The organism is Nocardia lijiangensis NBRC 108240 (assembly GCF_001613045.1).
Taxonomy (GTDB): Bacteria; Actinomycetota; Actinomycetes; order Mycobacteriales; family Mycobacteriaceae; genus Nocardia; species Nocardia lijiangensis.
This window is the reverse complement of record NZ_BDBP01000048.1, coordinates 1-57,671: the sequence shown is the minus strand read 5'-3', so window position 1 is coordinate 57,671 and position 57,671 is coordinate 1. Positions and strand designations below refer to the sequence as shown.

At 68.9% G+C, this 57,671-nt stretch carries 54 protein-coding genes and 1 pseudogene (1 of these 55 running past the window's edge); 26 read left to right on the top strand and 29 right to left on the bottom strand.

Translation table 11 applies throughout. The annotated features are described in order from the left end of the window. On the top strand, nt 1-586 hold the 3' portion of the coding sequence (locus NL1_RS19030; RefSeq protein ID WP_245673390.1) for a sigma-70 family RNA polymerase sigma factor. 179 nt of this gene lie to the left of the window's left edge; the window shows 586 of its 765 coding nt (coding positions 180-765); its start codon lies off the left edge, out of view; it ends in the stop codon at nt 584-586. Between the two features lie 20 nt (nt 587-606). Continuing rightward, nucleotides 607-864, top strand: a complete 258-nt coding sequence (rsrA, locus tag NL1_RS19025) for a mycothiol system anti-sigma-R factor (protein ID WP_067841204.1) — start codon at nt 607-609, stop codon at nt 862-864. A 103-nt stretch (nt 865-967) separates the two neighbouring features. Here rsrA and NL1_RS40255 read toward each other — a convergent pair whose 3' ends face one another. After that, nucleotides 968-1,042, bottom strand: a complete 75-nt coding sequence (locus tag NL1_RS40255; RefSeq protein ID WP_022597109.1) for a 50S ribosomal protein bL37 — start codon at nt 1,040-1,042, stop codon at nt 968-970. Nucleotides 1,043-1,218: 176 nt separating this feature from the next. Between NL1_RS40255 and NL1_RS19020 the strand changes: the two genes are divergently transcribed. Beyond that, nucleotides 1,219-1,434, top strand: coding sequence for a biotin/lipoyl-binding carrier protein (locus NL1_RS19020; RefSeq protein WP_067841176.1), 216 nt, complete (start codon nt 1,219-1,221; stop codon nt 1,432-1,434). Between the two features lie 20 nt (nt 1,435-1,454). Further along, the gene (locus tag NL1_RS19015; protein ID WP_067841174.1) at nt 1,455-2,969 is read left to right on the top strand and encodes a sensor histidine kinase; all 1,515 of its coding nucleotides are present in this window, start codon (nt 1,455-1,457) and stop codon (nt 2,967-2,969) included. A 571-nt stretch (nt 2,970-3,540) separates the two neighbouring features. On the opposite strand, the gene NL1_RS19010 is transcribed toward NL1_RS19015, so the two are convergent. Together NL1_RS19010 and NL1_RS19005 are read right to left on the bottom strand one after the other, a co-directional pair. Further along, nucleotides 3,541-3,795, bottom strand: coding sequence for a WhiB family transcriptional regulator (locus NL1_RS19010; RefSeq protein WP_011211115.1), 255 nt, complete (start codon nt 3,793-3,795; stop codon nt 3,541-3,543). 248 nt (nt 3,796-4,043) lie between these two features. After that, complete coding sequence (locus NL1_RS19005) at nt 4,044-4,991, bottom strand: diacylglycerol/lipid kinase family protein (protein ID WP_067841172.1); 948 nt, start codon at nt 4,989-4,991, stop codon at nt 4,044-4,046. Nucleotides 4,992-5,132: 141 nt separating this feature from the next. On the opposite strand from NL1_RS19005, the gene NL1_RS19000 reads away from it, so the two are divergent. Next, a complete protein-coding gene (locus tag NL1_RS19000) occupies nt 5,133-5,561 on the top strand; it encodes a hypothetical protein (protein ID WP_084510743.1) in 429 nt (142 codons plus the stop codon). On the opposite strand, the gene NL1_RS18995 is transcribed toward NL1_RS19000, so the two are convergent. The 5 genes and pseudogenes from NL1_RS18995 to NL1_RS18975 form a co-directional block, all read right to left on the bottom strand. Next, complete coding sequence (locus NL1_RS18995) at nt 5,558-6,256, bottom strand: endonuclease V (protein ID WP_067841170.1); 699 nt, start codon at nt 6,254-6,256, stop codon at nt 5,558-5,560. The two genes, NL1_RS19000 and NL1_RS18995, sit on opposite strands and share 4 nt — an antisense overlap. A 16-nt stretch (nt 6,257-6,272) precedes the next feature. Continuing rightward, nucleotides 6,273-6,713 carry a GNAT family N-acetyltransferase gene (locus tag NL1_RS18990; protein WP_067841201.1) on the bottom strand — a complete coding sequence of 147 codons (441 nt, stop codon included), beginning with the start codon at nt 6,711-6,713 and terminating at the stop codon, nt 6,273-6,275. A 44-nt stretch (nt 6,714-6,757) separates the two neighbouring features. Next, a complete protein-coding gene (locus NL1_RS18985; RefSeq protein WP_245673386.1) occupies nt 6,758-7,366 on the bottom strand; it encodes an acid phosphatase in 609 nt (202 codons plus the stop codon). A gap of 46 nt (nt 7,367-7,412) precedes the next feature. After that, nucleotides 7,413-8,648, bottom strand: coding sequence for an Rv3212 family protein (locus NL1_RS18980; RefSeq protein WP_067841166.1), 1,236 nt, complete (start codon nt 8,646-8,648; stop codon nt 7,413-7,415). 672 nt (nt 8,649-9,320) lie between these two features. Next, nucleotides 9,321-10,921 (bottom strand): annotated as a pseudogene (locus NL1_RS18975) (DEAD/DEAH box helicase); the annotation flags it as partial. Nucleotides 10,922-11,448: 527 nt separating this feature from the next. Here NL1_RS18975 and NL1_RS18970 point away from each other — a divergent pair. Together NL1_RS18970 and NL1_RS18965 are read left to right on the top strand one after the other, a co-directional pair. After that, nucleotides 11,449-12,492: an alpha/beta fold hydrolase gene (locus NL1_RS18970; RefSeq protein ID WP_084510744.1), complete on the top strand. Its 1,044-nt coding sequence runs from the start codon at nt 11,449-11,451 to the stop codon at nt 12,490-12,492. Nucleotides 12,493-12,569: 77 nt separating this feature from the next. Continuing rightward, nucleotides 12,570-13,268: a ferritin-like fold-containing protein gene (locus NL1_RS18965; RefSeq protein ID WP_067841163.1), complete on the top strand. Its 699-nt coding sequence runs from the start codon at nt 12,570-12,572 to the stop codon at nt 13,266-13,268. Nucleotides 13,269-13,292: 24 nt separating this feature from the next. Here the strand turns inward: NL1_RS18965 and NL1_RS18960 are convergent, their stop codons facing one another. Further along, a complete protein-coding gene (locus NL1_RS18960) occupies nt 13,293-14,132 on the bottom strand; it encodes a helix-turn-helix transcriptional regulator (protein WP_067841162.1) in 840 nt (279 codons plus the stop codon). A gap of 101 nt (nt 14,133-14,233) precedes the next feature. Between NL1_RS18960 and NL1_RS18955 the strand changes: the two genes are divergently transcribed. Then, complete coding sequence (locus tag NL1_RS18955; protein ID WP_067841160.1) at nt 14,234-14,785, top strand: YceI family protein; 552 nt, start codon at nt 14,234-14,236, stop codon at nt 14,783-14,785. A gap of 153 nt (nt 14,786-14,938) precedes the next feature. Next, on the top strand, nt 14,939-15,166 hold the full coding sequence (locus tag NL1_RS18950; RefSeq protein WP_067841199.1) for a DUF3107 domain-containing protein: 228 nt from the start codon (nt 14,939-14,941) through the stop codon (nt 15,164-15,166). Between the two features lie 91 nt (nt 15,167-15,257). On the opposite strand, the gene fasR is transcribed toward NL1_RS18950, so the two are convergent. Continuing rightward, entirely contained in the window at nt 15,258-15,947 is a 690-nt protein-coding gene (gene fasR / locus NL1_RS18945; RefSeq protein WP_067841159.1) for an HTH-type transcriptional activator FasR, read from the bottom strand. 512 nt (nt 15,948-16,459) lie between these two features. Between fasR and NL1_RS18940 the strand changes: the two genes are divergently transcribed. The 3 genes from NL1_RS18940 (at nt 16,460) to NL1_RS18930 (ending at nt 19,800) form a co-directional block, all read left to right on the top strand. After that, the gene (locus NL1_RS18940) at nt 16,460-17,449 is read left to right on the top strand and encodes a DUF3152 domain-containing protein (RefSeq protein ID WP_067841198.1); all 990 of its coding nucleotides are present in this window, start codon (nt 16,460-16,462) and stop codon (nt 17,447-17,449) included. Between the two features lie 96 nt (nt 17,450-17,545). Next, nucleotides 17,546-18,730 (top strand): adenylyltransferase/sulfurtransferase MoeZ, encoded by a 1,185-nt coding sequence (gene moeZ, locus NL1_RS18935; protein WP_067841157.1) that lies wholly within the window; start codon nt 17,546-17,548, stop codon nt 18,728-18,730. A 218-nt stretch (nt 18,731-18,948) separates the two neighbouring features. Then, nucleotides 18,949-19,800, top strand: a complete 852-nt coding sequence (locus NL1_RS18930; RefSeq protein WP_067841155.1) for a TIGR02569 family protein — start codon at nt 18,949-18,951, stop codon at nt 19,798-19,800. A 137-nt stretch (nt 19,801-19,937) separates the two neighbouring features. On the opposite strand, the gene NL1_RS18925 is transcribed toward NL1_RS18930, so the two are convergent. Further along, nucleotides 19,938-21,416, bottom strand: coding sequence for an MFS transporter (locus tag NL1_RS18925; protein ID WP_067841154.1), 1,479 nt, complete (start codon nt 21,414-21,416; stop codon nt 19,938-19,940). Nucleotides 21,417-21,673: 257 nt separating this feature from the next. Beyond that, on the bottom strand, nt 21,674-22,345 hold the full coding sequence (locus NL1_RS18920) for a FadR/GntR family transcriptional regulator (RefSeq protein ID WP_067841152.1): 672 nt from the start codon (nt 22,343-22,345) through the stop codon (nt 21,674-21,676). Nucleotides 22,346-22,410: 65 nt separating this feature from the next. Between NL1_RS18920 and NL1_RS18915 the strand changes: the two genes are divergently transcribed. From NL1_RS18915 to NL1_RS18890, 6 genes are all read left to right on the top strand, one after another. Further along, a complete protein-coding gene (locus NL1_RS18915) occupies nt 22,411-23,670 on the top strand; it encodes an MFS transporter (RefSeq protein ID WP_373862574.1) in 1,260 nt (419 codons plus the stop codon). Between the two features lie 264 nt (nt 23,671-23,934). Next, the gene (locus tag NL1_RS18910; protein ID WP_169813591.1) at nt 23,935-25,389 is read left to right on the top strand and encodes a nitrate/nitrite transporter; all 1,455 of its coding nucleotides are present in this window, start codon (nt 23,935-23,937) and stop codon (nt 25,387-25,389) included. Nucleotides 25,390-25,417: 28 nt separating this feature from the next. Continuing rightward, the gene (nirB, locus tag NL1_RS18905; RefSeq protein ID WP_067841149.1) at nt 25,418-27,958 is read left to right on the top strand and encodes a nitrite reductase large subunit NirB; all 2,541 of its coding nucleotides are present in this window, start codon (nt 25,418-25,420) and stop codon (nt 27,956-27,958) included. Between the two features lie 64 nt (nt 27,959-28,022). Next, complete coding sequence (gene nirD, locus NL1_RS18900; RefSeq protein WP_067841147.1) at nt 28,023-28,418, top strand: nitrite reductase small subunit NirD; 396 nt, start codon at nt 28,023-28,025, stop codon at nt 28,416-28,418. 6 nt (nt 28,419-28,424) lie between these two features. Continuing rightward, on the top strand, nt 28,425-29,663 hold the full coding sequence (locus NL1_RS18895) for a uroporphyrinogen-III synthase (protein ID WP_067841145.1): 1,239 nt from the start codon (nt 28,425-28,427) through the stop codon (nt 29,661-29,663). Beyond that, complete coding sequence (locus NL1_RS18890; protein ID WP_067841144.1) at nt 29,660-30,439, top strand: sirohydrochlorin chelatase; 780 nt, start codon at nt 29,660-29,662, stop codon at nt 30,437-30,439. Before NL1_RS18895 ends, NL1_RS18890 begins: the two co-directional genes overlap by 4 nt. A 296-nt stretch (nt 30,440-30,735) precedes the next feature. On the opposite strand, the gene NL1_RS18885 is transcribed toward NL1_RS18890, so the two are convergent. Then, nucleotides 30,736-31,365, bottom strand: coding sequence for a TetR/AcrR family transcriptional regulator (locus tag NL1_RS18885; protein WP_067841142.1), 630 nt, complete (start codon nt 31,363-31,365; stop codon nt 30,736-30,738). 187 nt (nt 31,366-31,552) lie between these two features. Between NL1_RS18885 and NL1_RS18880 the strand changes: the two genes are divergently transcribed. From NL1_RS18880 to NL1_RS18865, 4 genes are all read left to right on the top strand, one after another. Beyond that, nucleotides 31,553-33,292, top strand: coding sequence for an N-acyl-D-amino-acid deacylase family protein (locus NL1_RS18880; protein ID WP_067841140.1), 1,740 nt, complete (start codon nt 31,553-31,555; stop codon nt 33,290-33,292). Nucleotides 33,293-33,383: 91 nt separating this feature from the next. Further along, nucleotides 33,384-33,719, top strand: coding sequence for a TfoX/Sxy family protein (locus NL1_RS18875; RefSeq protein ID WP_067841138.1), 336 nt, complete (start codon nt 33,384-33,386; stop codon nt 33,717-33,719). A gap of 128 nt (nt 33,720-33,847) precedes the next feature. Continuing rightward, complete coding sequence (locus NL1_RS18870; RefSeq protein ID WP_067841136.1) at nt 33,848-34,297, top strand: helix-turn-helix domain-containing protein; 450 nt, start codon at nt 33,848-33,850, stop codon at nt 34,295-34,297. Nucleotides 34,298-34,449: 152 nt separating this feature from the next. Next, nucleotides 34,450-34,896 (top strand): cupin domain-containing protein, encoded by a 447-nt coding sequence (locus NL1_RS18865; protein ID WP_067841134.1) that lies wholly within the window; start codon nt 34,450-34,452, stop codon nt 34,894-34,896. A 12-nt stretch (nt 34,897-34,908) separates the two neighbouring features. Here NL1_RS18865 and NL1_RS18860 read toward each other — a convergent pair whose 3' ends face one another. The 6 genes from NL1_RS18860 to NL1_RS18835 all read right to left on the bottom strand — a co-directional run bounded on the left by NL1_RS18860 (nt 34,909) and on the right by NL1_RS18835 (nt 42,616). Beyond that, nucleotides 34,909-35,307 carry a hypothetical protein gene (locus tag NL1_RS18860; RefSeq protein WP_067841133.1) on the bottom strand — a complete coding sequence of 133 codons (399 nt, stop codon included), beginning with the start codon at nt 35,305-35,307 and terminating at the stop codon, nt 34,909-34,911. Further along, nucleotides 35,304-35,528 carry a type II toxin-antitoxin system HicA family toxin gene (locus NL1_RS18855; RefSeq protein WP_067841131.1) on the bottom strand — a complete coding sequence of 75 codons (225 nt, stop codon included), beginning with the start codon at nt 35,526-35,528 and terminating at the stop codon, nt 35,304-35,306. The genes NL1_RS18860 and NL1_RS18855 overlap by 4 nt, the downstream gene beginning before the upstream one ends. Before the next feature lie 120 nt (nt 35,529-35,648). Then, a complete protein-coding gene (gene narI, locus NL1_RS18850) occupies nt 35,649-36,407 on the bottom strand; it encodes a respiratory nitrate reductase subunit gamma (protein ID WP_067841129.1) in 759 nt (252 codons plus the stop codon). Then, complete coding sequence (narJ, locus tag NL1_RS18845) at nt 36,404-37,084, bottom strand: nitrate reductase molybdenum cofactor assembly chaperone (protein WP_067841128.1); 681 nt, start codon at nt 37,082-37,084, stop codon at nt 36,404-36,406. The genes narI and narJ overlap by 4 nt, the downstream gene beginning before the upstream one ends. Further along, a complete protein-coding gene (gene narH / locus NL1_RS18840; protein ID WP_067841126.1) occupies nt 37,081-38,859 on the bottom strand; it encodes a nitrate reductase subunit beta in 1,779 nt (592 codons plus the stop codon). The genes narJ and narH overlap by 4 nt, the downstream gene beginning before the upstream one ends. A gap of 1 nt (nt 38,860) precedes the next feature. Further along, on the bottom strand, nt 38,861-42,616 hold the full coding sequence (locus NL1_RS18835; RefSeq protein WP_067841124.1) for a nitrate reductase subunit alpha: 3,756 nt from the start codon (nt 42,614-42,616) through the stop codon (nt 38,861-38,863). A gap of 420 nt (nt 42,617-43,036) precedes the next feature. Here NL1_RS18835 and NL1_RS18830 point away from each other — a divergent pair, with 420 nt between their 5' ends. The 3 genes from NL1_RS18830 (at nt 43,037) to NL1_RS18820 (ending at nt 46,108) form a co-directional block, all read left to right on the top strand. Then, entirely contained in the window at nt 43,037-43,441 is a 405-nt protein-coding gene (locus tag NL1_RS18830; protein WP_373862573.1) for a DUF1905 domain-containing protein, read from the top strand. Nucleotides 43,442-43,896: 455 nt separating this feature from the next. Then, nucleotides 43,897-44,757, top strand: a complete 861-nt coding sequence (locus NL1_RS18825; RefSeq protein WP_084510739.1) for a helix-turn-helix transcriptional regulator — start codon at nt 43,897-43,899, stop codon at nt 44,755-44,757. A gap of 409 nt (nt 44,758-45,166) precedes the next feature. Then, nucleotides 45,167-46,108 carry a hypothetical protein gene (locus tag NL1_RS18820; RefSeq protein WP_067841194.1) on the top strand — a complete coding sequence of 314 codons (942 nt, stop codon included), beginning with the start codon at nt 45,167-45,169 and terminating at the stop codon, nt 46,106-46,108. A 48-nt stretch (nt 46,109-46,156) separates the two neighbouring features. On the opposite strand, the gene mtnC is transcribed toward NL1_RS18820, so the two are convergent. The 10 genes from mtnC to NL1_RS18775 form a co-directional block, all read right to left on the bottom strand. Then, complete coding sequence (mtnC, locus tag NL1_RS18815; protein WP_067841123.1) at nt 46,157-46,840, bottom strand: acireductone synthase; 684 nt, start codon at nt 46,838-46,840, stop codon at nt 46,157-46,159. Further along, nucleotides 46,837-47,412 carry a 1,2-dihydroxy-3-keto-5-methylthiopentene dioxygenase gene (locus tag NL1_RS18810; protein ID WP_067841121.1) on the bottom strand — a complete coding sequence of 192 codons (576 nt, stop codon included), beginning with the start codon at nt 47,410-47,412 and terminating at the stop codon, nt 46,837-46,839. Before NL1_RS18810 ends, mtnC begins: the two co-directional genes overlap by 4 nt. Continuing rightward, nucleotides 47,409-49,076: a bifunctional S-methyl-5-thioribose-1-phosphate isomerase/methylthioribulose 1-phosphate dehydratase gene (locus tag NL1_RS18805; protein WP_067841192.1), complete on the bottom strand. Its 1,668-nt coding sequence runs from the start codon at nt 49,074-49,076 to the stop codon at nt 47,409-47,411. The genes NL1_RS18810 and NL1_RS18805 overlap by 4 nt, the downstream gene beginning before the upstream one ends. Before the next feature lie 80 nt (nt 49,077-49,156). After that, entirely contained in the window at nt 49,157-49,504 is a 348-nt protein-coding gene (locus tag NL1_RS18800) for a DUF1330 domain-containing protein (protein WP_067841119.1), read from the bottom strand. Between the two features lie 129 nt (nt 49,505-49,633). Further along, nucleotides 49,634-51,946, bottom strand: a complete 2,313-nt coding sequence (locus NL1_RS18795) for an arylsulfatase (protein WP_067841118.1) — start codon at nt 51,944-51,946, stop codon at nt 49,634-49,636. Nucleotides 51,947-52,138: 192 nt separating this feature from the next. Next, on the bottom strand, nt 52,139-52,306 hold the full coding sequence (locus NL1_RS37710; RefSeq protein ID WP_156094935.1) for a hypothetical protein: 168 nt from the start codon (nt 52,304-52,306) through the stop codon (nt 52,139-52,141). A gap of 123 nt (nt 52,307-52,429) precedes the next feature. Further along, on the bottom strand, nt 52,430-54,169 hold the full coding sequence (locus NL1_RS18790) for an NTP transferase domain-containing protein (protein WP_084510738.1): 1,740 nt from the start codon (nt 54,167-54,169) through the stop codon (nt 52,430-52,432). Between the two features lie 97 nt (nt 54,170-54,266). Next, nucleotides 54,267-55,016: a VOC family protein gene (locus tag NL1_RS18785; RefSeq protein ID WP_067841116.1), complete on the bottom strand. Its 750-nt coding sequence runs from the start codon at nt 55,014-55,016 to the stop codon at nt 54,267-54,269. A gap of 9 nt (nt 55,017-55,025) precedes the next feature. Further along, nucleotides 55,026-55,346: an MGMT family protein gene (locus tag NL1_RS18780; RefSeq protein ID WP_067841189.1), complete on the bottom strand. Its 321-nt coding sequence runs from the start codon at nt 55,344-55,346 to the stop codon at nt 55,026-55,028. A 66-nt stretch (nt 55,347-55,412) separates the two neighbouring features. After that, nucleotides 55,413-56,189, bottom strand: a complete 777-nt coding sequence (locus NL1_RS18775) for an alpha/beta fold hydrolase (RefSeq protein ID WP_067841115.1) — start codon at nt 56,187-56,189, stop codon at nt 55,413-55,415. Between the two features lie 202 nt (nt 56,190-56,391). Here NL1_RS18775 and NL1_RS18770 point away from each other — a divergent pair. Beyond that, a partial coding sequence (locus NL1_RS18770) for a UvrD-helicase domain-containing protein (protein WP_373862572.1) occupies nt 56,392-57,671 on the top strand: 1,280 nt, incomplete at its 3' end.

Sequence of the window (57,671 nt, the reverse complement as noted above, 5' to 3'; positions counted from 1 at the left end):
CGATGATGCCGAGCTGGCGCAGCGATTCGAGCGCGACGCGCTCCCGCTGCTCGACCAGCTCTACGGCGCGGCGCTGCGTATGACCAGGAACCCGGCCGATGCCGAGGACCTTGTGCAGGAGACCTATGTCAAGGCGTTCCAGGGGTTCAAGTCCTTCAAGGAGGGCACCAACCTGCGCGCCTGGCTGTACCGGATCCTGACGAACACCTACATCAACTCCTACCGCAAGAAGCAGCGCCAGCCCGCGCAGTACCCGACCGACGAGATCACCGACTGGCAGCTCGCCGCCACCGCGGAGCACACCTCGACCGGTCTGCGCTCGGCGGAGGTCGAGGCTCTGGACGCACTGCCGGACGACGACATCAAGTCCGCGCTGCAGGAGCTGCCCGAGGAGTTCCGGATGGCGGTGTACTACGCGGATGTCGAAGGCTTCCCGTACAAGGAGATCGCCGACATCATGGGCACTCCCATCGGTACGGTGATGTCCCGGCTGCACCGCGGCCGCAAGCAACTGAAGGGTTTGCTCGCCGACGTGGCGCGCGAACGGGGGTTCAACCGTAGCGAGCGCCAGGAGGTCAAGCAGTGAGTGTGGAGCGGGACCCCGACATGGAGCTCGACTGCACGGCGGTAATCGCCGACGTGTGGCTGATGCTGGATGGTGAATGCGACGACGCGACCCGCGCTCGTCTGCAGCATCACATGGATCACTGCTCGCCGTGCATCGAGGCGTACGGCATCGAGGAGAAGATCAAGAGTCTGCTCAGCCGCAAGTGCGGCGGTGACAAGGCGCCGGATTCGCTGCGCGACAGGCTGACCCTGGAGATTCACAGGTCGATCAGGGTGGTCGAGTCCGAGAGCGAATAGTTCGCGCGGGGTGGCGTTCTCGCCGCTCGATGCCCGGAAACGACTGAGCGGCACGCTCTTCCGTTCGGAGGAGGGTGCCGCTCAGTGTTGTCAGCGAACCGGCTCAGGCGTTGGGCCGCTTGCCATGGTTCGCGGCGTTGCCCTTGCGGCTGCGCTTCTTACGTCCACGCTTACCCATCGGTAGTCTCCCGGATCATCCCCGCCATCGCGGGGAACACATTTGATTGAACACATCTGATTGAAGGCCATTGTTTCATATGTGGTTGGCTGTACCTTCAGCGGATACAGGCGCGGTGCGGTGTCGCCGCCGGAGGCTCGGCGGAGCCGCCCGATCAACCGAGTGAATGAGGTGTCATGGCTGAGGAAGTGCGCGCGGAGATGGTGTCCACGGTCCTTACCGTGGAGGTTGCCGTGGGCGACCACGTCGAAATCGACCAAACGCTGATTCTGCTGGAGTCGATGAAGATGGAGATTCCGGTGATCACCGAGGGCGGCGGCGAGGTCACCGCCCTCGCGGTGGCGCCGGGTCAGGTGCTACAGCAGGGCGATCTCATCGCCGTCATTTCCTAGCGCGAAGCGGTAGACCGAACGTGGCGACACTGAGCGAGCTTCTTGCCGAACACACCGATCTGCCCGGCGTCGCCGTGGACCACCTGCAACGGGTGGTGGGAGATTGGCAGTTGCTCGCGGACCTCTCCTTCGCCGACCTGCTGCTGTGGGTCGGTGCGGGACCGGTGGTCGAAGGCGCGGACATCGTCTGTGTCGCCCAGTGCCGCCCCACCACGGCGGCGACCGTGCACGTGGAGGACATGGTCGGCACCACCGCGGTGCAGGCCGATCATCCGCAGGTCTTCGACGCGCTGCTGACCGGCAAGATCGTGCGCGCGGACAGCGACGTGGAGGCGCAGGGCGTCTACCACCCACACCCGGTGCACGCCATCCGCGAGGCCATCCCGGTGCGCTGCGGCGACGACGTGATCGCGGTGCTCTCCCGCAATACCGACATGCAGCGCTCCCGGGTCCGCAGCACCCTCGAGATCGCCTACGTGGCCTGCGCGGACGACCTGTGCCAGATGATCGCCGACGGCAGCTTCCCGACCCCCGAGGACCGGGCCGCCACGCACTCCAGCCCGCGCGCGGGGGACGGCTTCATCCGGCTCGACACCGACGGCACCGTGGTCTACGCCAGCCCGAACGCGCTCTCGGCCTACCACCGGATGGGCCTGCAGAGCGATCTGGCCGGGCAGGATCTGGCCGTCACCACCCGCTCGCTGATCACCGACCCGTTCGACGCCCAAGAGGTCGTCGGCGACATCCAGGCCGCGCTGGCCGGGCGCACCGGACGGCGCATGGAGGTCGAGGCGCGCGGTGCCACGGTGCTGCTGCGGACCCTGGTATTGCGCCCGCACGGCGAACTCGCGGGCGCCGCGGTGCTGGTCCGCGACGTCACCGAGGTGAAGCGGCGCGACCGCGCGCTGCTGTCCAAGGACGCCACGATCCGCGAGATCCACCACCGGGTGAAGAACAACCTGCAGACCGTCGCCGCGCTGCTTCGTCTGCAGGCCAGGCGCACCGAGAACGAGGAGGCGCAGGTCGCGCTGACCGAGTCGGTGCGCAGGGTGACCTCGATCGCCTCGGTGCACGAGATGCTGTCGATGTCGGTGGACGAAGAGGTCGATCTGGACGAGGTCGTCGACCGGTTGCTGCCGATAATGGCCGACGTCGCGACCGTGCACACCACCAGGATCAAGGTGCGCCGCGCCGGCTCGCTCGGCGTGTTCTCCGCCGAACGCGCCACCCCGCTGGTGATGGTGCTGACCGAGCTGGTGCAGAACGCCATCGAGCACGCCTTCGACTCCGGCCAAACCGGCACCGTGACGATTCGCTCGGAACGTTCCGCCCGCTGGCTCGACGTGATCATCAGCGACGACGGCCGCGGCCTCCCGCCCGGCTTCAGCCTGGAAGCCTCCGACCGCCTCGGCCTGCAGATCGTGCGCACCCTGGTGACCGCAGAACTGGGCGGCTCCATCGGCCTGCACCCCGGCGCCGACGTGGGCACGGACGCAGTCCTGCGCGTCCCACTCGGCCGCCGCTCAGGTCGCTGACCTGACGCGATCGCCCGCTCCGGGCCACTGACCGGGGACTATCACCCGCCTCCACGCTGTTGCCGGGAACTATCGTCTGCCCCCAGGCCGCTGGTCGGGGACTGTCGTCCGCCCTCGGGCTGCTGACCTGGGGCTGTTGTCCGTCCTCAGGCTGCTGACTGGGGACTATCGCCCGCACCCACGGGCCGTTCCAGCGGCGAAACCAGGCCACCTCAACCCCCACACGGTCATCGTCATGTGACGAAGATCTCCTGACTTCACGGCGTGTCCCTGCACACTCCCGGCGTGTCACCGTCCATCACCACGCAACCACGACAATAAGCCTGTCCAACAACAGGTTTCGAGCGAAGCGAGACCGACCATAAAAGTTCGCGGCCGTCTCGCGCCCCAGCAGCCGAAGCGCACGCGACGAAGTCGCAAGTCTCGGCTGCTGGGGCGCGAGACAAAAGGGGCCGCGAACCGCCGCGACGAAGTCGCGGCAAAAACAATAGAGCCCGGCACCTCGAGGGTGCCGGGCTGAATGCTTTACCGGGCCGGGCTGGACAGGGCCCGGTAAGGCCGGTCGTCTTTGTCAGACGACGGTGCGGGTGCGGGTGCGCGCGTTGCGACGCTTGAGCGCCCTGCGCTCGTCCTCACTCATACCACCCCACACGCCGGCGTCTTGTCCGGACTTCAGGGCCCAGGACAGGCAGTCGGCAGTAACGGGGCAGCGAGCGCAGACCAGCTTGGCATCGGCAATCTGCGCGAGTGCAGGACCACTGTTACCCACCGGGAAGAACAGTTCGGGGTCCTCATCGCGACAGATGGCCTTGTGGCGCCAGTCCATTCCTCTGCTCCTTTGCTGGGCGCCGCAAAGGGCGCCTGTCGTTAGTGGATCGTTCACTTGTGCGACTCGAATGTTTCCGCACGGTTGCTTGTGAATGCTTTCACGAACACCGTAGATGTCAATAGGTATCCGGTGCACCGTGGGGAAGCTCACGCCATCGAGGTGCCCCCAAGGGGGACCTGCCCGGTCCTTTGTACTCGCTCTAGGTGGTTTTCGCAGCACAACCGCGAGTTTTTCGCGGCGTTTCGTCAGCGGAGTGGCTGTGGCGCGACCACTTCGAGCACGTCGGGGACCGCCGTGAAATCCACCACGTTGCGTTTCCCGATAAAGTCGCCATCGATTTGCAGGCCGATGGGCTCCTTCGTCTCGATATGCACCGTCGGCACGTCGTCTTCACGAAACAAATTGCGGGACTTGGGATTTCCGTTCGCGGACAGGAGTTGCCCGGCGAGCTTGAGGGTGGGCAGCACCGCCATGGACCGCACGGCAAACACTCCGAGGCCCGTTTCGAAGCTCGTGCCGGGGTTGGTGCGCACCGGCGTGGCGTTCAGGTATGTCCACGGACTGGCGTTCGTGACGAATGCGTAGTGCACCTCGTCGACCGCTTGATGCCCCGGAATTTCGATACGAATGTGCGGTTCCCGACGCTTCGCGCGGAAGAATTGTCGCACAGTTGTTCGAATATAGCGGCCTGGGGTGGCGGCGTGGCCTTTGGCGCGACTGGCGTCGATGGCCTCGCACACATCGGCGTCCAATCCGACGCCCGCGCTGAAGGTGAACCAGCGGTCGTCGGCGAGGCCGAGGCCGATCTTGCGGTCGTGGTTCAGGGTCAGCAGGTCGATCAGCTGGTTGGTCGCGGTCACCGGATCGGGGGAGATGCCGAGCGCTCTGGCGAACACATTGGCCGAGCCGCCGGGGATCACTCCGAGCCGGGGGATCCACGCCTGTCCGTCGTTCAGTTCGGGCAGCGGAAGGAAACCGTTGATGGTCTCGTTGACCGTCCCATCGCCGCCGTGCACGACGATCAGGTCCATCTCGTTGGTCGATGCCCACTGGGCCAGTTCGGCCGCGTGGCCGCGATGCTGGGTGTGCGCAACGGTCAGCTGAGTGCGGCTCTCCAGGGCGTGGGCCAGTAGATCTCGGGTCGCCGGTGTGGTCGAGGTGGCATTCGGGTTCACGATCAGCAACGTCCGCACGTTCGCAGCCTAGTAGGCGCAGCGGAGGCGGTTCGCCGGACGGCGTGCGCGCGGTCGGCGGTATGCCCGGCAGCGGCGTGGAGGTGTCGGCGGGCGCGGCCGTGACCGGGCGCACCCTACGCCGCGTCGTAGGCTTGGCGCGTGGCGGAAAGCGGCAAGGCAGAGGTTTCGGCGGACGTGGTCCCCGCGACGGTGCGCGGCGCGGGCGGACTCGTCGCGCTGGAGGGCGCGGTCGCGGTGACGGTGGCGATCGTGCTCGTGGTGCGCGGGCTGCTCGGTCACGACCAATCGCAGGCCAGCGGCTATGGCACCGCGGCATGGTTCGGCATCCTCGGCGGCGCCGTGCTCGCCGCGGGCGTCGGGCTGCTGCTCGGCCATCGCTGGGGCCGTGCCGTCGCCGTCATCGCCCAGATCCTGCTGCTTCCCGTGGTGTGGTCGCTGCTCACCGATTCGCACCAGCCGGTGTACGGCGCGCTGCTCGGCGTCGTCGTGGTCGCCGCGCTGATCCTGCTGTTCGTGCCGTCCTCGACGCAGTGGCTGGCCAAGGACTACGGGGTGGAGCCGGACTAGCCGGCCTGCGCCTCTCCCGCGATCGCCGCGCGCAGCGCCTCTCGGCACAGCGCGTCGGCCCGGCGGGTGGTCTCGGGTTGGCGGTACTTCGGCGTGAGCGCGAGCACCTGCGCGCAGGCGGTGTCGAGATCGATCAGGTGCCCGACCGAGACGAACACCGGCTTCACGCCCGTCCTGGTGCGTAGCGCCCTGCCGACCACCTCGCCGTCGATGAGCAGATCCGATGCGTCGCCGCGCTCCGGCCCCGGCTCGGTGTAGTCGCCCCACGCGTTCTTGGCGACCCCGATCGTCGGCACCCCGGCCAGCACGCCGACATGGCAGGCCAGCCCGAAGCGGCGCGGATGGGCCAAGCCCTGGCCGTCGCAGATCAGCAGATCCGGTGCGGCGCCGAGTCGTTCGAGCACGCCGAGGGTGGTGGGCAGCTCGCGGAAGGCGAGCAGGCCCGGCACGTACGGAAAGCTCACCGCGCCGTGCGCGACCGCGGTGTCGACCGTCGCGAGCGTCGCGGCGTCGAGCACCACGACGGCCGCGGCGACCACACCGCTCTCGTCGTCGTAGGCCGAGTCGAGCCCGGCCACCGTGCGGTACTGCGGCGGACGGGGATTCGCGGCGACCACGAGCGGGCGCAGCGCGTCCTGGATCGCCCTCGCCTCCTCGGCGTCGGCGGGCCAGCGCTCGGGTATCTCGATCAGCACCGGTTCTCCGCGCGGCTCAGGACACTTCGGCGGCCAGCTTCACCAGCTCGCCGCCCGCCAGCCGATACCCGACCCACTCGTCCTGTTCGACGGCTCCGATCGAGCGGTAGAAGTCGATGGACGGCGAGTTCCAGGTGAGCACCGACCAGGAGACGCGGCTGTAGCCCTTGTCGAGCGCCTCCTTGGCCAAGGCCGCGATGAGCGCCTTGCCGTAGCCCTTGCCCCGTGTCTCGGGTTTGACGTACAGGTCCTCCAGGTAGATGCCGTGCACGCCGTCCCACGTGGAGAAGTTCAGGAACCAGATCGCGCAGCCGACCACCCCGGTCTCGTCCTCCGCCACGTGCGCGAACAGCGCGGGCGCAGGCCCGAACAGCGCGGCGCGCAGCTGCTCCAGCGTGAGCGTGCACTCGTGGCGCGCCTTCTCGTACTCGGCGAGGTCGTAGACGAGGTCCACCATCGCCGGGACGTCGGCGGGGGTGGCGCGGCGGATTCGATCGGCGATCACTTGGCTCCCTCGATGGTCGAAACGATGTTGTGCGCGTGGATGGTTCGCTCGTCGTGCTCGTAACCGAGCAGGCTCACCGCGGCGGTGGTCATGGCGAAGCGGCGGCCCTCGACGACCTCGAACTCCGCCCACCGGGCTATCAGCACCCGGGAGAAGTGCCCGTGCCCGACCAGCACCACGTCCCGCTCCGGCAGGGCGGACTCGGCGGCCCCGAGCACCCGGTCCGCCCTGGCGCGGACCTGGGCGGGCGTCTCGCCGCCGGGTGTCGCGCCGGTCCAGATGGTCCACCCCGGCGTGGTCTCCCGGATCTCCGTGGTGGTCAAGCCCTCGTAGTCGCCGTAGTCCCATTCGACGAGGTCGTTCTCGACGGTGGACTCGGCGAAACCCGCCAGCGCCGCGGTGCGCACCGCGCGTTGCCGCGGGCTGGTGAGCACGAGCGGGTCGCGCAGCTTCAGCTCGTCGATGACCCGTCCGGCGGCCTCCGCCTGCCGCTCGCCGTGCTCGGTGAGCGGGAGATCGGTGTGACTCGTGTGCCGCCGTTCGCGCGACCAGGACGTCTCGCCGTGCCGGAGCAGAACCAGCCGGGCGTCGTTGTGTGCGGACATGGTCTCCATCATGGTCACGAATGCCCGGCGCCGACTACCCGGTGTGTCAGCCGAGCGCGTGCAGCTCTCCGTCGCGCAGCTCGAGGACGGTGGTTCCCAGGACAGCGAGGGAGATCGGGCTGCCGGTGTAGCCGGGGCGCTCGACCGGGATGCGGCCGACGTCCGCGCCGGAGGTGGGGTCGAGGACAGCGAGGCCGCCGGTGACCGGCATCAGTAGCCGCCCGGCCATCAGCGCGGGCGAGCCCACTGCGTTGGACGCGGCCCAGAGCGGATCGAAAGTGCTTGCGTTCAAGGCGATCAGGCTGTTGCCGGTGAACACCAGATAGGACGAACCGATTCGGGTGGTGGTCGTGTTCTCCGCGAGCGGGGCGGAAAGCTGGTGCACCACAAGGGGATTGCCGGTGCTGTCGTACACGGCGAGCCGCGGTGGCGTGGATTCGCCTGCGCCGGAGACGGTTCCGCCGGGCAGGTAGAGCACGATCCGGCTGTCCGACACCGCGATCACCCTGACGCCGGGCGAATCGGCGCCCGCACCCGCCAGCACGTGCGAGCCGTACTCCTCGGGCACCGTGTTGTCCTTGGGCGCCGGATTGAGCACCGTGAGACGGGACGCCGGATCGTCGGGGCAGCGTTCCAGTACGGCGAGCCGGGACGAGCTGGAAGCGGCCGAGAGCAGCGTGCAGCCTTTGCGCGGTTGGGTTTTCACGTTCACCGGCGCGTCGACGTATCCGTACTCCAGCGTCCGCACCAGATCCGAGCGCCACATCTCCAGCCGCCGCTCGCCCTGCGCGAGCACATAGGTGCCGTCCACGGACAGCCGCACGCTCGGATCCATGTAACTGCTGCGCGCGGTGCGCCGTTCCCCGGTGTCGCCCGCCAGCAGCGTGGCCTGGCTGCAGCCGCGCTGATCCCGGTACACCGCGACCACCATGCCGAACTGCGCCTCCACCCCGCACAGCGGCATATCCCGCCGGTAGCGCCACAATTCGGCGCCGGTGGCCGGATCGCGTCCGGTGACGGTGCCCTCCGAACCGGTGATCACCGCGCCCCCGGACGCCAGCGCTCGCGCGCTGGCGTCGTCGGGTGCGTGCCACAGCTCCCGCAGGTTCGCGGGGAGCTTGTCGGCGGTCGGCGGGGTGGTCGCCGGGGTCTGCGCGATCACCGATTCGGTGCCCGTCGCGTCGCCGCGCGCCCACACCACCAGCGCCGCGACCGCCACGAGCACGGCGATCGCGACTGCGGAGATGATGTCGGCGCGCGTCCGCCGCTCGGGTGCGAGCACGATTGCGAGACTAGCGGATCCGCCGAACTATGCCGAAGCAGCCGTTCCCGCGGTGGCCGCCACGGTCTCGTTCGCCTCGGCCTCGTCGGCCTTGCGCCTGCGTCGGCGCACCGGCTTCTCGGCGGCCTCCGCGTCGGCGGGAGCATCGCCGTTCCCGTCGACCGGCGCGGCGGCCGTCTTGCGGGTGCGGCGGCGCTTGACCGGTTCGGCCGCGGCCTCGCCGGTGCCGTTCTCGGCGGCGCCGTTGTCCGCAGGTTCGGCCGCGGTCGTCTTGCGGGTCCGTCGGCGCACGGGCTTCGCGGGCGCTTCCTCGGCGGTCGCCTCGGATACGGCGGTCTCGGCCGTAGCAGGCGCGGCTGCTTCGGTCGCGACGGGTGCCGCGGTCTCGACGGCGACAGGCTCGGCGGCCGTGGGCGCCGCGGCCTCGGCTGCGACAGGAGCCGCAGTCTCGGCCGCGACAGGAGCTGCAGTCTCGACTGCGACAGGTGCCACGGTCTCGGCGGTGACAGGTGCCGCGTTCTCGGCTGCGACATGAGTCGCGGCCTCGATCACGACGGGGTCGGCCGCCTCGACGTTCTCGGCGGAGCCGTTCGCGTCCGCCGCCTTGCGACGACGACGCCTGCGCCGCGCCGGAGCTTCGGCGGTCTCCGCCTCGGCACGCTCGTCGGCGTTCTCGGCCGACTCGCCTTCGGCGCTCGTTTCCGTCACACCGTTGTCCGCGCCCTCGGCCGAGCCGGAACGGCGCCGCCTACGGCGACGGCGGGACCGGCCCTCTTCCGCGTTCGATTCGGCGGCGTTCGGCTCGGCATCGCTCCCGTCGACCTCGACGGTCGACTCGGTGCCGACCTCCGCGCCGTCGGCAGGCTTACCGCCGCGGGTGCGCCTGCGGTTGCGCTGACGCGGGGTGCGCGCCTCGCGCTCGACCACCACGTCCTCCTCGTCGCGGGCCGGGCGCGCCTTGCGCACCGTGCCGGTGACGCCCTCGGGGATGCCGAGATCGGCGAACAGGTGCGGCGAGCGCGAGTAGGTCTCGACCGGCTCGGGGATGCCGAGGCTGAGCGCGCTGTCGATGGCGGACCAGCGGTTGAGCTCGTCCCAGTCGATCAGCGTCACCGCGACGCCGGTGCGGCCGGCACGGCCGGTGCGGCCGATCCGGTGCACGTAGGTCTTCTCGTCCTCGGGGCACTGGTAGTTGACGACGTGCGTGACGTCATCGATATCGATGCCGCGGGCGGCCACATCGGTGGCGACCAGCACGTCGACGGTGCCCTTACGGAACTTGGTGAGCGCCTTCTCGCGGGCGATCTGACCCAGGTCGCCGTGCACCGCGCCCACCGCGAAACCCCGCTCGGCCAGGTCGTCGGCGACCTTCTGCGCGGTGCGCTTGGTGCGCGTGAAGATCATGGTGGCGCCGCGGCTCTCGGCCTGCAGCACCCGCGCGATCAGCTCGGCCTTGTCCAGTGCGTGCGCCCGGTACACGAACTGCGCGGTGCGATCGTGCACCGCGGAGTCGTGCGGCTCCTCGGCCCTGATGTGGGTCGGGCGGGTCAGGAAGGTGCGGGCCAGGGTGATGATCGGGCCGGGCATGGTGGCCGAGAACAGCATCGTCTGACGCTTCTCCGGGACCATGTTCAGGATGCGCTCGATATCCGGGAGGAAGCCGAGGTCGAGCATCTCGTCGGCCTCGTCCAGCACGAGCACGCCGATCTTGCCCAGGATGAGATGGTTCTGCTTGGCCAGGTCCAGTAGTCGGCCCGGCGTGCCGACCACCACGTCCACGCCCGCGCGCAGCGCCGCGATCTGGGACTCGTAGGGGCGGCCGCCGTAGATCGAGGCCACCTGCAACTTGCCCTGGTGATTGCTCAGGTGCTTGCTGGCGTTCTCCAGGTCCTCGGTGACCTGGATGCACAGCTCACGGGTCGGCACGATGACCAGTGCCCGCGGTGTGCCGTCCAGCGGCGTGGTACCGGAATCGGCGGTGGCGATGCGGTGCAGCAGCGGCACGCCGAATCCGAAGGTCTTGCCCATACCGGTGCGGGCCTGACCGATGAGATCCTCGCCGGCCAGCGCCAGCGGGAGGGTCAGTTCTTGAATAGCGAAGGTGCGTTCGATGCCGATCTCGGCGAGCGCACGGACGATTTCCTCGCGCACCCCCAATTCGGCGAATGTCGGGGCGGTATGCGTCGCGTCCAGTTCGGCCGTCAACAGCGTGTCCGCCACACCGGGTTCCTGCTCGACAGTGATCTTGCTCAGGTTCGTGCCTTCCTCGTTATCGCGTCACGCGCGCACGAGGCGTGGGGCGGACCGGTCGGTCCACGACAACCACGTATCCGCCGGTATTGCTCGCCGCAGCCGGATGTCGTCGGGTGCCGTCTTCCAACAGCAACTACCGGGGAACATCGGCGCAGCGCAGTCGCGGTGCGGATCTGGTGCGCGCACATTTTCCTGGACATCGGAGCCCCAGCGCCACGCCGGACGGCGGACGCGCGGGGAACGAAAATTTCCGTTGTCCGCAGTGATTGTAGCGTGATATTGTGCACGGCTCGAATTGCCGTCGCTGTTATTGCGCGGCAAAAGTCCGTTTTCCGTCGTGATCGCGTCGACCGACGCTGCGCGACTTGACAATTCATCGCCGTGCCGGAATCCGCGACGGGCCCCGAATTGGTACCCTCCGGGTGCTATTCGCGCGTGCCGTGCGTCGCTGGTTGCGGCGGTCGGCGGGGCGGTGGTCGCGGGGCGGGAAACGTCGCAAAACGGACTTGCCTGTTACCGGTGGTACTACCTGTGAGACATTCTTGTGGTGAGCATCGCAGAGACCGTCACCACCGCCGCCCGCAACGCTTGGGCGCTGACCTTCGGCGCGGGTGTCGAGGCGCCGAACCCCGCGCTGTCGACGGTGCTGTGGGACGAGCCGCACCGTCAGCTGCGCCGCTACGACGGCGGCGCGTCGGACGGTGCTTCCGCGGTGCTCCTCGTGCCGCCGCTCGCGGCGCCTGCCAGCTGCTTCGACCTTCGCCCCGATCAGAGCCTGGCGCGCTTCCTGTGCGACACCGGCCGCGCCACCTATGTCGTCGACTACGGCGAGATCACCTTCGGCGACCGCAGGATGGGCTTCGAGGACTGGATCGACGACATCCTGCCGGAGTCGATCGTGCGCACCTCCGCCGATACCGGCGGCAAGCCGGTGGACCTGGTCTGCTGGTCGATCGGTGGAACGCTGGCGCTGCTCACCGCCGCCGCGCACGCGCACCTGCCGATCCGTTCCATCACCGCCGTCGGCTCCCCGCTGGACTACGACAAGATGACCGGCATCCCGCAGCTGCGCGCGGTCGCGAAGCTGACCGGCGGCATCGCCACCTCGACCGCGGTCAGGGCGGCGGGCGGCATCCCGGCTCGGCTCACCCGCGCCGCCTACCGGGTCACCGCGTGGGACCGCGAACTCACCAGGCCGTGGTTCGTGGCGAGCAACATCGCCCGCACCGAGACACTGGCCAAGATGGAGTCCATCGACCGGTTCATGGCCGCGATGCCGGGCTACCCCGGCCGCTTCTACGGCCAGCTGTGGGGCCGCCTGATCCTCAACAACGACATCGGCCGCGGTGTCGTGCGGCTCGGTGAGCGGCGCATCGCGCTCGCGGACGTGACGGTGCCCGTGCTGCTGGTGGGCGGGCCGACCGACGTCATCACGCCCGCCGCGGCCGTCGAGGCGGGCACCCGCACGCTGACCGGCGCGTCCGTCCGGTACGAGACCGCGCCCGGCAGCCACCTCGGGATTCTCACCGGTGAGACCGCCCGCGACACCACCTGGGTCTACCTCGACAAGTTCCTCTCGGAACAGAACTGACCGCCGGGCGCTGTTGGCACTCACCGCAGGGCGCTGTTGGCGGACTTCTTCCAGCCGCGCCTATTAAGCTGGGCGGCATGGGAGCACAGTCATCTGCAGCGCTTGGCGTTTCGTTCGATCCGGCAATCTCGCCCATCGCCGCAGATCATCCTGGCGTGACCGACCTGTTCGCCGTGCTCGCCTACGGTGAGATCTCCGCGTTCTACCGGCTGGCCGAGGAGGCCAAGCTGTCGCCGACCCTGCGCGGGAAGGTGGCCGTCGCGAAGATGGCGTCGGCGGAGATGGACCACTTCAAGACCCTCGAGGCGGCGCTGGCCGAGCGCGGGGTCGAGGTGTTCGACGCGATGGCCCCGTTCGTGCGGGCCCTCGACGCCTATCACGCGTCCACCGATCCCTCGACCTGGCTCGAGTCGATGGTGAAGTTCTACGTCGGTGACGGCATCGCCGCGGACTTCTACGGCGAGATCGCGGGTGCGCTGGCGCCGGACGTGACCGCCGTGGTCCGCGACGTGCTCGCCGAGACCAGCCACTCCGAGTTCGTGGTCGAGGAGGTGCGGCGCGCGGTGTCGGCCAGCCGCTCCGAGCGCGACCGGCTGACGCTCTGGGGCAGGCGGCTGCTCGGCGAGGCGATCACCCAGGCCCAGTACGTCATGGCGCAGCGCGACGAACTCACCGATCTGGTGCTCACCGCGACCGGCGACCTCAACGGCATCGCCGAGCTGTTCGAGCGTATGCAGGTCAGCCACGCCCAGCGGATGGCAGTTCTCGGAATCTGAGGCGTTTGGACGCCAGGCCCCGCGCTATTCGTTCGCGGCTCGGTTGTGCACCAGCCGCAGCCCTGGGGCGCGGGTCGCGGCCTGGTCGAGCAGCCAGACGACGACACTCTGGTCGCTGTCGGTCTCCATGGTCTCGAACGGCACGTCGACCGCGCCGTGCACCGGGTGATCGAACTCCAGCACGCTCGACACCGGCCCGCCGCCGACCCGGTGCGGCTTCCACCGCTCCAGGAACTCGGGCTCGCGCTGGAGCGCGTCGACCATCGCGAGCAGTTGTTCGTCGCCGGGCCAGCGCAGCTTCGCCCGCAGCAGCGCCGCCGCGAACGTGTCCGCCGCGGCAGGCCAGTTGCGCAGCGTCCGCCGCGCCCGCGGATCTTTGAACGTGTACCAGACCATATTGGCCTCGCCGTGTTCGCCGAGCAGGCCGAGCGGGGTCGCGAAGTCCGCCCACGCGTGGTTCCAGCCGAGCACGTTCAACCGCCTGCCGATGACGAACGCCGGGGTCGGCTGCAGTGCGTCGAGCACCGCACGGATCGTCTCGCCGAGTTGCTCGCGCGGGGATTCGCTACCCGGGCAACGAGATTCGTTGCCGGAAGCCATCGCGAGCAAGCCGAAATGATGCCGCTGCGCGCCCTCGAGCAACAGCGCGTCGGCGAGCGCGTCGACCACCGCCACCGAGGGGTTGGTGTCGCGGCCCTGCTCGAGCCGGGCCAGATAGTCGGCGCTCACCCCCGCCCGCACCGCGACCTCCTCGCGGCGCAGCCCCGGCGTGCGACGCCTGCCGCCCTCGGGCATTCCGACGTCGGCGGGCCGGAGTTCACCGCGGCGTGCGACGAGGAATTCGGCGAAACCGTTGCGTGCCATGCCTCCATCGTGCCCGTTCCCCGGACGATCAGCCTCGCCCTGGCAGGTCCAGGATAACGGCGGTCTGGTTGCCGGACCGCGGTCCGGACAAGGTCGATGGCATGACGAACACTTCCGCACCCACCACCGACACCCAGCAGCTGAAGCCCGGATCCTGGGCGCTGGACACCGCCCACTCCTCGGTCGCGTTCACCATCCGCCATCTCGGCATCGCGAAGGTGCGCGGCGGATTCACCCGCTTCGAAACCGAATTCGTGGTCGACGAGGCGGGCGCCGCGACCCTCGGCGCCACCATCTACCTCGACTCCTTCGACACCGGTAACCCCGACCGCGACGCCCACATCCGCACCGCCGACTTCCTCGACGTGGCCAGCCGCCCGACGCTCACCTTCCGTGCCCCGCGTCCGGTGCTGGTCGCCGATACCTTCACCGTCGAAGGCGAAGCCACCCTCGGTGCGGTCACCAAGCCCGTCACCCTCGAGGTCGAGTGGGGCGGTGTGCAGGACTTCGGCCCGACCGGCGATCGGCACGCCGGATTCTCGGCCACCGGCACCATCAAGCGCACCGACTTCGGCGTCGGCGGCCCGATGCCGGGCATGCTCAGCGACGCGGTGAAGATCGAGCTGGAGATCCAGCTGATCGAACCCAAGTGACGGGCTGTCGCGGCGATCGAGTTTCGCAGTCAGCGTAGGCAGTGCGGTGCCGCGCGGCCGTTGCCCTGCACTAGCCTTGGACCGGACAGCAAGAGCGCTCGGGCGGACGCGACGTCCGACCGCCGCACAGGACTCTAGGTTCGGAGGTTGGCCGTGGAGGTCAAGATCGGTATTTCGGATAGCCCGCGCGAACTCGTGATCAACAGCGGTCAGACTCCGGAAGAGGTCGAGGCGATGGTGTCCGAGGCGCTGAGCGGCTCGGGCGGCGTGGTGGCGCTCACCGACGACAAGGGCCGCAAGTACCTGATCCAGGCATCGAAGGTCGCCTACGTGGAGATCGGCACCGCGACCAGCGGCCGGGTCGGCTTCGCCGCCGTCTGACGACATAAGCAACGAGCCCTCGGGTTCCCGGTCATCGACCGGGAACCCGAGGGCTCGTTCGCGTTCGCTGCGCGGTGGAACGCGCCGCCGATCAGTAGCGCTGGGAGTTGCCCGAGTGGTCGATCGGATGCAGCGGGACGTGCGACAGACCGCCCCACGCCAGCGCCACGGTGGTGTCGACGGCCTCGTCCTTGGGGATCGGGCGATCCGCCTCCAGCCAGTAGCGCGCGGTGAACTGACTCGCGCCGACCAAGCCGACGGCCAGGATGCGCGCACGGTAGGGATCCAGGCCGGAGTCGTGCGCGACCAGATCGAAGACCGCGTCCACGCACGCCTCGGTGGCCTGCTCCACCCGGCGCTGCACCTGCGGCTCGCTGGTCAGGTCGGATTCGAAGACCAGCCGGAAGCCCTGCATCTCGTTGTCGACGAAGTCGAAGTACGCCTGCACGGCGGCGCGCACGCGCTGGCGGTTGTCGGTGGTGGAACGCAGCGCCTGGCGCACGCTCGACACCAGCATGTCGACATAGTTCTGCAGGACCGCGATATACAGCTCCAGCTTGCTGGTGAAGTGCTGGTACAGCACCGGCTTGCTGACACCCGCGACCTGCGAGATCTCGTCCATGCCCGCCGCGTGATAGCCGCGCAGCACGAACACCTCGCTGGCCGCAAGGAGTAGCTGCACCCGCCGTTCGTCGCGCGGCAACCGTGTACCGCGTTTGGTCGGCGCCCCGGCCTCGGACGACATTTTGCGGGACGTCATCCGGTCCACGAGGTCAGTCATTTCGGCTCTCCCAGTCGATTCCCCGGCAAAAGGGGTTGTGCACCGGGTATCCAATGAACGATACCCGGTTGTAGCTCACATGCGGATCGGGGATCTCGATCGCGTTCGGCCGGTGAGATAAATCGCAGCGAACCGTGCTCGGTGATGCACCCGACCGGCCGTCGTGACCCCTATGAGAACCTGTGTTTGTGACCCTGCGCGCAAACGGGGGCCGGCTACGCGATTCCGGCCAGCCGATCGTGTCCGGCGGCGGGCGCGAGGCGCACGACCCCACTGGCTCCGGGTTGTCCGGTTCCGTAGTCTCTGAACCCGTGGCAAAGTCCGGTCCCGAAACGCATTCGGGTGCGGCTGCCCGATCGGGCGCTGTACCGCGGTCCGGGATCGCAGGTCGGCCCGGCCGATCCAGACCCGAGCGCGGGAATCGCACCGACCCGTGGCCGCGGAAACCCGACGGCGACGACGCGACCCCCGCGCCGACACCCCCGACGCAACGCGACGCCAACGGCGTCGAGATCTACGACCCGCTCGGTCTCTACCCGGCCGCCAACCGCTCCCACCAGCCCCTTCGGGCGCGCTGGGATCCCACGGCGCCCGATCCGAATCGCTCACGCGGCCCGCGGCCCGATCGCAACGCCAAAAAGCAGAGCGCGCTCGGCCGTTTCGTCTCCACCTACGGCTGGCGCGCGTACGCCCTTCCCGTGCTGTTCGTGGTCACCGTGCTGGTGGTCGTCGACGCGGTGCGCGGCGGCACCAGCGGCACGGGTTCGAGCGCGACCCCCGGTTTCGGACGGCTCAGCCCGCGCACCGCGACCGCGGGCATCATCGGCGCACCGCCCGGCGACGGACAATTTCCCGCCGACCTGCCCACCGGCGCGCTGCCCGACGGCGGCCCCTTCACCGAGGACGGCGCGGGCACCTGGCGTGTGGTCCCCGGCGCCACCGCCGAGTTCGGGGCGGGCACCGAGTACCACTTCAGCTACACCGTCGAGATCGAGAACGGCGTCGACACCTCCGGCTTCGGCGGCGACGAGTCGGTGGCCAAGATGATCGACAGCACCCTGGCCAATCCGAAGAGCTGGGCGAGCGACAAGAAATTCGCCTTCCGCCGCGTCGATCAGGGCAGACCCGACTTCCGCATCTCGCTCACCTCGCGCCAGACCACCCGGAAATCCTGCGGTTTCGACATTCCCATCGATTCCTCGTGCTTCAACGCCGACCTGGACCGGGTGGTGCTCTCCGAGGTGCGCTGGGTGCGCGGCGCGCTCGCCTTCGAAGGCGACATCGGCTCCTACCGGCAGTACCAGATCAATCACGAGGTCGGCCACGCCATCGGCTACCACCAGCATCAGCCGTGCGAGACCGACGGCGGCCTCGCGCCGATCATGATGCAGCAGACCTTCGGCACCGAGAACAACGACATCGCCACGCTCTCTCCGAGCGGTCTCGTTCCGATGGACGGCAAACGCTGTCGCTTCAACCCCTGGCCGTACCCGCGCGGCTGATCGCAGACGCGGTGCGCGACGATAATGGGAAGAACGGCGCGATCGCCGGCGTTGCACACATCGCGATCGGCCAATTCGATTCGAGGAGTCCTGGACGTGTCATCACCGAAGTCCCTGCCGCCGCTGGTCGAGCCGGCCGCGGAACTGAGCAAGGACGAGATCGCCCGCTACAGCCGTCACCTGATCATTCCCGATGTGGGTGTGGACGGGCAGAAACGTCTGAAGAACGCCAAGGTGCTGGTGATCGGTGCGGGCGGACTCGGCTCGCCTGCGCTGCTGTACCTGGCCGCCGCGGGCGTCGGCACCCTCGGCATCGTGGAGTTCGACGAGGTCGACTCCTCCAACCTGCAGCGCCAGGTCATTCACGGCGAATCCGATATCGGCCGCCCGAAGGCCGACAGCGCGCGCGACTCCATCCTGGAGATCAACTCCGGCATCGACGTGCGGCTGCACAAGCTCCGCTTGGAGCCGGAGAACGCCGTCGAGCTGTTCGCTGACTACGACCTGATCCTCGACGGCACCGACAACTTCGCGACCCGCTACCTGGTGAACGACGCCGCGGTGCTCGCGGGCAAGCCCTACGTGTGGGGTTCCATCTACCGCTTCGAGGGCCAGGTCTCGGTCTTCTGGGAGGACGCACCCGACGGCCGCGGCCTGAACTACCGCGACCTCTACCCGGAGGCCCCGCCGCCCGGCATGGTCCCGTCCTGCGCCGAGGGTGGCGTGCTCGGCGTGCTGTGCGCGTCCATCGGCTCGGTCATGGTGACCGAGGCGATCAAGCTGATCACCGGTATCGGCGACCCGCTGCTCGGCCGTCTCATGGTTTACGACGCACTGGACATGAGCTACCGGACCATCAAGCTGCGCCGCGATCCGGAGCGTCAGCCGATCACCGAACTGATCGACTACGAGGCGTTCTGCGGCGTGGTGTCCGAGGAGGGCCAGGCCGCCGCGGCCGGGTCGACCATCACCGCGCGCGAGCTGAAGGAGCTGCTCGACGCGGGCAAGGAGATCGAGCTCATCGACGTGCGCGAGCCGGTCGAATGGGACATCGTGCACATCGAGGGCGCGAAGCTCATCCCGAAGGACCGCATCCTCTCCGGTGAGGCGCTGTCCGAGCTGCCGCAGAACCGCCCGATTGTGCTGCACTGCAAGACGGGTATCCGTTCCGCCGAGGCGCTCGCGGTGCTCAAGAGCGCGGGCTTCTCCGACGCCACCCACGTACAGGGCGGCATCGTCGCCTGGGCCAACCAGATCGACACCAGCCTGCCGGTGTACTAAGCGGACCTCCGCCTCCGCTCCGGCCGTGCGCGGACTTCGTCCGCCAAGTGTTCGAACGGGCGAGCCCTCGCTGCGGCGAGGGTTCGCTTGACGGACGCGCGCGACCGCGAGATGACGGATCCGGGCCGCACAGGGCCCGGATCCGAGCGGTAACCAGGTGTGCGACCGGACCGGCGCGGCATCCGAATCCGGCCCCTCACCGGCGGTACCGTACGGCCGTGACTTCTGTGGAACCCCCCGAGCACGTGCGCGCCACGTTCGGTCTGCGCGAAGTGACTCCGGTCTGGCTCGGAGACTGGGACGGCGGTTGGCGCTGCGGGGATGTGGTGCTGAGCCCGGTCGCCGATCACGCGCGGGCGGCGTGGTCGGCCAAGATCCGCGAGACGCTGAAGGTCGACGGGTTGCGCATCGCCCGTCCGGTGCGCGCCACCGACGGTCGCTACGTGGTCTCCGGCTGGCGCGCCGACACCTACCTGGAAGGCAGCCCCGAGGGGCGCCACGACGAGGTCGTCTCGATTTCGCTGCGCCTGCACCAGGCGACCACGAAGCTGGAGCGCCCCCGCTTCCTCGTGCAGCCGCCGGTCGGGCCGTGGGTCGACGTCGACGTTTTCGTGGCCGCCGATCGCGCCGCGTGGGAGGCGGTGCCGCTGCGCAGCCTGCGCGCGGGCGGCGTGGTGCCGACCACCTCGCCCGACGGCCGGCGCAGCATGGAACTCATCGGCCAACTGGCCACCCTGCGCAAGCCGGTGCAGACCCCCGCCCAGCTGGTCCACGGCGACCTGTTCGGCACCGTCCTCTTCACGGGCACCTCCACCCCGGGCCTCACCGACCTCACCCCCTATTGGCGTCCCGTCGCCTGGGCCGCGGGCGTCATCGTCATCGACGCCCTCTCCTGGGGCGGCGCCGACGACGGCCTGCTCGACCGCTGGTCCGACCTCCCCGAATGGCCCCAGATGCTGCTGCGCGCCGTCATGTTCCGCCTGGCCGTGCACGCCCTGCACCCGCGCTCCACCCCCGACGCCCTTCCGGGGCTGGCACGGACCGCCGATATGGTCCGGCTGATGCTTTGAGCAATGCCGAATGCCGCTGGGAGGCCCTTGTTTCCCAGCGGCATTCGGAGGACTCGGCAGCTTCCGGAGGGGAATCGGAGCTGCCTGCCCAGACCGGCATTCGGGGTTCGGTCGCGAATGCCGGACGGTGGGTGCGGCTACACCTTCGCGTAGGCCAGCGAGGAGACGCGGCCGATGGCGAACGAGGAGCGCAGGTAGAAGAACCAGGTGACGCCCGCCATCACGATGAACGTCGCCGCGTAGGTCCAGAAGGCGGGTGCCATGCTGCCGAAGTTGATGTTGGACAGGCGAAGTGCCTGCTGCAACAGGTAGCCGCCGGAGGCGCCGATCGCGCCGATGACGCCGATCGCCGCGCCCGCCTGTCGCTTGGCCGACGCCGCGGCTTCGGCGATGTCCATGCCGTGCTCGGAGGCGTACTTCTTGGCCTCCGCGCTGAAGATGGACGGGATCATCCGGTAGGTGGAGCCGTTGCCGATGCCCGCGAGGATGAACAGCGCGAGGAAGGCGGTCAGGTAGAGCGGGAAGCTCTTCAGCTCCAGCGCCGCCATGATCGCCGCGACGGCGACGGACATACCGCCGAAGACGTACACGGTGATCTTCGCGCCGCCGACCTTGTCGGAGACCCAGCCGCCGAACGGACGGCTGAACGAGCCGACCAGGGCGCCGAGGAAGGCCAGGTTACCGAGCGTGGTGATCCAGCCGATCTTGGCCAGGTCGGGGAAGTTGGCCTTGATCAGGGTGGGGAAGGCGAACGAGAAGCCGATGAAGGAACCGAAGGTGCCGATGTAGAGGAACGACATCACCCAGGTGTGCCGGTTGGTGAGCGCCAGCTTGTAGGACTTGCCGTCGGATTTGGCGGTGCTGATGCTGTCCATGTAGCGCAGCGCGCCGAAGGTGGCGATCAGGATGAACGGCACCCAGACCAGCACCGAGAGCGTGATGCCGAAGCGGTAGCCCGCCGGGTCCTTGGCGGTGAGATGGGTGCCGAGGGTGATCAGCAGCGGCAGCACCAGCTGGGTCTGCGCCACGCCGAGGTTGCCGCCCGCGGCGTTGATGCCAAGGGCCGCACCCTTTTTCCCTTCGGGGAAGAAGAACGAGATGTTGGCCATCGACGACGAGAAGTTGCCGCCGCCGAAGCCGGCCAGCGCCGCGAGCACCATGAACACCCACATGGGTGTGCCGGGCTGGTTCACGAAGTAGGCCAGGCCGAGGGTCGGGATGAGCAGCATGGCCGCGCTGAACGCGGTGAACGCGCGCCCGCCGAATTTCGGAATGGCGAAGGTATACGGAATGCGCAGTGCCGCACCGACAAGCGTGGGCGTGGAGGTGAGCAGCAGCGCGTTGCTGACCGCGGTGGGGTTGCCCTTGCCGAGCCCGGCGAGGAAATCGAAGCCCGCGGCGCCCATGCTGGTGACCACCGTGCCCCAGATGACCCACACGCTGAAGCCGAGATTCTCGGCGAATACCGAAAAGATCAGATTTTTGCGCGCGGTGCGTTTTCCGCCCGATTCCCAGAATTTCGTGTTGTCCGGTTCCCAGTGCTCAAGCCAGCGGCCACGCTTTTGGTGGCTGAACGATTCAGACTGCTGGCCGGTGGCAGCAACAGTGGCAGTCATCGGCTTCCTCTCGATCTTGCTCGACCGACCCTCATCGCGGCAATCGTCGCGCCGTTGCAACGTTGTTCGTCTCGGGACGCCCGTCCATAGGAAGGAGGGGCTGTCGAGTTGCCTTGTACGGTCGAGACAAAGGTAGAAGCCGGTTGTTGCGTGCCAGTGGCCTTCGGTGACATTCCCGACAAATCCAACTCACAACCGGGGGAGTGCCCTCGGTGACCGGTTGGTTACCTGGCGGCCACCCGCGGAACCGGTTGGAATTATCGGGCGTCCGGGTATTCCGCGATGAGCGAGCCGAGGAAACAGCGCGCGGCCTGTGCGGCGCGATCCGCGTCGCCGTCGACGACGGCCTGCACGAGTTCGTTGTGCTCGGCGTCGTACGAATCGTCGGATTTCGAGGTCCGCGAACGGATCACCTGTTCGATGGTGGGCAGCAGCGAGTCGTAGAACTCGAGGTACACCGCGTTGTGGCTGGCGACCACGATCGCGCGGTGCAGCGCCACATCGGCGGCGATGGCGGTGCGGGTGTCCGCGTCCCAGTGGTGGCTGCGTTCCTCGAGCAACCGGTGCAGGTTCGCGATGTCGGCGTCGTCGCGGCGGCGCGCGGCCAGTGCGGCGGCGGTGGTGTCCAGGGCGAGGCGCAATTCGAGGACGTCGCGCTCCTCGGCATCGGCGAAGTACTTGCCGAGCGTGCCGCCGACCTCCGAGGCGGCGATCACATAGGTCCCCGAGCCCTGGCGTCGTTCCAGCATGCCCGCGTGCACGAGCGCCTGGACGGCCTCGCGCACGGTATTTCGACCCGTCCCGGTGAGCTCGGTGAGCTCCGGTTCGGTCGGGATGCGGGAACCGATCGACCAACGGCCGGAACGAATTTCGGCACGCAGCTGTTCGGTTACCTGGGCGATGAGGCTGGTGCGCCGGACGGGTTGCACCGGAACAGAGTACCGCTCGTCACAAATCGTTGCCGCCGATCATGGGGTCATCCTATGATTTCTCGGTGACAGCGACCCTCTCGAACGCCGCGACCCTGCAGGACTCCGCCGCCTCCGAGCAGCCCAAGCGCGCGCTCGTCGAGGGCAGGCTCCTAGTTCTCACCGCGATCGTGATGTCCGCACTGGTCCTGCGTGTCGCCGTCACCGCGTTCAGTCCCCTTGCCGAGCGGATCGGCGCCGACATCGGCTATTCGACTGCCGTCGTCGGCGTGTTCGGCATGATTCCGACCGCGATGTTCGCTCTCTCCGGCCTGCTGACGCCCATCCTGGTGCGCCGCCTCGGCCTGGAACGCACCGCGCTGACCGCGATGCTGATGGCGGGCCTCGGCATGTTGATCCGGGCCATGGTGCACGGCACCGCTGAACTGCTGATCTTCTCCGCTCTCGCCCTCGGCGGCATGGGCATCGGCAACGTCGTGATCCCGCCGCTGGTCAAGCGCTACTTCCCGGACCGGCTCGCGGTGATCAGCTCGCTCTACATCACCATGGTGCAGCTGGGCACCGTGGTGCCCGCCCTGATCGCCGTGCCGATGGCCGAGGCGCACGGCTGGCGGATCTCGCTCGGCCTGTGGGCGCTGCTCGGTTTCGCCGCCGCGGTGCCGTGGCTCCAGGTGCTGCGCAATCGGCGCGGCCGGGATCTGGCCGGCACCACCGGTCTGCCCGCGGACGAGACCGAGCCCGCGGGCCGGGTCTGGCGCTCTCCGGTGGCGTGGGGAATGGCGGGCATGTTCGGCATGACCTCGCTGACCACCTACGCGATCTTCGCCTGGCTGCCCAAGATTCTGAGCGAAGCGGGCGCGAGCGCGGCGTTCGGCGGCGCCATGCTCGGGCTGTTCGCCCTCGTCGGTCTGGTGGCGGCGCTCTCGGCGCCGACCCTGGTCGCGCGCTTGCGCAACCCGTTCCCCGTGGTCGTGGTCTGCGCGGCCTTGTTCTTCATCGCCTTCACCGGCCTGCTGATCGCGCCGATGAGCGTGCCGGTGCTGTGGGTGGTGGTGCTCGGCCTCGGTCCGAGCACCTTCCCGATGGCGCTCACCCTTATCAACCTGCGCACCAGGACCGCGCGCGGCTCGGCGGCACTGTCCGGGTTCACCCAGGGCGTCGGTTACGCGGTGGCGTGTGCGGGCCCGTTGCTGTTCGGCATGCTGCACACGGCCACCGGCGGCTGGCTCGCGCCGTTCGCGATGCTGAGCGTCGCGGTGCTCGTCTTGCTGGCCGGTGCGTGGCAGGCGTGCAAGCCGCGCATGCTCGAGGACACCTGGACCTGATCGCCGGGGCTCGCGCGGTTCGAGTTGCGGGCCGGTGCGGTGCGGCGCATGCTGTGCGCGTCACACCTCACCGGCCGTTGTGTGCGAGATCGGCTGTTTGTCACCCGTGGAAACCCTTGTGTCACACGGGTGAAACATTCGGTTGAAACTCACCCCGAAATCGGGGGAATCGTGAGCAACCGTTGATTTGACGGTCATTTACCGCAGCATTTCGGCAATACCTGTTTCCTACCGTTGGGGCCAACCGATTTTGGGAGGCCCTTGTTGAGCACGCTGACGCGTAACCACAACATCGAGCACTGGGATGCCGAAGACGTCGAGGCCTGGGAGGCGGGCGGCAAGGACATCGCCAAGCGCAACCTGATCTGGTCGGTCTTCGCCGAGCACGTCGGTTTCTCGGTGTGGTCGATCTGGTCGGTGATGGTGCTGTTCATGCCCGCCGACAAGTTCGGCATCGACCCCGCAGGCAAGTTCTTCCTGGTCGCGATGCCGACGCTGGTCGGCGCGTTCCTGCGCATCCCCTACACCGTGGCCACGGCACGGTTCGGCGGACGCAACTGGACCATCTTCAGCGCGCTCATGCTGCTCGTCCCGACCCTGCTGACGCTGTACTTCGTCAACCAGCCGGGCACGTCCTACACGACCTTCCTGATCGTCGCGGCGTTCGCGGGCTTCGGCGGCGGCAACTTCGCCTCCTCGATGACCAACATCAACGCCTTCTACCCGCAGCGGCTCAAGGGCTGGGCCCTCGGCCTGAACGCGGGCGGCGGCAACATCGGCGTTCCGGTCATCCAGCTGCTCGGCCTGCTGGTCATCGCGACCCTCGGCAACGGCTACGCCTCGCTGATCTGCGCGGTCTACCTGGTGCTCGTCGCGCTGGCCGGTGTCGGCGCCGCGCTCTACATGGACAACCTGACGAACCAGAAGGCCGACCTGTCCTACATGGTCATGGCGCTGAAGGTGCCGCAGTCCTGGGCCATCGCCTTCCTCTACATCGGCACCTTCGGTTCGTTCATCGGTTACAGCTTCGCCTTCGGCCAGATCCTGCAGATCAGCTTCAAGGCGGGCGGCGACACGGCCGCGCAGGCCGCGCTGCACGCCGCGCAGATCGCCTTCATCGGCCCGCTGCTCGGTTCGCTGGCCCGCCCGTACGGCGGCAAGTGGGCCGACCGGATCGGCGGCAGCAGGGTCAGCCTGTACGTCTTCGGCGCCATGATGGCCGCCGCGCTGCTGGTCGGTGTGGCCAGCACGGTCGCCGACGGCAACAACGGCGTCGCCAGCGGCGGTGTGATGACCGTGCTGGTCATCGGCTTCATTGCCCTGTTCGTGCTCTCCGGTATCGGCAACGGCGCGGTCACCAAGATCATCCCGTCGGTCTTCGACGCCAAGTCCAAGAGCCTGGACGCGAGCCCTGCCGAGCAGGCCGCCTGGTCGCAGAACACCTCCGGCGCGCTCATCGGCTTCGTCGGTGCGATCGGCGCGCTCGGCGGCGTCGGCATCAACCTGGTGCTGCGCACCTCCTACGCCTCGACCAACTCGGCGACCACCGCCTTCTGGGTGTTCATGGTCTTCTACGTGGCCTGCGCCGCGGTGACCTGGCTGGTCTTCCTCCGCCGTCCGACCATGGCCGCCGACACCGATGTCGTGCACGAGGCCGAGGCGCTGGTTCTCGAGGCCGAGGCCGCCGCATCAACGTCCAACTCGTCGGCTCGCGCCTGACGCCCGAACCATCCACAGGGAGGTCACAATGAACCCCACAGTCGATCCCACCCAGCGCAAGACCGCGGTGGTCGTCGGCCACGGCATGGTCGGGCACCGCTTCGTCGAGGCGTTGCGCTCGCGCGACGATGCCGACCAGTGGCAGATCGTCATCCTCAGCGAGGAGCAGCTGCCCGCCTACGACCGCGTCGGCCTGTCCTCCTACGTCGGCGCCTGGGACGCGAGCGCGCTCGCACTGCCGGGCAACGAGTACGCCGGTGACGCGCTGGTGGAGCTGCGCCTCGGCCAGCGTGCCGAGAACATCGACCGCGCGGCGCGCAAGGTCGTCACCTCGGCGGGCGACACCCTCGCCTACGACGCGCTGGTGCTGGCCACCGGTTCCTACGCCTTCGTGCCGCCGGTGCCGGGCCACGATCTGGACGGCTGCTTCGTCTACCGCACCATCGAGGACCTGGACGGCATCAGGGCCACCGCCGAGGCGGCGGGCCCCGGCGCGATCGGCGTGGTGGTCGGCGGCGGTCTGCTCGGCCTGGAGGCGGCCAACGCGCTGCGCCTGCTCGGCATGACACCGCACGTCATCGAATACAACGACCGGCTGATGCCCGCGCAGGTCGACGCGGGCGGCGGCGCGATCCTGGAGCGCCTGGTCACCGACCTCGGCCTGAACGTGCACACCGGCGTCGGCACCCAGTCGATCGAGGCCGTTGGCGAGGGCAAGCTGAAGCTGACCCTCTCCGACGAGTCGACCATCGAAGACGCCTCCCTCGTGGTGTTCTCCGCGGGCATCCGTCCGCGCGACCAGATCGCCCGCGACGCGGGCATCGAGGTCGGTCCCCGCGGCGGCATCATCACCGACCTCGGCCTGCAGACCTCGGACCCGAACATCTGGGCCATCGGCGAGTGCGCCGCGGTCGAGGGCGTCTGCTACGGCCTGGTCGCCCCCGGCTACAGCACCGCCGAGGTGGTGGCCGACCGGCTGCTCGGCGGCGCGGGCGAATTCCCCGGCGCCGACCTGTCCACCAAGCTGAAGCTGCTCGGCGTCGACGTGGCCAGCTTCGGTGACGCGCACGGCACCACCGAGGGCGCGCTGTCGGTCGTGCTGCACGACGCGGCCAAGGGCACCTACGCCAAGCTCGTCGTCTCCGACGACGCGCAGATCCTGCTCGGCGGCATCCTGGTCGGCGACGCCTCCGCGTACTCCGCGCTGCGTCCGCTGGTCGGGCGTCCGCTGCCCGCCGACCCCGCCTCGCTGATCTCCCCGGCGGGCGCCGAGCTCGGCGCGGACGCGCTGCCCGACGACGCGCAGATCTGCTCCTGCAACAACGTCAGCAAGGGCGCGATCTGCGGTGCGATCGGCGAGGGCGCCTGCGATGTGCCCGCCATCAAGAGCTGCACCAACGCGGGCACCTCCTGCGGCGGCTGTGTCCCGATGCTCAAGAAGCTGCTCGAGCAGTCCGGCGTCGAGGTCTCCAAGTCGCTGTGCGAGCACTTCACCCAGTCGCGCGCCGAGCTGTTCCAGATCGTCCAGGTCACCGGCATCCGCACCTTCTCGGGCCTGATCGCCAAGTACGGCAAGGGATCCGGCTGCGACATCTGCAAGCCGACCGTCGCCTCCATCCTGGCCTCCACCTCGAGCGACCACATCCTCGACGGCGAGCAGGCTGCGCTGCAGGACACCAACGACCACTTCCTGGCGAACCTGCAGAAGAACGGCACCTACTCGGTGGTGCCGCGGATGCCCGGCGGCGAGGTGACCGCCGAGCAGCTGATCACCATCGGCGAGGTGGCCAAGGAATTCGGCCTCTACGTCAAGGTCACCGGCGGTCAGCGCATCGACCTGTTCGGCGCGCGCGTCGAGCAGCTGCCGCAGATCTGGCAGCGCCTGGTGGACGCGGGCATGGAATCCGGCCACGCGTACGGCAAGTCGCTGCGCACCGTGAAGAGCTGCGTCGGCTCCACCTGGTGCCGCTACGGTCAGCAGGACTCGGTCGGCATGGCCGTGCTGCTCGAAAAGCGTTACCGCGGACTGCGTTCCCCGCACAAGCTGAAGCTGGCCGTCTCCGGATGCGCCCGCGAGTGCGCCGAGGCGCGCGGCAAGGACGTCGGCGTGATCGCCACCGAGAACGGCTGGAACCTCTACGTCGGCGGCAACGGCGGTCTCACGCCGAAGCACGCGGTGCTGCTGGCCGGTGAGCTCGACGACGAGACGCTGATCAAGTACATCGACCGCTACCTGATGTTCTACATCCGCACCGCCGACCGGCTGCAGCGCACCGCGCCGTGGCAGGAGGCGCTCGAGGGCGGCATGGACTACCTCAAGGCGGTCATCCTCGAGGACAGCCTCGGCATCGCCGACGAGCTGGAGGTCGCGATGGCCAAGCACGTCGACGGCTACAAGGACGAGTGGGCCGCGGTGCTCGAGGACGAGGAGAAGCTCTCGCGCTTCGTCTCGTTCGTCAACGCGCCGGAAGAAGCCGACCCGACCATCTCGTTCGACGACAGCGGCGAGCGCAAAGTGCCGGTGCTGTTGGGTGTGCCACAAATGCCGGCCGCCACGCACGGGAAATGACGACTTAACCGTGCGGAAACAGGACGCCGGTACCAATGAGTAAGGCGTTCGGAGGAGGAACCCGATGACCGTGATCGATACACCCAGCATCCCACCAGCTACGGCCACCGGTTGGACACAAGCTTGCCGACTCGACTATTTGATCCCTGGCCGCGGCGTTGCGGTGTTGCTGAAGGGTGGCCAGCAGGCCGCTCTGTTCCGACTGACCGACGGCAGCGTGTATGCCGTCGGCAATATCGATCCGTTCGGTCGCGCGGCTGTCATGTCGCGCGGGATCGTCGGTGATCGCGGCGGCGTACCCGTCGTGGCCTCGCCGCTGCTGAAGCAGGCCTTCTCGTTGCTCGACGGGCGGTGCCTCGACGATGAATCGGCGGCGCTGCCGGTGTACGCGGTGCGCGTCGACGACAGCATCGTTTCGGTATCCAACGAGCCGGTCGCGCTCGATTCCTCGGACGGATGAGCCTCTATGACGACAACTGAAGCGGGCGCCTGTCTCGCCGGATTCACCGTCGGCATCACAGCGGCGCGGCGGGCCGAGGAGTTCGCCACTCTGCTGACCAGAAGGGGCGCCACCATCGTGACGGCGCCTGCCATCCGGATCATTCCGCTGGCCGACGACACCGAATTGGAGCGCGTCACAAGGACTCTCATCGCCGAGCCGCCGCAGATCACCGTCGCCACCACCGGCATCGGTTTCCGCGGTTGGATGGAGGCGGCGGAAGGCTGGGGGCTGGCCGAAGACCTGCGCAGCACGCTGGCCGCCACCCGCATGCTGGCGCGCGGCCCGAAAGCCAAGGGCGCCATCCGCGCCGCGGAACTGCGGGAGGAATGGTCGCCCGCCTCCGAATCCTCCGCCGAGGTGCTCGACCACCTGCTCGCCGAGGGCGTGGAGGGTGTGCGCATCGCGGTGCAGTTGCACGGCGCCACCACCGAGTGGGAGCCGGTCCCCGACTTCTGCGAGGTATTGCGCTGTGCCGGAGCGGATGTCGTTCCGGTGCCGGTGTACCGCTGGATTCCGCCCGCCGATCAGGGCCCGATGGACCAGCTGATCGAGGCCATCGTCACCGCGAGCCTGGACTGCGTGACCTTCACCAGTGCGCCCGCCGTGGCGTCGATGTTGATGCGCGCCAAGGAAACCGGGCTGCTCGAGGGTGTGCTGCACGCCCTGCGCGGCCGGGTGCTCGCGGCGTGCGTCGGCCCGATCACCGCGGCGCCGCTGGAGGAACTCGGTGTGCCGACCTCGATGCCGGGGCGCGCGCGCCTCGGTGCGCTGGCCAGGCACGTCGCCGAGGAACTGCCGAGGCGCGCCAACCGGATTCAGGCCGCGGGGCACAACATCAGCGTGCGCGGCGCGTGCGTCGTCGTCGACGGTCAGGTGCGTCAGCTGGCGCCCGCGCCGATGGCGCTGATGCGCTCACTTGCTCGCCAGCCCGGTCGGGTGGTCTCCCGCGAGGACCTGCTCTCGGCGCTGCCCGGCGGTGGTGACGACACGCACGCCGTGGAGACCGCGATCGCCCGGCTGCGCGCCGGGCTCGGCACGCCGAAGGCGATCCAGACCGTGGTCAAGCGCGGCTACCGGCTCGCCCTGGATGCGGCCGAGTGCACCGACAACAACCCGCGCCCGCTGCCGCAAACGCGGCCGCAGGCGCCCGGTGCACCCGTGCGTGCCCCCAAGTACGCACCGCAACCGATGGGGACCTGGTGAGCACGCCTGCCCTGGTGCTGGTGGCGCACGGCACCCGAAGCACCAGGGGTGTGGAGATGATCGCCGCGCTCGCCGAGGCGGTCTCTCGTGAACTCGGTGCGGCGCAGGCCGTTTCGGAGCTGGGCGCCGCGATTTCGGGGCGCGGCGCCCACACCGACGCGCCTACCGTCCGCACCGCCTTCGTCGACGTGCTCGGCCCGTCGCCGTCGGAGGTGTTGCGCGATTTGACCGGTGCGGCGGAATCCGTTCCCGCCGTGGTTGTTCCGGCCTTCCTCGCCTCCGGCTATCACGTCTACCAGGACGTGCCGCGCGAGGTCGCCGAGAGCGGGCACGGCGCGGTGGCCGTCACCCCGGCCATGGGGCCGGATCCGGCGCTGGCCAGGATCATGGCGATGCGGTTGCGTGCGGCGGGCTGGCGGCCCGGTGACGCGGTCGTGTTCGCCGCGGCTGGCTCCTCGGATGCGCGTGCGCGGCAAGATGTTCGGCGCGCGGCCGCGATGCTGGCCGAGCACCTCGGTGCACCGGTTCGCATCGGCTACGTCGCCACCGGCGCACCGCGCGTGCCCGAGGTCGTCAAGGAACTCCGTGCCTCGGGCGCACGGCGGGTGTTCATCGCGTCCTACCTGCTCGCGCACGGCCTGTTCCAGCAGCGCCTGCACGACGCGGGTGCCGACGGTGTCGCCGAGCCCATCGGCGTGCACCCCGCGGTCGTCCGGCTCATCGCCGACCGCTACCGCGCGGCCGCGCGGGAAATGGTTGATACTCGCGTACGTTGAGCGCTATTTCGGGCTGGTCCGGTTCCGGTCGAGCGCCGTTTCGAGTCGAGTACCGCTTCGGTCAGGGCTGCTGAGGGAGGCGGCCCTGACCGAGACGCTCTTACGGCTCGGCCGAGCACGTTCCGCAGCCCCGCGCCTTTCATCGATCGCATGCGGGGCGGAACCCTCTGTGTCGTCAGGGGATCCGGTGTCACCGAACGTGGCGGTCGCCGTCAGCCGCAACGGCGGCCCGCTCGTCCGTATCGACTCCGCGGAAAACATCGACCCGAAATCCGTCGCCGCGGCCGTGCTGGGGACTAATCGCGCGCCGGCGCCACTAGGGCGGGGAACCAGATGTCGGTGAGGACCTCGGCCGCTCGGCCCGCGGAGACATCGATCGTGCCCTGCGTGGCCCAGCGGGTGAAGAAGCGCTCCAGTTGCGCGACCAGTAGTTCGATGCGCAGCCGCGCTTCGTCCCTGTGTTCGGCGGGCCACCGGGACAGGTAGGCGGGCATGCTGTCGGCGAGCGTCATGATGCCCTCGCGCGCCACCTCGCGGAATTCCGGCTCGAGTGCGGTCGCCTCGTCCCATGCGGGCAGCATGTCCTTGTTCGCGAAGAACCAGTCGATGGCCCGGGTCATCCAGTCCGCGAATTCTTCTCGTGATCCGGTGGTGAGCACCCGGTCCAGGTCGGCGTAGAAGAGGCGGACGCTGGCGAGGGTGCCCGCCTCGGCGATGGCGCGCAACACCTCCGGTTTGCCGGTGAAGTGCAGGTAGAAGGTGGCCCGGCTGCAGCCGACCGCGGCGGCGATGTCGTCGACACGGACGGTGGAGTAGCCCTGCGTTTCGAACAGGTGGCGCGCGGTGTCGACGATCCGTGCTCGGGTCAGGCGCTTCTGTTCCTCGCGCAGCAAGCCGCGGCGGGCCCCGGTCGGTTCGGTCGGCATGAACCCATCCTAGACGACGCGCAAAGTCACTAGACACTGCGTCTAGTGAATGCTACTTTGTGGTCCAGGTCACGTCGGCGGGGTTCGTCGATGGCTTCGGCCGCTCACCGGATCACCGCGGAACCGTTGCCGTGCAATGCGACCGGCAAGGTCGTGCGGCGCGAGATCGCTTTGTAAGGAGTCAGCGATGTTCGACAGCATCATCAAGGGCGGCCGGTGGTTCGACGGCACCGGCGCCCCGTCAGCGGTCCGCCATCTTGGCATCCGCGGCGGCAGAGTGGCCGAGGTGTCGGCCGTGCCGCTCGACGAGACCGGCTGCGGCCGGGTCGTCGACGCCGTCGGGCACTGGGTGATCCCCGGCATGATCGACATCCACACCCACTACGACGTGGAGGTGCTGCTCGATCCGGCGCTGCCGGAATCGGTGCGCCACGGCGTGACGACCGTGCTGCTCGGCTCGTGTTCGCTGTCGACGGTGCACGCCGACGCGGAGACGGCGGGCGATCTGTTCGGCCGGGTCGAAGCCATTCCGCGCAAACACGTCGTCGCCGCGATCGGTGACCTGAAGTCCTGGCGCACCGCCGAGGAGTACGCCGCGGCGCTCGACGCGCTGCCGCTCGGACCGAATGTGGCGAGCTTCCTCGGGCATTCCGACGTTCGCGCTGCCGTGATGGGCCTCGATCGCGCCACCAGGCACGAGGTGAAGGCGACTCCCGACGAGCTCGCCACGATGCAGCGCGCACTCACCGAAGCTCTCGACGCGGGCTTCGTCGGCATGTCCTCCCAGCAGCTGCTGTTCGACAAGCTCGACGGGCAGCGCTGCCGCTCGCGCACCCTGCCCTCTACGTACGCGACGAGCAGGGAACGCAGCAGGCTCAACACGATTCTGCGCCGCCGCGGGCGCGCCTTGCAGGGCGGACCCGACGTGGCACGGCCGCAGAGCCTGGTCGCGATGGCCGCGAGCAGCATCGGGCTGTGGCGGGAACCGCTCAAGGTGAGCCTGCTCTCCGCCGCGGATGTGAAGGCGATTCCCGGTGTGGCGCGGGTGTTTCCGGCGCTCGCCCGCGCCGTCAACGCCCTCGGCGGCGACTTTCGCTGGCAGCATCTACCGGTGCCGTTCGAGGTGTACTCCGACGGCATCGATTTGCCGGTGTTCGAGGAATTCGGATCAGGTGCCGCGGCATTGCATCTCGCCGACCAACTCGAAGAGCGTGCGGACCTACTGAGCGATGAAGGCTATCGCCGCTGGTTCCGCAAGGACTACGACAAGAAGTACGGTCCGCGTGTCTGGCATCGCGACTTCTTCGACGCCGAGATCGTCGAATGCCCCGACGAATCCGTGCTCGGCAAGACCTTCGGTCAGGTCGGTCTCGACCGCGGCGGCCTGCATCCGGTCGACGCGTTCCTCGATCTCGTCGTGGAACACGGCGCCAAAGTGCGTTGGCGCACCACCATTTCCAACCACCGCCCCGCTGTGCTCGACCGTTTCGCCGCGGATCCCGGCATCCAGCTCGGCTTCTCGGACGCGGGCGCGCACCTGCGCAACATGGCCTTCTACAACTTCGGCCTGCGATTGCTCCGCCGCGTCCACGACGCCGAACGAGCACACCAGCCGTTCATGACGCTCGAGCACGCGGTCCACCGCGTGACCGGTGAGCTCGCCGATTGGTATGGCCTGGACGCGGGCCGCCTGCGCGTCGGCGACCGTGCCGACGCCGTCGTGATCGACCCGGCCCGTCTCGACGCCACCCTCGACACCTACGCCGAACACCCGGCTCCGCACTACGACAATCTGTCCCGCATGGTCAATCGCAACGACGCGACCGTCACCGCGGTGTTCATCGGTGGAAAGTATGTGTTCGGCTCCGGCGCCGCCGGACCCGGCCTGGGCACGGAACAGGCGGGGCGGTTCCTGCGCGCCGGATGACGAGTGCCGCCTGCGCGAAGGGGCGGCACACGGGTTGCGCACCGCGCCGAAGGGCCGCGATCTGTCGGTGCCCGGGTCCACACTGAGACCTATGGCTTACGACGAGGAACTGGCCGAGCGGATCCGCGACCTGATCGAGCCCGGCCCCGACGTGACCGAGAAGAAGATGTTCGGCGGCCTCGCCTTCCTGATCGGCGGCAACATGGCGGTGGCCGCCAGCCGCCAGGGCGGACTGCTGGTCCGCATCGACCCAGCCCAGGGCGCCGCCTTGATCGACGACGAATCCGTCACGCCGATGGTCATGGGCGGCCGCGAAATGGACGGCTGGCTCCGAGTGACCGGCGCACCGATCCGCGATGACACCACCTTGCGCGAGTGGGTCGCCCGCGGCGTCGGCTACGCCCGCTCCCTCCCGGCCAAGCACTAGCCACCAGCCTGCCTGTGGCTCGAGCTGCGCTTGTAGCTGCACAACGTTGCACTTATAAGTGCAATCTGCGTAGACTGGATGTGCCTGCCAGCCGCACATGTCGGATGCCGTACTCGAAAGGGTCGAACGTGGACACGCTGCAACGCGATGATCGCGCGACTGTCTCGGTGAGTCCCCGTGAGATCGAGCAGGCTCGTAACGTCCGTGAGTGGCTCGGGGGCAAGGAGTCGGCGGCCGTCACAGTCGAAACCGGCCCCAATCGACATCTGACGATGCCTCCGGAGCTTGCCGACCTGGTCCTTCAGCTCGTCGACCTGGTCGGTCGCGGCTGCACGGTCACCATCGGCAGCATCCCCAACGAGGTGACCACGACAGTGGCGGCGGGCATGCTGGGCATGTCGCGGCCGTCATTGATGAAACTCGTTCGCGAGGGCAAGATCCCGGCCCACAAGGTGGGGTCGCACACCCGCCTGTACAGCAAGGATGTGCTGGCGGTTCGGCGTGCTCAGTTGGAAAGCCAGAGCAAGGCGTTCGACGAGTTGCGCGCTCTCGAGGAGGAGTTGGGCCTGCGCGACTGACGTTGGCCGCTTGCGCATCGCCGCACCCAGTTGAGGGCGGGCACCGAGCGAATGCCGACCGGAGAGCGATGCCGCGACCGTCGAATCGGACAGTCCGGACGGATTCGCTGTCGACCCTTCCCTGGCCGCCGCAGCCTCGATACGCTGCGGCGATGACGCCCATTGTGCGCGTAGCCGTCGTTGTGGCGGTGCTCGGCGGGTCGCTGGTTGGCGCGATGCGCGCCGAGGCAACACCTGGCTCGGACATCACGGCGGTCACCCTGGGGCAGGCGCAGATTCCGGCGGGGCTGCTGCCGTTCGTGGCGGGGACCGATCTGGTGGTCCGGGAGATCACCATCGGGCCGGGTGGGTCGACCGGGTGGCACTATCACGACGGTCCGGTCTTCGGATTCGTTCGATCCGGCACCCTCACCCATCCCGGGCCGGATTGCGTGGCGCCGGTGTATCGCACGGGCGAGTTCATCTACGAACCAGCGGGGGAGTGGAACGTGCACATCGGCCAGAACCTGGGGACAGAACCGCTGGTACTCGACGTCGTCTACGCGCCACCGACGGGCGACCCGCTTTTCCGGGACGCACCGGCCCCGGACTGCGCCTGAGCCGCCGGAACGCTATTTCGCCAGTTGGCTGATCCGTTGACGCGCCACGTTGAGCAACGTGGCGACGTCGACGTCGGGGACGTCTTCGCGCCGAAGCTCTTTGACGAGCGAGCGCTGCTCGGCGTTCAGTTCCTCGGTCAGCTGTTCGATGGTCGAGCGGAGTTGTGCGATGTGCTCCACTCGCCCGTTGACGTCGTGCGCGTCCCCGAAATCGTCGACGATCAACCGCGATTCCACCCGGGACAGCGGCACGTCGAGTTTCGCGGCGATGATGGTGCGCGCTTCGTATCCGACGTCGGTCAGATGGCGCGCTTGACCGCAGGGATCGGCTCCGTACACATCAGGAATGGTGATTTCCCACCACCGTCCCACGCGGCTCGCGTGCACGTCGTACGTGATTGCCTTGCTCACTGCTTCTCTTCCTCCTCCGGGCAGTCGCAGGACACTACGGCCTTGTTGATCGACCTGGCCACCCCCGGCGAGATTGTCGCGTGCCCGTCCGGGACGCTCACGTCGTGCTTGCCGGTGCGGCAACCGTAGATCGTGTGGCTCCCGGCTCCATCGCGGAGTTTCGACCAGCCCGCAGCTTTGAGGGCCTTCAGGACCTTCCTGGTCGGTTGCTCCGCAATCATGACAGCATGCTAGCGCGCTAGGCGCAAGATTTGCTAGTCAACTAGGCGAAATTCTGGCTAGTCAGATTGCAAAAGAATTCGCCCCCACCGGGTTGGGGTGGGGGCGAGGGGTGGCGGGGTTCAGCGCCAGCGTTCCGGGGTGACCGGGGAGTCCCAGGCGCGCGCATAGCGGCGGGTGTCGGTGGCGTTGGGTTGTTTGTGGCGGTAGACGATGTAGGGGCGGGTGAGGTAGCCGATGGGGGCGCTGAACATGTGGACCAGGCGGGTGTAGGGCCACAGGCCAACCAGAACGAGGACGACCAGTCCGTGGAGCTGGAATGGCCATGGGGTGTCGACCATCAGCTCCGGTTGCGGGTTCAGGGTGAACAGGCTGCGGAACCAGGGGGAGACGGTTTCGCGGTAGTTGTAGGTGCCGAACAGCAGGTTGGCGCCCCAGGTGTTCGTCAGGCCGGTGACCAGCGCGGCGGTGAGCAGGGCGTACATCAGCTTGTCGTTGGCGGTGGTTGCTTTGCGTACCGCGGTCACCGTGAACCGGCGGTACAGCAGAATGCCGACACCGGCCAGCACGGAGAGTCCCGCCGCGGAACCGGCGCCGACGGCGATCAGGTGATAGGTGTGATCACTGATGCCGACGGCCGCGGTCCACGACTCGGGGATCAGCACGCCGAGCACATGCCCGAAGAACACCCCGAGCATGCCGAAGTGGAACAGCGGGCTACCCAGCCGCAGCAGCCTGCTCTCGTAGATCTGCGAAGACCGGGTGGTCCAGCCGAACTGGTCGTTGCGGTAGCGCCAGATGTGCCCGAGCACGAACGAGGTGAACGCGATGTACGGCAGGATCAGCCACAATTCGACGGGCAGGTGCGGGACGGCGTTCATCGACGGCCTTCCGATTGAGCGAACATCGTGGGGTCCATGGCGAAGGGATCCAGCCCGACCTCTTCCTCCGGCGGACCTTCGGCCGCGAGCTCGGCGATGCGCCGCCGATCGGCCGTGGTGAGCGGCGGCAGCGTCGCCACCACCGCGGCAAGCGCCCCGGCGTACGGAGAATTACTGTCGGACAACGAGAGTCGCAGCAGCTCGAGCACCGGAAGGTGTTCGCCGAGCAGGCGCTCGCCGCCGACCGGGTCCACCGTCGCGGCGAATTCGAGCAGCACGGGCAGGTGGTCGGGCAGTTCCTGATCGCCCAGCTCCACCCCGGCGTGCCGGTAGGCGTGCTTGAAACGCAGCAGCGCCATGCCCCGCTTGCGGGTGTCGCCGTAGGCGTAGAAGGTCAGGTGCAGGCTGGCGCGCCTCCGCATGTCGAAGATCGCCACGTAGTCGGCGGCCAGGTCGATCGGCGACGTCGTGCGCAGGTGAGTCACCAGACCGGCCAGGTGCGGGCGCACCTCGTCGGGCAATTGCTCTGCCGCACTGGAGAGTTGGTCGATCATGGCGAGCGTGTCCCGGCTCGGGTAGTCCAGCAGCAGCGCGGCGAGCCGCCACACCAGGCGGCGGTCGCGCTCCGACATCCGCACGACGGGCTCGGGCCGTCGCCGCAGCTTCAGCAGACTCATCGTGACGCCCCGCTCGGCGTCGCGGACGCGTCGGCGGACGAACCGGTCCCGGCAGCGCCGTTGCTGCCGTTCACGGCCCCTCCCGCAGCAGCGCCGTTGCTGCCGCTCGCATCTGCGCCGTTGGCCGCCGCGCCGTTGGTCCCGGCGCCGTTCGACTCAGCCCCATTCGAACCGGCCCCGTTGCTGGACGGAATCAGACCCGTGGTGCTCTTCCCATCCCAGTTGAGCAGATTGATCCGGTTCGACTTCTCCTCCGGCGCAGCGCCATTGGTGTCGGTCAGATTGAACTTCTCCACCATCTGGTCGAACGCCGTCATGCCCGGCCCGCCGTCGGTGTCCAGACTGCACCCGGTGGCCAGCGAATCCAGTTCGTGCGCCCGCGAAGTCGCACCCTGCGGGATCACGTAGCGGTGCTCGTACTTCGCGATGGCCAGCAGCCGGTAGAGCGCCTCGATCTCCTCGGGCTCCAGCCGCACCGAGGGCGCGATCGAGGGATCCGGTTCCTCGCCGAGGTTCACCGACCGCATGAAAGACCGCATGGCCGCGAGCCTTTGCAGCGAAGCCCGCACCGGGCCCAGCTCACCCGCGGTGAACAGCTCGGCCAGATACTCCACCGGAATGCGCAGCGCGTCGATGGCGCCGAACAGGTTCGCGTGGTTCTCCCCGTCGTGCCCGGTCTCGGTGAGCACGTCCACCACCGGCGACAGCGGCGGCACGTACCAGACCATCGGCATGGTGCGGTATTCCGGGTGCAGCGGCAGCGCGATCTGGTAGTCCACGATCAGCTTGTAGACCGGCGAATCCTGGGCCGCCTGAATCCATTCCGGCGAGATGCCGGCCCGCTCGGCCTCCGCGATGACTCGCGGGTCGTGCGGGTTGAGGAAGACGCCGAGCTGCGAGGGGTACAGATCCTTGGTGTCGGTGACCGAAGCCGCCTCGAGCACCTTGTCCGCGTCGTAGAGCATGACGCCGATGTAGCGCAGCCGCCCGACGCAGGTCTCCGAGCACACGGTCGGCATGCCGACTTCCACACGCGGGTAGCAGAAGGTGCATTTCTCCGCCTTGCCCGTCTTGTGGTTGAAGTAGATCTTCTTGTACGGGCAGCCGGTGATGCACTGCCGCCAGCCGCGGCACTTGTCCTGGTCGACGAGCACGATGCCGTCCTCGGCGCGCTTGTAGATCGCGCCGGAGGGGCAGGACGCCGCGCACGACGGGTTCAGGCAGTGCTCGCAGATGCGCGGCAGGTAGAACATGAAGGTCTCTTCGAACTCCAGTTTCACCTTGTCCGACAGGCGGTTCAGCAGCGGGTCCTTGCCCACCTGCTCGGGACCGGAGCCGAGGTCGTCGTCCCAGTTCGCGCCCCACGTGACCTGCGTGTCCTCGCCGGTGATCAGCGATTTCGGCCGCGCCACCGGCGTGGTGTCGATGGCGGGGGAGGACAACAGGTTGTCGTAGTCGTAGCTCCACGGGTCGTAGTAGTCCGACACGGTGGGCAGGTCCGGGTTGGCGAAGATGTTGAGCAGCCGCTTCATTCGCGAACCGGACTTCAGGGTCAGCTTGCCGCGCTTGGTGAGCGTCCAGCCGCCCTTCCACTTCTCCTGGTCCTGGTACTGGCGCGGATAGCCCTGTCCGGGACGGGTTTCCACGTTGTTGAACCAGACGTACTCGGTGCCGCCGCGGTTGGTCCACGCCTGCTTGCAGGTGACGCTGCAGGTGTGGCAGCCGATGCACTTGTCCAGGTTCATCACCATGGCGAGCTGAGCCATGACACGCATATCAGTACTCCACCTTCTGCGACCGCTTGCGAATGGTCGTCACCTCGTCGCGCTGATTACCGGTGGGGCCGTGGTAGTTCAGCGCGAAGGACTGTTGGGCGTACCCGCCGATGAGATGCGAGGGCTTGATCATGATCCGGGTGAGGGCGTTGTGGATGCCGCCGCGCTTGCCGCGCGCGTCGTTCACCTCGGGGGTGCCCTCGATGCGCGGCACGTCCACCGCGCGGTCCTGGGCGTGGTACATGAACACGGTGCCCTCCGGCATGCGGTGCGAGACGATGGCGCGGGCGACCACGATGCCGTTGCGGTTGATCGCCTCGATCCAATCGTTGTCGGCCACACCGATCTTCGCGGCGTCCTTGTCCGACATCCAGATCGACTGACCGCCGCGCGAGAGCGTGAGCATGTGCAGGTTGTCCTGGTAGGCGGAGTGGATCGACCACTTCGAGTGTGGCGTCAGATACCGCACGGTGACGCCCTTCTCGGTCACCGAGCCCACGCCGGGCTCGCTGAACAGCGCGGTCATGTCCAGCGGCGGACGGAAGATCGGCAGCTGCTCGCCGAGCTCGATCATCCAGTCGTGGTCGAGGTAGAAGTGCTGGCGACCGGTGAGGGTGTGCCAGGGCTTGAGTCGTTCGGTGTTGATGGTGAACGGCGAGTACCTGCGCCCGCCGGTCTCGCTGCCCGACCATTCCGGCGAGGTGATCACCGGCACCGGCCGAGCTTGGGTGTCGGCGAAGGTGATTCGCTTGCCTTCGTGCTCGGCGGCCAGGTCGGCCATCTTGGTGCCCGTGCGGCGCTCCAGCGCCTCGAAGCCCTCGACGGCGAGGCGGCCGTTGGTGGTGCCGGAGAGCGCCAGAATGGCCTCGGCGGCGTGGGTGTCCTTGGCCAGCGACGGGCGACCCTGCGCCACGCCCGAGACCACGGTGCCGTTCATCCCGGCCAGGTACTCGACCTCTTGGTCGGGATAGGTCGTGACGCCCTTGGTGGTGAGGCCGAGGGTGTCGACCAGCGGTCCGAGCGCGGCCATCTTCTCGGCCACCTTCGGGTAGTCCCGCTCGACCACGACGAGCTTCGGCATGGTCTTGCCCGGAATCGGCTCGCACTCACCGGCTTTCCAGTCCAGCACGCGTCCGCCCGCCTGCGCCAGAGCATCGGGCGAGTCGTGCTGCAACGGCACCGCGACGATGTCCTTGCGCTTGCCCAGGTGCTTCTCGGCCATCCAGGAGAAGCCGCGGGCGATCCGGTGGAACGCCTCGAAATCGGTCTTGGCCTCCCACGGCGGGGAGATGGCCGGGGAGAAGGCGTGCACGAACGGGTGCATGTCGGTGGAGGAGAGATCGTGCTTCTCGTACCAGGTCGCCGCGGGCAGCACGATGTCGGAGAACAGTGTGGTGCTCGTCATCCGGAAGTCCAGGGAGAGCAGCAGATCCAGCTTTCCGGACGGCGCCTCGTCGCGCCAGACCAGCTCCTGCGGCCGCACGCCGGTCGCATCGGTGGTCTGCAGGTTGGAGTCCGCGCCGAGCAGGTGCTTGTGGAAGTACTCGTTGCCCTTACCGGAGGAGCCGAGCAGGTTCGCGCGCCAGACGGTCAGGCAGCGCGGGAAGTTCTCCGGGTCGTCCGGGTCCTCGCAGGCGAAGCGCAGTTCTTCCGACTTCAGCCCGGCCACCACGTGGTCGGCCGGGGTGGCGCCCGCGGCCTCGGCCTCGTCGACGAGGTCGAGCGGGTTGCGGTTGAAGGTCGGGTAGCTCGGCATCCAGCCGAGCCTGCTGGCCAGCGCGATGTTGTCGGCCGCGGTGCGGCCGGCGAACGCGCCCTTGCCGAGTGGCGAGGCGAACGACTGCGCGGTGAACGGGTCGTAGCGCCACTGATCGTTGGTCAGGTACCAGAACACGGTGCCCTGCATCTGGCGCGGCGGACGCTGCCAGTCCAGACCGAAAGCCAGTGTGGCCCAACCGGTCACCGGACGGCACTTCTCCTGCCCGACGTAATGCGCCCAGCCGCCGCCGTTCACGCCCTGGCAGCCGGTGAGCAGCGTGAGAGTGAAGAAGGCGCGGTAGATCTGGTCGGAGTGGAACCAGTGGTTGGTGCCCGCGCCCATCAGGATCATCGAGCGTCCGCCGGAACGATCGGCGTTGTCGGCGAATTCGCGCGCGATGCGCTCGGCCTGCTTGGCCGGGACACCGGTGATGGTCTCCTGCCAGGCGGGGGTGTACGGGGTGGACGCGTCGTCGTATCCCGTCGGCCATTCGCCGGGGAGTCCGTCGCGCCCGACGCCGTACTGCGCGAGCAGCAGATCGAACACGGTCGTCACGCGCTTGCCCGCGACGGTGATCGTGGGCACGCCGCGCAGCAGCACGCCCGCCTTGTCGGTGTCGAAGCGCGGCAGCCGCACCGCGACGGGCTGATTGCCCTCCGCGCCGTACAGACTCAGCAGCGGGTCGACGTCGCCCAGGTCCAGGTTCCACTTGCCCGCGTCGCCCTCGGCGAAGCGGTGGCCGAGGGAACCGTTGGGCACCACGGGATTTCCGGCGTCGTCCAGCAGCACGGGCTTGTGCTCCGCGCCCTCGACGTTCTCGCCGAGATCGGCGGCGGTGAGGAACTTGCCCGCCAGCGCGCCGTCGTGGTGGTAGACGCCCTCGGCGTCCCAGCCTTCCGGATCGTCCAGGCAGACCAGGTACGGCAGATCGGTGTAGCGCTTGACGTAGTCCAGGAACCGCGGGGTGTCGCGCTGGAGGAAGAACTCCTTCAGGATCACGTGACCCATCGACATGGCAAGCGCCGCATCGGTTCCCGGCCGCGCGGGCACCCACTCGTCGGCGAACTTGGTGTTGTCGGCGTAGTCGGGGGAGACCACGACCACCTTCTGGCCGCGGTAGCGGGCCTCGGTCATATAGTGCGCGTCCGGGGTCCTGGTAACGGGCACGTTGGAGCCCCACATGATGAGGTAGCCCGCGTCGAACCAGTCGGCCGATTCCGGCACGTCGGTCTGGTCGCCGAACACCTGCGGCGAGGCCACCGGCAGGTCGGCGTACCAGTCGTAGAACGACAGCATCGATCCGCCGAGCATCGAGATGAACCGAGCGCCGACCGCGTGGCTGACCATCGACATGGCCGGAATGGGCGAGAAGCCCGCGACCCGGTCGGGTCCGTAGCGCTTGATGGTGTGCACGTGCGCGGCCGCGGCGATCTCGGCGGCCTCCCACCACTCGGCGCGCACGAAACCACCCTTACCGCGGGCGGACTTGTAGCGCTTGGCCTTCTCCGGGTCCTCCACGATGGACTCCCAGGCCAGCACGGGATCCTTGAGCCGTTCCTTGGCCTCGCGGTACAGCTCGAGCAGGGTGCCGCGCACATACGGGTAGCGCACCCGCGCGGGGGAGTAGGTGTACCAGGAGAAGGACGCGCCGCGCGGACAGCCGCGCGGTTCGTACTCGGGCTTGTCCGCGCCGACCGAGGGGTAGTCGGTCTGCTGCGATTCCCAGGTGATCACGCCGTCCTTGACGTAGATCTTCCAGGAGCACGAGCCGGTGCAGTTCACGCCATGGGTGGAGCGGACCACCTTGTCGTGCGCCCAGCGGTCGCGGTAGAAGTCGTCGGCCTCGCGGCCGCCGACCTTGTGCAGGCTGCGCTGGTCCGCGGAGATCTCGCCGCGCTGAAAGTACTTGCCCAGCCGGAGCAATGCGTCACCGGCGTCGGAGGAATGCGGGCCCGCCGGATCGGAGGGTGTCGAAACATGAGTGCGTGAGTTAACCACGACGCCCCCTTCGAGCTGTGAAATCGGGCTGTTGCACCGACTGTAAGGAGGTGAAGACGCGCGGCCAAACGATTCTCTCACAGCGCTCGGAGGGCGCCGGTGAGTTGTGAGGTCGCCGCAACGTGCCGGTCACTGGGCGGTAGCGGTCGACCGCCGATGACATTCACGTGACCTGGGCCGATTTGGGCTGACCGGCCGAAATGCGGGAGTGGGCGGACGTATCGGGGCCTTGTCGGTGAAGCTTTGGAAACCGGGGGTTCTCGGGCGGTTTACAATCGTTAACACAACGCGGCGGGTTCGACGGGGCCGAATTGTGGTGCCGCCCACTACCCACGTGGCTACCATGTCGACCCCTGATTCGTCCAGACTCGCGTGGTTCGCCGATAGTTTGCCGCCGAATCGGCGGTGGTCCAGGGTGCGGTGATTACGCTGCGCGTATGCAGTGATTCGAGGCCTGCATCGAGACCGCGCGGGGCGTTCATCGCGATGCCCGACGTGGTGACAGCGCTTGGTGGCGGAGGACGGATTCCGGTCCCGGCCACTTTCGACGGCATCAAGTGCACCGGCTCGATCGTGTCGATGGTCGGCGGCCCGTGCCTCGGCATGCTGAAGGCGACCCGCGAGCGGCTCGGCAAGGGGCCTGGCGACACCGTTGTGGTCACCGTGCGCCGCGACACCGCCGAGCGGACGGCCGAGATGCCTGAGGAACCGGCGGCCGCCATGGCCGCGGCGGGCGCGCGGACGGCTGTCGGCGTGATCGAGTCGGCCGAACGCCCGCGGACGCGCGCGCGGCGGATCGACGAGGCGGTCGCTGCAACCGGATGAAGCGCAGGCTCGTGCGGCGATTCTTTCCGGCCTCGGCCGCCTTTCCGGTCCGGGAAATCGGGGTTGCTCGAATGTTCGTGGGTGGTAGTGACTTTTCGGGGGTGAAAACCGACCGGTTGGAAAAATTGCCGACTCGCTCGCGTGGGCGCTCGATTGGGCAACTCGCCGATCCGAGGAACCAGTGGACGACACTGTGAATGGTAGTGCTGGAGGTCGATTTTCGCAGCCATGAAGATTGCTGAAATGTAGCCATGACACGAAGCTTGTACAGAATATAAAGAACGGATATCAGTTAATGTCGTCCGCTGTAGGTAACAGCCTGGATCAATGACGATTGGAGCCATGGACAACCCCCTGGTGGACGCGGTGCAGTCGACTCGGAAGATTCGACACCGCTGCCGCCCGGAAGTAGCCAACCGGTTGATACATCTACGGTTTCATAGGAGCGAATAGCTGTGTCACGCAAGTCGACCGAAGCCAGCCCAGGAGATCTGCTGCGACCGCCCACCTTCGGCGGGCTGTTGCGCAGATTCCGCGACGACCGGCGGGTATCCAGGGAAAAGCTGGCATTCGCAGCGGGGGTGAGTTCCAGCTATATCACCCACCTGGAGGGCGGTGACCGAGCGCACCCGACCAAAGCGGTGGTCGAGGCGCTCATCGGATATCTGCACCGGGTCGCGCCGCTCTCCGACGCCGAGCGCAGGCACCTGTTCGACCTGGCAGGGCTGTCCGAGGCCTCGGCGCCGACGGTCGCTCAGTTGCGCGCCGAGATCACCGAGGACATGCGCAGCGGTCTCGAGGTGCACGAGCCGAACGCGGCGGGCTACCTGGACACCCGGTGGAACGTCCTGTCCTGCAATGCGGCCTACGCGGCGGCCTTCCCCGGCCTGGTGGAGGACGTGAACATCCTGCGGTGGTTCTTCGGCAACGAGATGTCCAAGCGGGTGATGGTCGACTGGGAGCGCGAGGCCGCGCTAACCGTGGACTGGCTGCGCGGACTCATCGGGCAGTCCGGCGGCGGCGACTGGTCCACCGAATTGCTCGCCGAACTCGGTCGGTATCCGGAATTCCGCAGGATGTGGGCGTCGGGTGGAACCGCGTACGGCAGGGAAAGCCCGCAAATGCGGCTGCGCGATATCGAAACGGGCGAGCACTTCAGCCTGGACGTGCAGCTGTTCCGGGTGGATTCCGGGAGCCACCCGGGCCGGATTCAATTCTTCCTCGGCATCCGCACGCCGCAGCCTGCGCCGCCGAGCATCGCCCGACGGGCCGCGGTCAGCGGCTCCCACGGCGCTCGATCGCCCGTAAACCCCTAGCGGCAGGGGACTTTCGGGGAGCGCGCGTCGCGCCGCAGCGCGTCGCGCGCGATCGCCGATGCCTCGGTGGGGCGTCTCGCCGGTGCGTCATGGGGACCACTCCTGCGCGAAATCGACTGGGGCGAAACCTGATCGGGCGAAGGCCGGGAGCGGGAGGTGCCGTTCGGGTTACGCTGTCGAAATGTGTTGCGGGGTATATGCCGTGCCTCTTCGCGAGAACCGGCTCTACGGTACTTCCACTGGTCGGTGTAGGTACCTCACAGGGTGCGCGGGAAGTTCCACTTCTCCTGGACAACGGTCAAGGAAACGTATTTGATCCGTTTATCGGCGAGGTCGGGAATTAGTTGCGACACTGTGCAGCGATCTCGAACGACAACGGATTGCGCGAACATTGCGGGGAGTAGTGCTCATGGTTGGTGACATCGGTTTGGTACCGCATATCTCGTTGGCTGCCGCCGCGAACTGTGCGAACGGCACATTCGCGGTCTGCGGCGACGAGGGCCGCGCGCTGTGGTACGGGCCGTTTCTGGACGGCGACGCCGACAATCCGCACGGCGATCGTTTCGCTGGGGCGATGGCCGCCGCGAACAGGGCGGTGTGGCTGGCCGGACGAGTGCGCGCGGACGCGGGCCACGCGGAGGCCACCCTGCGCCTCACCGTGACCGAACCGGACATCGACACCGTCACCCTGGCCTGCGCCGCATCCATCTCCGGCCTCGTGCTGGATCTGGTCTGCTCGGAAGACAATCCGGCCCTGGATTGGTGCCGGCTCTTCGGCAGCCTGGACTGGAACCCGGGAGCGCTGGTCAGTCTGGTCGACACCGAAGCCTCCGACCCGAGATTCGGCAGACATCTACGTGCAGTCGACACCCATACGAACAACGACATCGAGGAAAGGTTGTCCATGATCCGCAATGCAGGAGACATCGGTCCGATCGGCGGGAAGCAAGCGGTGGATCACGGCGTGGAACTGCGCGCGGCGCTCGAGGCGCTGCTGCTGCACGACGCCATCGGCCTCGACGCCAAGATGCGGCACGCGATCGCCGCCGCGGTGCATCTCGCGGTGGACACGCCGCACGGCCCGCCGGAGGACGCCGACGAGTTCCTCGGTCGCCTGGACGCGGCCTGGCTGCTGGCCGCCTGGGACGGGCACGACACCGAGATGTCGCTCATCGCCACGCTGGCCGCGGGTGAGGTGCCCACGCTGTCCTGGTGCGAGCTGATGTTCACCACCGCGCTGGCGCCGTGGTCGACCAGCCCCGTCGCGGTGCACGCGCGCCGGGTCTTCGCCACGGTTCAGCACGGACGCATAGGCGCCGTGCGTCCGCAGGTGCGAGTGTCCGGAGCCTGACACCGGCGCGCCCGACCGGTCCGGGCGGCAGGGCCCGGAATCGGGCGATCAGGTCGGAACGATCTCCGCGAACGAGCCGATCCACCGATGCGGCGGGCGCGGGGGATTCGGTTCGCCCGGCCGGTGCACACCGACGGCCGACCATCCCGCCGCGACGGCCGCGTCGAGTTCCTCCGGGTGGTCCGAGAGGAAGAGGATCTCGGCCGCGGGCACGCCGATCGCGCTCGCGATCTTGTCGTAGGACGCGGCTTCGCGCTTCGGCCCCGCGGTGGACAGATCGAAATACCCGCTGATCAACGAGCCGAGCTCGCCCCCGCGCGCGAAGTCGAACCAATCGCGCTGATTGCGCACCGAACCCGACGAGTACACGTACAGCGTCAGCCCCGCGGCCTTCCAGTCCGCCAGCGCGGGCGCGACGTCGGGGAAGAATTCGCCGTGCAGCGCACCGGTGCGGAAGCCCTCGTGACAGATGAGTCCCTGCGCGGTCTTCAGCGGCTCGGCCTTCACGTCCGAGCCCAGCCAGCCGCGCAGGATCTCGGCCACCTCGGCGGCGTCCGCATCCGGGCGTCCGGCCAGTTCCCTGGCGCCGGCGAGCACCGGCGCGGCCGCATCGGCGCTGTGGTCGGCCAGCCACTGCGGCAACCGATCCCGGGTGTAGCCGTAGAGGTCCTCGCGCACGGAACTGGTCGGGCTGGTGGTGCCCTCGATATCGAGGACGATCGCGCCGGTCACGAGGCGGTGAGCAGTTCGTCGAGGGTGGGGAAGCCCTCGCTGATCCGGTCGCCGGTGAAGTCGCCGATCCAGCCGTCCTCCTCTTCGAAGAAGCGGATGGCGATGAAATCGGGGTGCGTCCCCATGTCGAACCAGTGCAGCGTGCCCGCGGGAACCGAGAGCAGGTCGCCGCCCTCGCAGACCACCGCAAGCACCTCCTCGCCCAAGTGCAGGTAGAAGCAGCCGCGCCCCGAAGCGAAGTAGCGCACCTCGTCCTCGGCGTGCCGATGTTCGTTCAGAAACTTCTCGCGGGCGCCCTTGGCGATCGCGGGCCACTCGGGGTTCGCGTCGTCGGGGTGGATGCGCGCGATATCGATGTGCTTGTAGCGACCGGAGGCGTTCAGCTCGGCGACCTGGTCGGTGTAGTGGGCAAGCAGGTCGTCCGAGGACGTCGCGGTGGCGTCGTCGAGTACCGGCCAGCGGTCGAACGTGATGCCGTGCGCGGCGAGTTCGGCGGCGATCACGGTGTCGTCGGTGGTCCGCACCCGCACGTCGGCGGCGTTGTCGGCGGCCATCACCTGGAGCAGGGTCATGTCAGTCCAATCTCGAGTGGCTCGGCGGGGGTGGCGAAGGCATGCCTGCGGCCGGTGCGAATCATCAGTTCGCACAAGGCCTCCAGGCATTCGGCTCGATCGCGTGCCTGGGAGAGATTCTCCCCCCAGGTGGTGATGCCGTGCCCGGCGATGCACAACACCGGTGGGGCGGTGGGATTGTCGCGCAGATGGCGTTCGATGTCGGCGCCGATGCGTGGGACGTCGCGCCAATTGGGGAACACCGGAATGTCGATCGCCGCCGGGTCGGCGGAACCGAGTCCCTTGATGAGTTCGAAGCCGGTGATGCGCAGGGTGGTTTCCCGCTCGGCCGCGCCCGCTTCGGTCGCCAGCGCGGTCGCGTACGGCGAGTGCACGTGGACGACGGCCGCGGCATTCGTGGTGCGATACACCGCGGTGTGAATGGTGGTCTCGGCGGAGGGTTTCCGCCGCTGCCCCGGCAGCGGTGCGGAGTCCTCGATGGACACCGTCACCATGTCCTGGGGCGTCAGCTCGCCTTTCGACAGCCCGCTGCCGGTGACCACCGCGGTCGCGCCCGCGCGCACCGAGAGGTTGCCCGCGGTGCCCGGCATCCAGCCGCGCCCGTAGAGTTCCTTCGCGATGGTGGCGAGCTCGGCTCCGGACGCCGAATCCGATTCTCCCGCTACACCGTTCGTGCCGTACACCACGCCGTTCTCGGTGACGACCGCGGTGACCAGCTCGCTCGGCGTCACGTCGAAGGCCGGGTTGAACACCTCGGTCTGCGCGGGAGCCGTTGCGACACCGCCGAATCCGGTCACCTCGGCCGCGGCTCGCTCCTCCACGACGATGTCGTGGCCGGTGGCCGTGTTCGGGTCCCTCGTCGATTCCGGCGCCACCACGATGAACGGAATGCCGTGCCGGTGGGCGGCGAGGGCGACGGCGTAGGTGCCGATCTTGTTGGCCACGTCGCCGTTGGCGGTGACCCGGTCCGCGCCGACCAGCACGCAGTCGACCTGGCCGGTGGCCATCGCCCACGCGGCGGCCGAATCGATGGTCAGCCGGTGCGGAATGCCCGCCTCGGCCAGCTCCCACGCCGTCAGCCGCGCACCCTGCAGCAGCGGGCGGGTCTCGTCGACCAGCACGTTCTCGATCGCGCCGCGCTCGGCGAGCACCCGCAGCGCGCCGATCGCGGTGCCGAACGCGCTGGTCGCCAGTCGGCCGGTGTTGCAGTGGGTCAGCACCCGCAGCGGCCGGTCCTCGCACAGCCGCTGCACCAGGTCGGCGGCGTGCGTGGCGGCGGCCCGGTTGACGCGGCCGTCCTCGGCCAGCATGTCCAGGGTCTCCGCGAGCACCGCGTCGGCGCCCGCCGGGATGCGGGTGCGGACCAGCTCCACGGCCCACGCCAGATTCACCGCGGTCGGCCGCGCCGCGGCGATGCGGTCGGCCTCGTCCTGCACCCGCGCCTCGTCGACGACGCCGTCGACGGTGTGCGCGGCGGTCGCGACGACCACGCCGAACGCGCCCGCGATCCCGATGGCTGGCGCGCCGCGAATGGCCAGTGTCTTGATGGCGTCGATGATCTCGTCCACCGTGCCGAGGCGCAGCTCCCGCACCTCGTGCGGCAGCCCGCGCTGGTCGATGGTGACCAGCGCACCGTCGTCCCAGACCAGGGAACTGTCGTCCATCAGGCGCATCCTTTTGTCGCGAAGAACTGCATTCTGCCTGGTAAACGGTATCCGACCGGCCTCGGCGGCCGACACCCGGCTCAGCGCTGCGCGGCCTCCGCGCGCAGCTTCGCGGCCCGCTCGCGCGGGTCGTACTCCGGCCCGACGCCCTCGATGAGCACCAGGTCGCCGTCGATGTGATCGGCTCGCAGGCGCAGGATCGCCTGGTACTCGGGCGAGTGGTACCAAGCCCGTGCCTGCGCCAGATCCGGGAACTCGATCAGCACCATGCTGCCGGGCCACTCGCCTTCCACCACCTCGGCGGGTGGTCCGTGAATCACGAACCGGCCCTCGAACGGGTCCAGGGTGGCCTGGATGCGTTCCAGGTACTCCAAGATCTCCGGGTGCGGACGGCGGCTGCGCAGGTGGGCAAAGCCATACGCGGACATGATCGGTCCCTTCGAGGCGGCGGGCCGCTGCGTGGCGAGCGGTGCGCCGAACGTATCGCTGCCCGCGCCGCCCGTCGATTACCCGCGAGGTAATGCTCGGGCGTGAAAGATCCGTTGGTATGGAATTTTTCATTCGGCGACGAATTCCGCCTCGCGCTCGACGGCGTCGATGGCCGGGCGCGGCACGCGGATCGGGCCTGGCGTATAGGTGACCGCGCGCAGGTCGCCGGTGTAGCGGAACGCGCCGCGGCGCTCGCGCAGGTCCAAGGACACCGGGCCGCGCGCGTCCACTCCGACAGAGATGCCGGTCCACGGGGACATGCCGACCAGCTGCACCCGGTCGGTCAGCTCGGCAGCCGGGCCGCCCGGGATCTCGACGCGGAAATCCCAGCGCAGCCGTGGGCGCACGGCGGCGCGGACGGTGATCCGTTCGGTGCCGGGCGCGAGCGGTTCGGTGGCGGTCTCGGCGTAGTCGCCATAGCTGTTGACGCCGAGCACCACCCGGCCGTTCTCGATGAACACCACATAGCCGCCCAGCGGGTCGCCGTGCGCCACCAGCACACCCTCGTCGTCGAGCCGATAACCGCCCAGCTCGACGGTGATCTCGAAGTCGCGGTAGGCGATCAGACGCTGGGACCGGTAGCGCTCCAGCGTCGGAGTGCCCGCCAGCAGGCGAACCGGGGCCGCGAAGCGGGTTTCCTCGGGGCGTCGCGCGGCCAGGTCCTGGCGGGTAAGCAGTGGGAAAACCGTATTGGCCCAAGCGGATTCGTCCCAGGCCGTGGCCAGCTCGGCGGCCTTGTCCGGATATCGCGCGGAAAGATCGTGCAGCTCGGTCGGATCGGCGCGCACGTCGAACAGCTGCCAGCGCGGCGCATCGATGTCGGCGCCGGGTTCGTGCAACGACAACAGTTTCCAGCCGTCCCGGTAGAAGCCGCGGTGCCCGGTCATCTCCGAGTACTGCTCGGTGTGCCGCGCCGGCGCCAGCGGATCGCGCAACAGTTCGGCGGCCGAAACGCCGTCGAAGTCCTTGGCGGGCAGGCCGTTGCGCACGCTGGGCCGGGTCAGCCCGGCCAGCTCCAGCAGCGTCGGCGCCAGATCGGTGACGTAGGCGTACTCGTGGCGGATGCCGTCGTCCCCCGCGGCGCGCGGCAGCCCCTCGGGCCACGAGACGAGCAGCGGCACCCGCACGCCGCCCGCGAACGTCTGCCCCTTGTAGAACCGGAACGGCGTATTGGAGGCCTGGCCCCAGCCGCGCGGATAGTGCACGCCGAGCCGCTCGGTGCCGATCAGCTCCTCGTCGTGCGGCACGTCGCCGATCCAGTCGGGATCGTCGATGTGCGCGAACGAGGCGAAATAGCTTCGGGTGCCCTCGGGTCCGCCCTCGGCGGTGCCACCGTTGTCGGAGGTGAACACCACGATGGTGTTGTCTGCTTCGCCAAGCTGCTCCAGGGTGTCGAGGATGCGGCCCACGCTCTGATCGATGCTGTCGACCATCGCGGCGTAGACCTCCATGTACCTGGCGTACCTGCGGCGCTCGTCGTCGGTGAGTGAATCCCATTCGGCCGCTTCGTAACCCGGCTCGGTATTGCGCGGCTTCTGCTGAGTACCCGGCGGGAAGAGGCCGTGGGCCAGCTGAGCGGCGAACCGGCTCCGGCGCAGTTCGTCCCAGCCCGCGGTGTAGCGGCCGCGGTACTTGGCCAGGTCCGCGGGCTTGGCCTGTAGCGGTCCGTGCATGGCGACGTGCGCGAAGTAGAGGAAGAACGGTTTGTTCGCGTCGTGCGCGCGGAGGTCCTTGATGTAGCCGATCGCCTTGTCGGTCAGATCGTCGGTGAGGTAATAGCCCTCCGGGTATTCCTCGACATCCACCACCGAGCTGTCGGAGACCAGCTGGTTCGGGTAGTAGAAGGAGTTCAGCCCCTCCAGCGAACCGTAGTACCGGTCGAAACCGCGCTGGGTCGGCCACGAGTCGCGGTGCGCGGCCGGGTTCATCGTGGCGTCGCGCACCAGATGCCACTTGCCTACCGCATAGGTGGCGTAACCGTTGTGGCGCAGGATCTCCGGAAGCGTGAGCACGTCGTCGGCGAGTTCCAGCCGCAGTCCCGGGTAGCCGGGGTCGGCGTTGGCGACGAAGCCGAAACCGGCCCGGTGCGCGTTGATTCCGGTCAACAGCGAGGCGCGCGACGGCGAGCAGAGCGGCGTGGTGTGGTAGTTGGTGAGGCGTACGCCGTTGGCGGCCAGCCGATCCAGCGTCGGCGTCTCGATCTCGGAGCCGAACGGACCGATGTCGCTGTATCCCATGTCGTCGACCAGCACCACGACGATGTTGGGCGCGCCCTCCGGTGCGGCGGGCGGGTAGGTCCACTCGGGTGCCGAGCCGGCAGCGGTGCGGCCGACGGTGCCGCCGAAGGATTCGTAACCGCGCGCAGCGGGTGGAACAGCCATCTTTTCAGTAGACGACCGGAAAGGTATGTCTCACCAGGGTTTGGCGCGCGGTGCGCGGAACCCGTGCTGCCCACGGTCGCCGGGATTACCGTCGGCGCCTTTGCGCCGGTCCGGCGCCGGAATTGGAAGCTGGTGCAAAGAAAACTGCGTCTGCCGGTTCCGCAGAAACCGGCAGACGCAGTTCGGAGTCATTCAGTTTTGGCCGTGCCGGCGATCCCGGTCGCGCTGATCGTCCATGCGCTCGTTGGGATTCGGCCCTGATCGGCCCATGCCCTGCTCCTGGCGCTGCTGTTGCTGTTGCTGCTGCCTCGGCATCTGCTTGGGCATTTTCTTAGGCGTTTTCTTCGACTTTTCAGCCATCTCCACTCGGTCCTTTCCGAAGTGATTCTGATTCGCCTAACGACAATCACCATAGCGAGCAGGAATCAATCGGGGAAGGGAAAAGTGGAAATATGTAGAGCCGCCCCGGTCGGCGGCCGTTTTTCAGAGCGGCAGAAGGAGGAATTCCACGGAAACCCCGTCGGACGCCTCGGCGGGCACCACGACGAGGCCGTCGCGGTCGACGAGGCCGCCCAGATGGGCGGTGCGCACGGTCGGGTCGCCGATCCAGCCGCCGGTGGGCGCGATGCGCGCCGGAACGATGCGCGGGACCGGTCCCGACACGTCGGCGGCATTGTGCAGCGGGCCGGACGGCGTGCGGGCCGGGTGCGCTCCGGTGCGTCCCTCGACGATGGCGGGCGCGAGCGCCAGCAGTGTCGCGACGGCCGCAAACGGATTTCCCGGAAGACCCAGAATAGTTGTGCCGCCCGGTGTTTCGGCGACGATGGTGGACCCGCCCGGACGCAGTCGCAGACGGGGGACCAGCACGCGGGCCTCGGCGCGCGTGATCGCGCCGCGGAGCTGATCGGCCGCGCCGCCGCCCGTCGCGCCGACGATGACGAGCAGATCGCAGTCGGCGGCGGCGGCGAGGACTTCGTCGAAGCCGTTGGGGGTGTCACGCAGATGCACCCGGTCGACCGTGCGGATGCCCGACCCGGCGAGCAGGTCGGGCAGGATCGGGCCGATCGAGTCCCTGGTCTGTCCCGCGCGCAACGGGCCCTCGCTGCGGATCTCGTCGCCGGTCATCACGATGCGCGCGCGGACAGGACCGCGCACCGCGGCCTCGGTGACCTCCACGCTGGCGGCCGCCGAGATCAGCGCGGCGGTCACCGGGGTGCCCTCCGGCGCAACCAGATCGCCGGGACTGCGGTCCTCGCCCCTGCGGCGGATGTCGTCACGGATCGGCGTGTCGGGTAGCCGGTGCAGGGTTCCGTCGGCGCCGACCCGCACGAACTCGTCACGGACCACGGTGGTGGTGCCGTCGGGCACGTGCGCGCCGGTGGCGATGCGCACCGCCTCGCCGGGCAACAGCCCGACCGGGCGCTGGCCGCCCGCGAAGCCGATGTCGCGCCGCAGCCGCCACGGCCCGTCCCCGGCGACGGCATACCCGTCCATCGCGGACACGTCGAAGCGGGGCAGCGCCTCCGCCGCGGTGAGCGGTGCTGCCAAGGCCGCGCCGCGCACGCTCGGCAGGTCCGTCCGGTAGATGGTGAGCCGGGTGAGGTTGTCGCGCAGCGTGTTTCGCGCCTCATCGAGCGTCAGCGGCGTGGTGTCCGCGGCGCGTGCCCGCGCCTTGCGGACCTCGTCCTCGGTGTCGCAGTCGGCGATCCCGGCCAGGCAGACGATCGCGGTGTCGGCGGGCACCAGCGCCTTCATCGGCTGGTTGATCAGCGAATCCAGCTCGGCGAGTGCGGCATTGAGCGCGGAGCGGCGCCACACGCCGATCAGATACTGCGGGCGGCCGGACTCGTCGGCGGCGAACACCGCCTCGGCGCCGGATTCGGCTTCGTGCCTGAGCAATTCGTTGATGGCCGCGGGCGTCAGGAACGGCATGTCCGCGGCGAGCACCACCACCAGCGGCGCCGTGGAACCGGCCAGCGCGCGCAGCCCGGCATCGATCGCGGCGACCGGGCCCGAGCCCGGCGGCACCTCGCGAACCTGCCGGATCTCCGGCTTCAGCTCGGGGCGGTGCGGCCCGACCACGACGGTGTGCCCGCGTCCCGCGACCGCGCTGAGCGCCGCGTCCAGCATCGACCGGCCGCCGATCACGATCGCGGGTTTGTCCACACCGCCCATGCGGCTGGCCCGCCCGCCCGCGAGCACGATCGCGTCGGCTGCCGTCACCGGATTGGCTCCGAACCGAGGTACACCATGTCCGAAATGCTAATTCGGGCGCGGGGTGGACGGTAAAGGCAGGCCGTCGGCGGCGTGATCCCGCCCCTCAGACCCGGGACAGGTGGGGCGATCGGCGCAGCAGGCAGAACTCGTTGGCCTCGGGGTCGGCGAGCACGGTGCCCGGCATGCCGCCGATCGCGCCCGCGTCGACCGGGACGGCGCCCGCCGCCCGCAACCGCGCCACCTCGTGCGCGGGATCGTCGGTGGGGAACGCCGCGAGATCGAGGTGCAGCCGGTTGCGTCCGCGCTTCGCCTCCGGGGTGCGGACGAACTCCAGCCAGGATCCGAGACCCGTCGCGGAACGCAGACCGGTTACCTGGGCGTCGGAGTGTGTGATCGGCCAGCCCGAGGCGGTCGACCAGAACTCCGCCAGCCGTGCGGGCTGCTGGGTGTCCACCACGATGGCCGCCACCGCGCCGGTGTCCACGTACTGCTCCCGCGGTTCCAGCACGCAGAACTCGTTGCCCTCGGGATCGGCGAGCACCACCCACGGCACGCCGCCCTGGCCGATGTCGACGCGCCGCGCGCCGAGCACGAGCGCCCGGTCCACCTGGACGCGCTGATGGTCCAGCGAACGGCTGGCCAGGTCGAGGTGTAGACGATTCTTGCCGCTCTTCGCGGTGTGCGTCGGCAGGAACGTCAGCGCGATGTCCAGGCCGTCGGGGTCGGGCGCGGCGACATCGACCTGGTCGGCCCTGTCGACCGTCACCGCCCAGCCGAGCAGCTGCGCCCAGAACTTCGCGACGATGCGCGGCCGCTGCGCGGCGAACACGACACACGCCAGGCGGGTGGACATGATTCCACGTTAACGCCTTGGTGGATCCGGAAGTTCGGGAAACCGGAAACGCGCTGCGCGCAGATCCACCCGGCCGTCCCTGATCGGCACGCCTTCGGCCGCGAGCAGCCGCAGCTGGCGGTCGGCCAGGTGCGCGGCGGGCTTGCCGCCCGCGCCGAGCACGCGGTGCCACGGCAGATCGGCGGCATCGGTGCGCATGATCCAGCCGACCGTCCGCGGGGTGGAGAGCCCGACCGCGGCGGCGATGTCGCCGTAGGTGGCGACCTTGCCTGCCGGAATGCCTGCGACGAGTTCGCGGACCCGTTCGATATCGGCGTCGGAGGTCGGCACCGGACCAATGTGCACTGCCGGACAGGGTCCGTCAACAGCACCCGCACGGCCGGGGCCGGGGAACTCCTACAGGGCCGCGCGGATCAGGGCCGCGGTCTCGGCCGGACGCGCCTGGGCCACCATGTGGTCGCAGTCGAATTCGTGCACCGTCAGCCGCGGCCCGAGATGCGCGGTGAGCGCGGCGCGGAACTCGGCCGTCACGAACGGCGGCTGTACCTTCATCGCCTGCACCAGCACGGTCGGCAGGTCGGCCGGCGGCAGCACGAACGCGCGGGCCAGCTGGCCCCAGTAGGAGATGACGGCGGGCAGGCTCAGCCGCCAGCCGACCCGGCCGTGTTCGGTGGGCGTCAGGTGCTCGGCGAGCTCGGCCTCGAGCAGCCGGGGTTCGACGTCGTGCCAGGCGCTGGCAAGTTTGTCCCGGCGCGCGTGGTCGAGATCGGCGTAGTCGGGGTGCGCGATGGTGCGGGCCGCGATGTCGGAGAGCAGGCTCGCGTCCTCCGCGATCGCGGGATCGAGCAGGACGAGCCCGCGCACCAGTTCCGGATGGCGGGCGGCCAGGTGCACGCCGACCGCGCCGCCGAAGGAATGGCCGACCACCAGCACCGGCCCGTCGGCCTCGGCGGCGAGCAACTCGACGAGATCGGCGACGATGGTCTCGAAATCCCACGGCGGCAGCGCCGTCGACCGGCCGTGTCCGCGCAGGTCCGGCGCCACGACGCGGACATCGGGAAGATGCTCGGCGGCCAGCCCGGCCCAGCGGTGGCCGTGCCCGGTCAGCCCGTGCAGGGCGAGCACGGCCGGTCCCTCGGCGGGACCGAAGCGGTGAACGTGGAGAGTTGACACCCGGCCATTCTGTCGGGTGTGGCGGCAGGTCCGCTCGGAAGGGCCGCGACCGCGGCGTGACGTGGACAACGTCCGGCCGGAGCGGGCCCACGGCGTGTCGCACCCGTCTGTTGCAATAGCCGACGTGGTGCGATCGGATAGCGCGGTGCGACTTGTTCGCCGGAACGCGGCGGCGCCCCGAGCGCGACTCTGGGGGGCCGAGGTGCGCCCGCTGCTAGAGGCGATGGCGGGTGCCGGTCCCGCGCGCCCGGGATGGCGGCCGTGGCAGGTGCTCGGCGGGCCGGGGACCGGCAAGACCGCGCTGCTGACCGATCTCGCGGCCGCACGCCTCGGTGCCGGAGCGGATCCGGAATCGGTGCTGCTCCTCACCCATTCGAAGCAGGCGGCGGCCGCCGTGCGCGACGCCATCACCGCGCGACTGAGTGGAACCGGCCCCGACGCCGAGGGCGGCGTGCCCGGCGCCACCAGGGAGCCGCTGGTGCGCACCCTGCACTCCTACGCGTTCGCCGTGCTGCGCAGGCACGCGGCCGTGCACGGCAACCCGCCGCCGCGTTTGCTGACCGGTGCCGAACAGGATGCCGTGCTGCGCGAGATGCTGCGCGGCGACCTCGCCGACATCGCCGGCGGCGCGACCGGTCTGTGGCCGGAGCGGTTGCAGCCCGCGCTGGGTCTCGCCGGGTTCGCCGAGCAGTTGCGCAACCTCATGCTCCGGGCCACCGAACGCGGTGTCGGCCCGGAGGATCTGGTGGCGCTCGGCCGCGAGCACGGTAAGCCGGAGTGGGTGGCGGCGGGCCGCTTCGCGGAACGCTACGAGCAGGCCATGCTGCTGCGCTGGTCGGTCGGCGTCGAGGCGCCGGAGGCCACCGCGCCGGCGCTGGACGCCGCGGAACTGATCGGCGCGGCCTTGGACGCGCTGGCCGCCGACGCGAATCTGCTTGCCTCTGAACGGTCCAGGATCGATTACCTGCTGGTCGACGACGCGCAGCACCTCGATCCGCAGGCCGCGACCCTGGTCCGCGTCATAGGGGCGGCGGCGCACTGCGCGGTCGTCGCGGGTGATCCGGACCAGGGTGTCTTCGCCTTCCGCGGCGCCGATCCGCGGTTCGCCGCCGATCCCGGCGCACCGGACGACCGGCGAATCGTGTTGCGGCACAACCACCGATCCGGCGCCCAGGTGCAGCTGGCCGTCGCGCGGGTCGCGGCCAGGTTGCCGGGTAGTGCGCCACAACGGTTTCCGCTGCCCGACCGCGCGGCGCGACTGGAGGACGACGGCGCCGCGGTCCGTGTCCGCGTGCTCGCCACGCCCGCCAAGGAGGCCGCGCTGATCGCCGACCATTTGCGGCGCGCCCACCTGACCGGCGGGGTGCCCTGGTCGGAGATGGCGGTGATCGTCCGCTCGGTGCCGCTCTCGCTCGCGCCCTTGCGGCGCGCGCTGCTGGCGGCGGGCGTGCCGGTGCGGCAGCCCGCGCTGGACGTGCCGCT

Coding starts and splice junctions, on each gene's coding strand:
- fasR (WP_067841159.1), bottom strand. CDS start 15,947: ATGACTGACCTCGTGGACCGGATGACGTCCCGCAAAATGTCGTCCGAG.
- narI (WP_067841129.1), bottom strand. CDS start 36,407: ATGAACGCCGTCCCGCACCTGCCCGTCGAATTGTGGCTGATCCTGCCG.
- NL1_RS18925 (WP_067841154.1), bottom strand. CDS start 21,416: ATGACTGCCACTGTTGCTGCCACCGGCCAGCAGTCTGAATCGTTCAGC.
- NL1_RS18800 (WP_067841119.1), bottom strand. CDS start 49,504: ATGTCCGCGTATGGCTTTGCCCACCTGCGCAGCCGCCGTCCGCACCCG.
- NL1_RS18965 (WP_067841163.1), top strand. CDS start 12,570: ATGGGAGCACAGTCATCTGCAGCGCTTGGCGTTTCGTTCGATCCGGCA.
- NL1_RS19010 (WP_011211115.1), bottom strand. CDS start 3,795: ATGGACTGGCGCCACAAGGCCATCTGTCGCGATGAGGACCCCGAACTG.
- NL1_RS18820 (WP_067841194.1), top strand. CDS start 45,167: ATGGTTGGTGACATCGGTTTGGTACCGCATATCTCGTTGGCTGCCGCC.
- NL1_RS18865 (WP_067841134.1), top strand. CDS start 34,450: ATGACGCCCATTGTGCGCGTAGCCGTCGTTGTGGCGGTGCTCGGCGGG.
- NL1_RS18990 (WP_067841201.1), bottom strand. CDS start 6,713: ATGGTGGACCTCGTCTACGACCTCGCCGAGTACGAGAAGGCGCGCCAC.
- NL1_RS18885 (WP_067841142.1), bottom strand. CDS start 31,365: ATGCCGACCGAACCGACCGGGGCCCGCCGCGGCTTGCTGCGCGAGGAA.
- NL1_RS18895 (WP_067841145.1), top strand. CDS start 28,425: ATGACGACAACTGAAGCGGGCGCCTGTCTCGCCGGATTCACCGTCGGC.
- NL1_RS18985 (WP_245673386.1), bottom strand. CDS start 7,366: ATGTCCGCACACAACGACGCCCGGCTGGTTCTGCTCCGGCACGGCGAG.
- NL1_RS18960 (WP_067841162.1), bottom strand. CDS start 14,132: ATGGCACGCAACGGTTTCGCCGAATTCCTCGTCGCACGCCGCGGTGAA.
- NL1_RS18955 (WP_067841160.1), top strand. CDS start 14,234: ATGACGAACACTTCCGCACCCACCACCGACACCCAGCAGCTGAAGCCC.
- NL1_RS18855 (WP_067841131.1), bottom strand. CDS start 35,528: ATGATTGCGGAGCAACCGACCAGGAAGGTCCTGAAGGCCCTCAAAGCT.
- NL1_RS18810 (WP_067841121.1), bottom strand. CDS start 47,412: ATGACCCTGCTCCAGGTGATGGCCGCCGACAACGCCGCCGACGTGCGG.
- nirB (WP_067841149.1), top strand. CDS start 25,418: ATGAACCCCACAGTCGATCCCACCCAGCGCAAGACCGCGGTGGTCGTC.
- rsrA (WP_067841204.1), top strand. CDS start 607: ATGGAGCTCGACTGCACGGCGGTAATCGCCGACGTGTGGCTGATGCTG.
- NL1_RS18880 (WP_067841140.1), top strand. CDS start 31,553: ATGTTCGACAGCATCATCAAGGGCGGCCGGTGGTTCGACGGCACCGGC.
- NL1_RS19020 (WP_067841176.1), top strand. CDS start 1,219: ATGGCTGAGGAAGTGCGCGCGGAGATGGTGTCCACGGTCCTTACCGTG.
- nirD (WP_067841147.1), top strand. CDS start 28,023: ATGACCGTGATCGATACACCCAGCATCCCACCAGCTACGGCCACCGGT.
- narH (WP_067841126.1), bottom strand. CDS start 38,859: ATGCGTGTCATGGCTCAGCTCGCCATGGTGATGAACCTGGACAAGTGC.
- narJ (WP_067841128.1), bottom strand. CDS start 37,084: ATGAGTCTGCTGAAGCTGCGGCGACGGCCCGAGCCCGTCGTGCGGATG.
- NL1_RS18785 (WP_067841116.1), bottom strand. CDS start 55,016: ATGTCCACCCGCCTGGCGTGTGTCGTGTTCGCCGCGCAGCGGCCGCGC.
- NL1_RS18805 (WP_067841192.1), bottom strand. CDS start 49,076: ATGGACGACAGTTCCCTGGTCTGGGACGACGGTGCGCTGGTCACCATC.
- NL1_RS18795 (WP_067841118.1), bottom strand. CDS start 51,946: ATGGCTGTTCCACCCGCTGCGCGCGGTTACGAATCCTTCGGCGGCACC.
- NL1_RS37710 (WP_156094935.1), bottom strand. CDS start 52,306: ATGGCTGAAAAGTCGAAGAAAACGCCTAAGAAAATGCCCAAGCAGATG.
- NL1_RS18875 (WP_067841138.1), top strand. CDS start 33,384: ATGGCTTACGACGAGGAACTGGCCGAGCGGATCCGCGACCTGATCGAG.